A 56,097-nucleotide genomic window follows, 5' to 3' on the forward strand; every position below is an offset into this window, starting at 1 on the left:
TCATGGGCGCCCGTCCGCTGCGCCGTACGATCCAGCGCGAGCTCGAGGACTCGCTGTCGGAGAAGATCCTGTACGGCGAACTCCGGCCGGGCCAGATCGCCAAGGTCACCGTGGACGGCCTCAGACTCGTCTTCACCGGCGAGAGCGCGCCCAGCGACCTGCGTCAGGGCGTGGCGGCGCCCGCTTGAGACCTGGTCGTCCCCGTCCACGTCGGCGAGTCCGCCGCGAGCAGATCGGGCCGATGCGGGCTGCCGATGTCGGCGGTCCGTCCGCCGATGCCGTCCCCAGGCGAGCGGTCAGGTCACCAGGGGCAGACCACGGTCCAGGCCGGTTACGTGCAGCAGCCGGAACACCTCCGGACGAGGCGCGGCCAAGGCGAGGGTGATGCCCTGAGCACGGGCGCGACGCTGGATGCCGACCAGCACGGCCAGCCCGCCGACATCGCAGAAGGGCACCTGTGACAGGTCGATGATGAGCGGGCTGGTGCTGTGGCGCAGCGTGTTCAGCAGCTGCCGGCGCAGGGCCTTGCTGGTGAAGATGTCGATCTCGCCCACCAGGTGGACGGTGGTGGGGGCCGCTGAGCCTGCCCCGCCGGGCGGGGCGGTGTCGATGATGCTCATGAAGTCTCCGATCGGAGAAGAGAAGGGATGAGGCGCCTGCCGGCGGGAGAGCGGTGGGCCGCCAGAAGGGGCGGTGTCAGCACTGCTCAATCCGGCCGGCAGGCGGCGCGTGGTCACACCGGGGCGGTCGGCGGGTCGGTGTGATGGACGGTTCCGCGATCGGTCATGGGCTCTCCCGGGTGTACGGGACGGCGGGAAGGCGCGCGATGGTGAGGATCTCCGTAGGGCTGAAGCCCGTCGTGTCCTGCGCAGCGAGTTCGAGCGTGGCCTCGGCGGGACCGCGGGCCGTGTCCGGCTCGATGATCAGCAGGACGATCTGCTCTGAGCCGGCGAGGGTCAAGATGACCACGCGGGGGTCGGCGTGGCAGAACCAGCCGACTCTGACCTGCCGCCCGCACGCCGGGATACGGCGCGGGATGTGGACCCAGGCGTCCCTGTACACGCTGACGCGCATCGTGGACCGGCCGAGCCGCTGATCAACGGCGGCGATGAGGCCGGGCAGCTCGGCGGCGGCGTCGCTGGAGCGGGGCCACCAGGCCCCGTCCACGGTGGCTCGCCGGTCGAGCGCGGGACTCAGGCTGAGCCGGATCGTGGAGTCGCAGGCGGGAAGAGCGGAAGCGACGGGACTCAAGAGCTTGAGACGAGAGAGAAGGGTCGGCTTCATGATCGCCTGGCCTGTCCGGGCCCTCGAAGGACCGAAACGTGGTTCGCCGTGGGCGACGCCGACCTGGATGCCAACGCACGGAATGTCCTCGGTGGCCATAGGTTACCTCATTCGAGGGAATCTACGGAGGCGCGCGGCGGAGGGACGCATCGCAGGGGCTGTCGAACGGCCCCCTGCCCTGGTCATCGTCCGGCGGGGTGCGGGCTCGTTAGGGGACGCCGTCGCGGCGGTGTCGCCGGACGCGGTCCGAGGAGGGCCAGCGCACGTCGCTCGCCCAGACGAGCCGCTCGAATAGGCGGATCAGGCCGGCCGCCGAGTCGATCTGGTGCCGGTCGAGGCCGTGGCGGGCGGAGGTCGGCGGCGAGCAGATCAGGAGCATAACGCGTGGTCGAGGTCGGGTCGTCGATAAACATCCAGCCCAGATGCGCGTGCACGAGCCCTTGTCGATACGCCATCGTAGTGACTCGTCCGATCCGAGCTCGTCATAGGCCTCTTCCACCTCTGGTCATCCACGCGCGACGAGCTCGCTCGATCACTGTCAGTCAACGTGGCCGGCGAGCTGGCAGACGCGCAGCCTCATCACCGGTGGAGATCGGCTCACAGCTATCGCGTGGTTCTCGCCGGGAGTACATCCAGCGCATGAGGGTCAGAAATCCAAGTTGGTGAGATGATCGGCAGTGCCTCCACACCATTCGACCAGGAAGATGCTCGCGTCGTCGGTTGTCGTCCCTTCCCTCTCTCGCATCAGCGTGTGGGAAAGGGCTCGTACCATCTCCTGAACGCTCCCGGTAAGGGGCCCGACGTGCTCGATGGAGCTGATCAAACGTTCTTCACCGAACTGCTCACCACCGGCCTTGTGCTCCTCGATGAGGCCATCGGTGTAGAACAGCACCCGATCTCCGCGCCGGAGCTGCTGGGTGTTGATCAATGGGGTGGCGCCACCGAAGCCGACCGGCAGGGTTCCGGGGCCCTCCAAGGCCTGGATGACCCGGTTGCCGCGGATCAGCATGGGCGCCGGGTGCCCGGCGTTGACCCACTGCAAGTGGCCCGAGCCGATGTCCAGACGCATCATCTGCGCCGTGACGAACTGGTCGGGGCCGAACTGTTCATCGATGGCGGAGTCCATGAACGCGTACAGTTCGGCGAGTCCGACGTTGGCGCGCCTGGCGTGCCGGTAGGCGCCGATGGCGACAGTCGCCAGCACGGCGGCGTTCAGGCCGTGGCCCATCGCGTCGATGACGGCCATGTGCAGGATGTTGTCGTTGATTGCGTAGTCCATGCTGTCGCCGGCGACGTCGTAGGCGGGCTCCATGATTCCGGCAACCGCGACCTGCGGAGTGGTCATGGCCAGTGGAGGCATCAGCGACCACTGGATCTCCGCGGCCACGCTCATCGGTTTGCGGCGGCGTGCCTGGAAGAACTGGTCTGTGTAACTGTTCTTGGTGACGAGCATGTCGGCGACCAGGCCGGCGAGCCGCCGCAGCAACCGGCGGTCATCGTCATCGACGCTGTCGAGGGTGAGGGCCATCACCCCGACCTCGTCGCTGCCATCGAGTAGCGGCAGGAACATCTGTATGCCGTCGGCCTGGCGATGTTCCACCGGCGTCTCACGGACAAAGGCCTCACCTGCCAGCGTTCCCTCGATCGGCATGGGAGCGCCAACCGTGAGCCCCCTCCCAGGCAGTGGCACCAACATCACCTGGTCGTAGTCCAAGAGCAGAATCGAAACGTCCCAGCCGCCGATCCTGCGCACCTCCTCCGCCACCAGCGGAGCGACCAGCTGTGGCGGCATCGTATGAGCCCGGTCCAGCAGGTGGCCCAGGAGCCGCTCGCCAAATCCTTCCGACCGGTCCACCGCAACCCTGCGGCCCCCACGCCCGAGTTTCCTCATGACTACTTTGGTTCCCCGCCAATACTTCCATTCTCCGCCATTTCCCCCTTTAGCGTAATATTGGCTTCCGCTTTGCTCGGTCCGAGCGGCAGATTTCTTTAGCGTCCCCGCTTACCTTCCCCAGCAGGGATCGAGAGACGCCCTATGGATTCTCATCGGACGAACCGTCCAAGCTGTCAGTATCAACGCGCTGAAACGATATGTCCGGGCCGCGTCCACGCTGGCGCGCGCGGAAAGTGCCTATGAACACTGCGGCAGGCTGTGCTGAACGCCATCAACGGATGCGCGCACATCATCGTGTCCCGTCATGCGTGGCATTCATCCGGCGGACAACACCGTTCCCCTGCCCGCGTGGTCGCGGCGACTGCCGGATCCCGAGTTGCGCGATCTGATCGACGGCGACACCGTACGATCACCCTGCTCGCTCTCGACACGGTGTGAACTGGCGCGCGGAATGACATGCCCCCCTCTCAGGTGGGTACATCGTGCTTGCGGTCAACCCTCTGCAGGCGGCGCTCCCAAGTGCGGCCCTTGGAAGACAGCCTCCGCGGCGCATGGTTCGTGCTGCGTATACCGCGCCCAACGAAGCACAGCACTCAACTCACCGGGAGCGCGGTATGAAGACTGCATATTGGGACCTTCGAGTCGATGCGCGGCGCGCGGCGATTCCCTTGCTACTGACGGCTTGCCTGCTGCTGCTCCTCCCGGCCTGCGGCTCCCCGATGCAGTCCGTCGCGCCTCAACCCACCTGGAACCGTAACGGCCTGGTCGATGGGCAGGTCGGTGCGATGCGGCTGCTGCACGTCCACATCCTGGCCCCGCCCATGGACAAGCAGAAGGCAGGAGACGACCTGGGCCTGTACCTGACCCTGGTCAACAACAGCGACAAACCCCAGAAACTCGACGGCGTCAGCACCGTGCACGCGGAAAGGGTCGTCTATCGCGAAAGCCCCTCCGCTCCCCGGCAACCCGTCCACGTGACGATCCCCGCTCGCGGCACCCTCTCACTCCAAGAGGGGCACGACCGCCCTCACCTGGAACTCATCGACATCCACCGCCCGCTCGGGGCCACTCCGATCGACGTCACATTCCGCTTCTCCACCGGTACCCTCACCCTGCGCATCCCTGTACTGCCGCTGGAACGAGGAGCCGGATCGTCCACACCGAGCCCCAGCTGACCCGCAGCGCCAGCCCTTGGGCGACGACAGGATAGACGCCTTCACGCGGCCATGCGGCTGACCCGGTTCGTTGTCATGATGCGGCTTCGAGCTGCTTCTTGACCGCTGCCACCCGGTCCGGCAGCATGCCCGGGGCAATCGGCACGCACTCGTAGCCGAGTGAGGTGTAGGCGTCCTGGTGGATCTGCTCGAATCGCAGCGACTCCTCAAAGGTGATCAGCCGCGCGTCGGTCTGAGCGACGAACCCGAGATTCTGAATGAAGAAGACCTTCTTCTCGTAGATCTGCCGGGCCTGGATGCGCTCCAATTCGCGGGACAGGCCCGGAGAGACGGGATGGCCGGCATAAGTAGCCAGAGCGTAGGTGCAGACCGGCGATCGATCGTAGATCTGTACCTCGCCGGGAAGGGCCGCGGCCTGTGCCTGCCGTCGGTGCTGCAAGGCGATGATCTCCTCCACGAAGGACGGCTTCGTCCACGGCTCGCGATCGCCCTGGGCCTGGTGCAGGGCGATCACATCTGTGGCCGCCTCCTCGACGACGGTGTAGCCGTCACGCTCCAGCCAGCGGAGGATCGCGGTCTTCCCGGCTCCAGGGGTGCCGGTCAGGATGTAGCGCTTCATCGATCATTCCTCGTACGTCGCGGATCTGGGCGTCCGATACCGCTGCTGAACCCGTCGCATGCGGCGTAGATGGTGCGGCCGATGACCGTTGCGGTGATGGCCGTACTCACTGGGCACCGACGGCAGATGTGCTTCGTCATAGATCAGCATGCGGTCGGTGCGTCCGGCCGTAGGATACGTACCCAGCGCTCGGCGTTCCACATCGCCGGGCATGCGCGAAGTCGGAGGTGGTCACGGTGCATCCGGTCCCATGACAGCCCCAGCCCGGGGCGTCACGGAGCCGAAAGGTGACCGTATGAGCAAGACCGACAAGACCCGGCCCTGGTGGGTGCGGATGGCTGACGCGCCGATGATGACCTGTCTGCCCGTACATGATCATCGCTTCGGGCTGTGCACGCTGTCTGACGAGATCACCGCCGACAGCGCGTCCATGAGCCACCGCACAAGCGGCTGTTACTGGGGCGCCACCGACCACTACCTGTTCGGTTGCGGCAGCCTCGGTGGGGGCCGGGAGTGGCACCACTTCCGGCGCGAAGAGCGCCGCCGCAGCCGTCACCAGGCGCGCCGCGAGCTACGCGCCTATCACGGCGAGGACTGAAACTCGGGCTGCTCGGTGTTCAGCGAGTCGACCAGCGCGTCGGCCTCGGCGTTGCGGGCCGGAGCGACAAGGCCGATGAGTACGAACACCACCAGCGCGGACAGGACCGGGGCGGCCACCTCCACGGTCTGGCCCTGACCGGGGAAGACGTACTTCAGGAGCGCGAAGACCACGAGCCCGGTCGCCCAGGATCCGATCGCGGCGGCGGGACCGCAGCGGCGGAACATCGGCAGCATGCCGAGCAGCATCGGGATGGCGATCGGACCGACCAGCGCGCCGAACCAGAGGATGAGCAGGCCCAGCACACCGCCGAAGTTGTCCGCGCTGAGCGCGATGCCCATCGACAGCGCGATGAACAGGGACGTGGCGACCCGGCCGGCCAGCAGCTCGGACTTGGACGAGAGCCGGTGTGCCCGCTTCCAGACCGCGGGGATGATGTCCCTGACCACCACCGAGGAGATCGCGTTGGCGTCGGAAGACGTCATCGCCATCGTGTGCGCGAACATCCCGGCGAGCACGAGGCCGATGAGCCCGCCGGGCAGCAGCTGCTGGGTCAGCAGCGCGTAGGACTGGTCGGGCTCGGCCAGGTTGGGGAGCAGGACCGGCGCGGCCCACATCGGGAAGAACAGCACGAGCGGCCAGAAGAGGTAGAGGCCCGCGGAGAACAGCGCGGCGCGGCGGGCCGAGTCCCCGGTCGGCGCCGCGATGAAACGCTGGGCGAGGTTCCAGGTCCCGCCGTTGTAGGAAAGCGTGTTGATCAGCAGGTAGACCAGGACGAAGCCCATTGTGTACTTGTCGTTGAACGGCTGGCCGTGTCCTTCGGGAAGCCGGTCCCACAGCGTCCAGATCGCGGACAGGCCACCGAGCTTGGCGAGCACCGCGACGAACAGCGTGATCCCCGCGACGAGCTGGATGATGAACTGACCGAGGTCGGTGAGCGCGTCAGCCCACAGCCCGCCGATCGTCGAGTAGATCAGCGTGACCCCTCCGGTGAGCAGCACGCCCCAGGCGATCGGCACGCCCGCGAACACCTGGAGCAGCAGCGCGGTCGCCGCCCACTTGGCGCCGACGTCGAAGACCTTGAGAGCGGTGCCGCTCCACGCGAGCACCTGCTGCGCCGGCACGTTGTAGCGGGTCGCGAGATATTCCAGCGGCGAGATGATCCCGAGCCGCTGCCGCAGCCGTGGCCAGCGCGGCGCGAACAGGAACGACCCGACCAGCATCGCGAACGTGATGCCGATCGCCCACCAGACGTACAGGGTGAAACCGGCGGTGTAGGCGATGGCCGCGTAGCCGACGAAGACCGCCGAGCTGTAGCCCGACATGTGGTGGGAGATCCCGGACAGCCACCAGGGCATCTTGCCGCCGGCGGTGAAGAAGTCCTTGGCGTCGCGGATGCGGGACTTCGCCCAGACGCCGATCGCGATCATCACGACGAAGTAGCCGCAGATCACTAGCCAGTCGAGAAAACCCATGAGATCTCCCAGGTCGGGGGGTGGGGAGCGGTGCAGGTCAGGCGCTGTGGACGGGAACGCCGTTCACAAAGGTGTGCAGGACAGACAGGTCGGGAGTGGTGACGATCAGGTCGGCGGGCGCGCCGGGTTCGACGCGGCCGCGGCCGGTTCCGAGCAGCCGGGCAGGGTTCGCCGCGGCCAGGCCCACCGCGGTGCCGAGCTCGACCTCGGTACGCGTGACCACCCAGGCGAGGCACTCGATCAGCGAGCTCCCCGAACCGGCGAGCAGCTCACCGCCGGGCAGCGTCACCCGGCCGTCCTCACGCACCGTGATCCGGCCGCCGACCGGGGTCGTGTAGTCGCCCGGAGCGCAGCCGGCCAGCGCGACGGAGTCGCTCACCAGCAGCGCGCGGCCGGTCCCCTTGGCACGGAGCATCACGGTGAACGTGTCGGCGGGCAGGTGGTGCCCGTCCGCGATGAACGTCGCGGCGAGCCTGTCGTCGGCGAGCTGCGCCCAGATGTAGTTGGGATGCCTGCGGATCATCGCGTGCGAGCCGTTGCCCAGATGGGTGGAGAGCCGCGCACCCGCCCGCACGGCCGACTCGATGTCGGCGGGCGCCGCCGCGGTGTGCCCGATGGACGCGATGACGTTCCGCCGGGAGAGCTCGGCGATGTAATCGACGGCGCCCGCCCGCTCGGGAGCCAACGTGACGATCTTCACGAGCCCGCCGCTCGCCTCCTGCCAGCGCCCGAACTCGGCGATGTCGGGATCGCGCAGGTGATCGGCTTCGTGCGCGCCCCGCGGCCCGTCCTCGGGCGCCAGGTAGGGCCCCTCTACGTGCAGGGCGGGTATGGCATGCCTGACCAGCGGATCGGCCTGTCGCGCCGCCGCGATCACGCGCAGGTTTCTGGTGATCTTGTCTTCCGGCGCCGTGATGATCGTGGGGCACAACGTTGTGGTGCCGCGTTTCCACAGCTCGCGTACCAGCTCGACTACGTCGCGGGTCGAGAGGTCGTCCGCGTTGAAGTCACGCCCGCCGTACCCGTTGACCTGGATGTCCACCAGGCCCGGGAGGATGAGCTCGTCGGGTGCGTCACGGATATCGGTGACCGCGGCGATCCGCGGCCCGTCCAGCTCGACCCGTACGGGACGCCCGTCCGCGAGCCTGCCCTCGAAGACCGTCACACCGCCTCCCCCGCGAGTGCCTGGGCGGCGGCCATGACCAGGCGGCCGGCGTCGGGCGTGAACGCGGCACGAAGTCCGTAGGCCCGATGGGCCTCGCAGATCTCGTAGCCGCCCTCGTCGTAGTGTGTCTCCGGATAGGGCAGGTAGCCGGGCACCCCGCCCGTGTAACCGGCGACGAGCAGCCCGGGATCGCCGAGCGCGGCACGCAGTTCCACGGCGAACTCGACGAAGGGCTCGCAGGGAAGGAACACCAGCGGCACGCCGCCCCACCGGTGCACGGCGACCTGGACCTCGACCGACGCCGGTCCGGGGTCGGCCAGTTGGGCCAGCGCCCACCCCGCCCATACCCCGTCGGGTTCGTCCGCGAGCGCGCGCAGCTCGCCCGGCGTGAGCGGGTCGCCGAGCGGCAGTTCGACGCGCGTGGCGGCCACCGACACCGGCCCCGCGACCGGTTCCGTGGCGGCACCGAGCGCGGCCTCACCCACCAGGGTCCCGGTCCGCTCCGCGGCCTCGAAGGTCCTGCCCGGGCGTGGCTCGGTGCCGCGCAGGCTGTCGAGCGCGGTGTGCCCGGTGTTGAGCTGGCCGCAGCAGCCCTGGAGGAACACGGCCACACCGCCGATCCTGGACTCCAGGTGCCGCCGCGCGTAGCCGGGCCAGTCCGCGGTGATCTGAAGGTTGTCGGGGCCGAGCGTCACCGGATGGCAGGCGTGGGAGAACACGGTGGCGATGGGCTCGCCGTTCTCGCGCTCCAGCCGTACGACCGGGACCGCGGGGTCGGTGAGGGTCCCGCCGCGCCGGTTGTGGGCGACGCCGTGGAGCGTGCCGCAGCCGCGGCGGAGCACGGCAGGCGCCAGCGCGTCGAGCGCGGCGGCACCGGCGCCGACGATCTGCGAGCAGGCGTCCTGGACGTATCGCGGGTCGGCGACGCCGCCGATGCCGCCCCTGGTCACCGCGGGCCCCGCGTGCGTGTGCGTCGCCGCCACGGCCACCCGTTCCTCTGGGATCCCGGTGCGCTCGTGCAGGTCACGGGCGATCCGCCGGGTGGTGTCCGGGTCGAGCGCGATGAGGTCGGCGGAGATCACGATGGACGTGGTCGCGCCGTCCGAGACCGCCACAGCGGTGGCCAGCAGCGGGTCGTGCACTGTGGTGGACGCGGAAGTACGGGCGGCGTAACCGGCGAGCGAGCCGCCGACCGGCGGCGTGATGTCGGCGACCGCGGCCCCGGCGAACAGCCTGTTCACAGCCATCGGACCCGCCCGCGGAAGCGGTCGAGGAAGAGCCCGTTGCGCTCGTCGCCGCCCGGCGCGTTCCCGCTGCGCCAGATCTCGGGAACCGTGCCGCGCTCGGCCAGCTCGGCGATCGCCGCGGCCATGACGCAGTTGAGCGTGTAGGCGTTGGCGAACGTCGAGATCGCGCCGACCCGCTCGGGGACCCCCTCGATCTCGAGTACGGCGTCGCCGATCGGCACCTTCGTGTCGATGTGCAGGTCGACGAGGTCGTGCAGGTTCTGCTTGGTGGGGTGCCTGGCCGGGTGGCCGGGCGCGGTCCGGTCGGCGTGGTCCCTGGAGGAGACGCCGATGACGGTGACGCCGTGCTCCCGGGCGGTCAGCGCGGCGTCGATGAGTGCGGCGTTGATCCCGTAGGCGTTGACCAGGATGAGCAGGTCGCCCGCGCCGAGCCTGTTGTCCTCGATGACGACGCGGCCGTAACCGGGGGTGCGTTCGATCGCCATAGAGCGCAGCGCGCCGCCGGACAGCAGCGTGCCCTCGTCGAGGATCGCGCTGACGTTGACCAGGCCGCCGGCGCGGAAGAACACCTCCTGCGCGGCGAGGTTCGAGTGCCCTCCCGGGCCGTAGACGTAGATCAGCCGGTCCGTCCCGTGCCGGGCGATGTGGTCGGCGATGAGCTTCGCCGCCGCCCCGATGGCGTCGGCCTCCTCGTTCTCGATCCTGCCGATCAGGCCTGCGACCTGCTCGGCGTACGTCCGCATGAGCGACGCGTGCCGTCCGTTTTGCACCTGCAGGCTCCTCGTGACCGATGAAAGCGATTGCAGGCATTTAAGTCCATGACCGAATCCCGGTCAAGAGGCAGCTCGTGGGCCCGTGGAGTCGCGTGCGACGAAGACGCCGGGCAGCCTGATGTGCTCCGGAGCGCCACCCGGCGCCTCGATCTGCCTGGTCAGGACCTGGACCGCAGTGGCGCCGAGGTCGTCCATCGGCGCGGTCACCGTGGTCAGGCTCGGCGTCACGGTCCTTGCGAGAAGCACGTCGTCGCAGCCCACGACGCTGCGCTCCCCCGGCACGGAGACGCCGCGCCCGGCCAGCTCGGCGAGCACCCCGCACGCGGTGAGGTCGTCGAAGGCGAAGGCGGCGGTGGCGTCGGTCCCGAGCAGCGCGGCACCGGCCTGCCTGCCGCCCTTGAACGTCGCGCGGAACGGGCCGAGCTCCACGAGCTCGACCCCGCGGCCCCGCGCCCACCTGCGGATCGCGTGCGAGCGCCGGGCCGCGGCCCACGACGCGCTCGGCCCGGCGAGCAGCGCGAACGAGCGGTGCCCATGCTTGTGGAGATGCTCGCCCGCGTCGAAGAGCGCGCTGGTGTTGTCGCAGATCACCGAGGAGAGGTCGCGCAGCGGGCGGTTGAGCAGGACGCAGGGAAGCCCCCTCGCGGCCTCGCGCAGAGCCGACGACGACGAGCGCGGCGAGGCCACGATCACCCCGTCCACCCTGCTGCGGAGCTGGGCGACGTGTCTCACTTCCGCCGCCGCGCTCTCCTCCGCGTCGACCAGCATGACCGAGCTCCCCATCCGCTCCGCCGTACGCTGGATCGCCCGTACGAGCAGCGGGAAGAACGGGTTGGTGATGTCGGAGACGACCAGCCCGATCATCTCGGCCCTGCCCGTGACCAGGCCGCGCGCGGCCGAGCTCGGCTGGTAGCCGAGCTCGCGGGCGGCGGCCATGATCCGGTCCCTGACGGGCGCGCTGACCAGCTCCGGGCGGTTGAAGGCCCGCGACACGGTCGCGGCGGAGACGCCGCACCGCTGGGCGATGGAGTAGATCGTCGGCTTGCTCACACCGCGCTCCTCAGCATTGGCTTGACCGAAGTACTCTAGCGAAGCCAGAATCCATGCAATCGCTTTCATTGTCCTCCATGGAAAGGACGGCATGGGTTCCGAGCAGCCCGAGCAGATCGCCCGCAGGCAACTCGAAGACGTCATCCTCCCGTTCTGGCTCGCCAACGGCATCGACACCGAGCACGGCGGGTTCTTCACCTGCTTCGACAATCGCGGCCGTCGCCGGCTGTCCACGAACAAGTTCACCTGGTCGCAGGGGCGTTTCGTCTGGCTGCTCGCCCGCGCCGCCCGGCTCGCCGACCGCGACCTGCTCTCGCGGCGTTTCGACTCCGCCACGCTCGTACGGCACGCGGAACGCGGCGCGTCCTTCCTCCTCGACCACGCCGTCCGGCCTGACGGCCAGTGCGCCTACGTCCTGGACGAGGAGGGCGGGCCGCTGCCCACGGAGCGCAGCATCTTCGCCGACGCCTTCGTCGCCATGGGGCTCGCCGAGCTCACCAGATACACCGGCTCGCCCGAGTACCTCCCCACGATCGATGTGATCGTCCAGCGGATCGCGGACGACGTGGAGGCGGGTGATCCCCCGACGCCGCCGTACCCGCTGCCGCCCGGCTGCTCGGGGTTCGGCGCCCGCATGATCGTCCTCAACGCCAGGCTCGACCAGGTACGCGCGCACCAGGCGGTGTCCGCGGACGCGCTCCCCTACGCGGACGAGCTGCGTGCCGCGCGCCGGGCCATGGTCGCGCATCGGGAGGAGAGCGGCCTGTTCACCGAGACCTTCGTGGCCGATCCCGGCATGCGGGACACGGTCCTGGCCAGGCACCGCACCCCCGGCCACGCGCTGGAGGGGATCTGGATGGCACTGGAGGCAGGCGAGTTGCTCGGCGAGACCGGCGACCACGGTGACCTGGTCGCCAGTGTCTCCGCGCTGTGCGAGGCCGGGTGGGACGACGAGCACGGCGGCCTGTTCCGCTACGTCGGCGTCTCCGGCCGGCCGTACGGCGGGCCGTACGAAGACCTCGTCAGGCGGACCTGGTCGACCAAGCTGTGGTGGGTCCACACGGAAGCCGCCTACACCACCCGGCTGGCGGCCGTGCGCTACGGCGACCGGGAGGCGGCCGGCTGGTTCGACCGGATCTGGGACTACACGCTCGGCACGTTCCCCGGCGGAGCGGACGGCGAGGAGTGGGTCCAGATCAGGGACCGGGCCGGGGCCCCGCTTGATGAAGTCGTCGCTCTGCCGGTCAAGGACCCGTACCACATCTCCAGGAACCTCATGCAGATCCTCGAACTCGGCGCTCAGGGAGGCCGGCCGTGACGGCCACGAACACGGACCCCGTGATCAAGCGGGTCGCCGGACGCCTCGATGTCCGGATATTCAGCGACAGGGCGGAGTCCGGCGCCGCGGCGGCGCGTGCCGCGGCGGCGGCGTTGCGCACGGCGCTCGACACCCGCGGCGAGGCCAGGGTGGTCTTCGCCGCCGCGCCCTCGCAGCGGGAGACGCTGGCCGGCCTGCGCGCGGCCGAGGGGATCGACTGGTCCAGGGTCGTCGTCTTCCACATGGACGAGTACATCGGCCTGCCCGCGGACGCGCCGCAGCGGTTCGGCCGCTTCCTCCACCACGAGCTCTGGGACGCCGTGCGGCCGGGCGCGGTCCACGTGATCGAGCCGGGCGACGACCCGGAGACGGAGAGCGCGCGCTACGCCGAACTCCTCGGCCGCGGCCCGATCGACCTGGTCTGCCTGGGCATCGGCGACAACGGCCACCTGGCGTTCAACGATCCTCCGGTGGCCGACTTCGCCGATCCCCTCGCGGTCAAGGTCGTCGAGCTCGACGACGCCTGCCGGCGGCAACAGGTCAGCGACGGGTGCTTCGCCACGCTCGCGGACGTGCCCGAGCGGGCGATCACGCTGACCGTTCCCACGCTGATGGCCGGGCGCACGCTGGTCGCCACCGTGCCCGGCCCGAACAAGAAGGCCGCGCTCGCCGCCGCGCTCGACGGGCCGGTCGCCGAGAGCTGCCCCGCCTCAGTCCTGCGTACCCACCCGGACTGCACGCTCTTCGCCGACCTGGAGGCCTACCAGTGAGAATCACCGACGCCAAGGTCATCGTCACCAGCCCGGGCCGGAACTTCGTCACCCTGAAGATCACGACCTCGGACGGCGTCACCGGCATCGGCGACGCGACGCTCAACGGCAGAGAGCTCGCGGTCGCGTCCTACCTGCGTGACCACGTCTGCCCGCTGCTCATCGGCCGCGACCCCGCACGCATCGAGGACACCTGGCAGTACCTCTACCGCGGCGCGTACTGGCGGCGCGGCCCGGTCACGATGACCGCGATCGCGGCCGTCGACACCGCCCTTTGGGACATCAAGGGCAAGGTCGCCGGGCTGCCCGTCTACCAGCTGCTCGGCGGGCGCTCGCGCGAGGGCGTCACGGTGTACGGCCACGCCAACGGCGAGACGATTCCCGAGGTGCTCGACGAGGTCGCGAAGTATGTCGATCTCGGCTACCGCGCGGTCCGCGTGCAGTGCGGTGTCCCCGGTCTCGACGCGACCTACGGCGTCAGCAACGACAAGATGTTCTACGAGCCCGCCGACGCCAAGCTGCCGAGCGAGGCCACCTGGTCGACCGAGCGCTACCTGCGTGTCGTGCCCGAGCTGTTCGCCGCCGTACGCGACCGCTTCGGCTACGACCTGCACATCCTGCACGACATCCACCACCGGCTGACCCCGATCGAGGCCGGCCGGCTCGGTTCGCGGCTGGAGGAGTACGCGCCCTTCTGGCTGGAGGATCCGGTGCCCGCCGAGCTCCAGGAGGGGTTCCGGCTGATCAGGCAGCACACCACGGCACCGATCGCGGTCGGCGAGGTGTTCAACTCGATCTGGGACTGCGAGCAGCTGATCCGCGAGCAGCTCATCGACTACATCCGGGCCACGGTCGTCCACGCGGGTGGGATCACCCACCTGCGGCGGATCTTCGACCTCGCCGCGCTCCACCACGTGCGCACCGGCTCGCACGGCGCCACCGACCTCTCCCCCGTCTGCATGTCGGCCGCGCTCCACCTGGACATCGCCGTCCCCAACTTCGGCATCCAGGAGTACATGCGGCACACCGAGGCCACCGACGAGATGTTCCCGCACGGTTACCACTTCGCCGACGGCTACCTCCATCCGAGCGAGGAGCCCGGCCTCGGCGTCGACATCGACGAGAAGCTCGCCGCCCGCTATCCCTACGAGCCGGCCTACCTGCCGGTCAACCGGCTGACGGACGGGAGCATGCACAATTGGTGAGACTCAGCCGCGCCACCCTGTCCAGGGTCGCGCCCGCCGCGCGCCCGCTCGCGGAGCCGCGCCTCACCGGCGTCGTGCACCTCGGCATCGGCGCCTTCCACCGGGCCCACCAGGCCGTCTACACCGAGCGCGCCATGGCCGCGACCGGCGACGACCGCTGGGGCATCTGCGGAGCCAGCCAGCGCAGCACCGACGTGGCCGACCGGCTCCGCCCCCAGGACTGCCTGTACGGCGTGCGCGCCGGCGACGAGGTCCGCGTGGTCGGATCAGTGCGCGACGTGCTCGCCCCCGGTGACGACCTCGCCGCACGGCTGGCCGCGCCGGAGACGGGGGTCGTCACGCTGACCATCACGGAGAAGGCGTACCGCCGCGACCCGCGGCCCGGCGCGATCGGGAGGCTCGTCGCCGGGCTACGCGCGCGTGCCGCCGCGGACGCGGGCCCGCTCACCGTCGTCTCCTGCGACAACCTCCCCGGCAACGGCGCCACCCTCGCCGGGCTCGTGACAGAGCTGTGCGAGCCGCCACTGCTCGCATGGGTCGAGGAGAACGTACGGTTCCCCGCTTCTATGGTGGACCGGATCGTCCCCGCGACCACGCAGGCCGACCTGGACGACATGGCCGCCAGGCTCGGCGTGACCGACCTGGGCGCGGTCGTCACCGAGCCGTTCACGCAGTGGGTGATCGAGGATTCCTTCGCCGGGGACCGGCCGGCCTGGGACAAGGCGGGCGCGCTCCTGGTGGGTGACGTCCGGCCGTACGAGCGCATGAAGCTGCGCCTGCTCAACGGCAGCCATTCGGCCATCGCCTACCTGTCGGGGGCGGCGCACGTGTCCGAGGCCGTGGGCGATCCCGCGTTCGCCGGGTTCCTCCGCCGGCTGATGGACGACGACCTCTCGCCCACCTTGGACGGGCTGGACGGGTTCGACCTCGCGGGGTACAAGGAGTCACTGCTGGCCAGGTTCGCCAACCCCGGCCTGCGGCACCGCGTCGCGCAGATCGCGGTGGACGGCTCGCAGAAGCTGCCGCAGCGCCTGCTGGACCCGGCACGCGACCGGCTGGCCGGCGGGCACGAACCCCGGTGGATCGCGCTGGCCGTGGCCGGGTGGATGCGGCACGTCACCACGTCACGCGAGCTGGACGACCCGCTGGCCGACCGCCTGCGCGGAGACGGAACGGCCTCCGCCGCGGCGACCGTGAACCGCCTGCTGGCGATCGAGGAGATCTTCGGCGCCGACCTCCGGGAGCACCGGGTCTTCCGCGAGCTGGTCACGGACTGCCTGGAGCGGCTCAACGCCGACGGCGTCGCTGCCGCCCTCCGCGCACTCGATGCCGATCGGCCGTGATCGGATTTCGCCGTGCCGGATCGCGAGCGGCGGATGCCGGAAGATCGAGGCTCAGTGAGAGTGGAATTCGGGGCGTAGGCCCTTTGCGCGGCCGAGCCCGGGCTCGACCGACAGGCCGCGCTCGTCGTAGGGCAGGAGCTCCAGCCGTTTCGGTTCGCCTCCGGCGCCCACGACGAGCACCGTGTCACTTCCCTGTGTGAACGAGAGGAGGGGTCCAGTCCCAGAGCCTGGCGCTCTTACGGCGGGCCACGCCCGAGGAGGCCAGGCGGGTCATCGCCGTCATGAGCCGGTACGTGGCCGGGGTGGTGGAGAGGCTGAGCCTGGGATCGGTCCTGGCCATGCGCTGCACCTGCTGGGTTCGGGGGCGGCGGAGACGGTCGTAGCGGGCCAGGGACTCCGGGACGGGGCCGGCCGCTTCGGCCGCCAGTACGGCCGCGTCCTCGAGGGCCTGGCAGGCGCCTTGGGCCAGGAAGGGTGTCATCGCGTGGGCGGCGTCGCCGAGCAGGACGACCCGTCCCTGGACGTAGGAGGGCAGCGGGTCCAGGTCGTAGATGTCGTGACGCAGGACCGCCTCGTGCGGTGTGGCGGCCAGCAGGGCCGGGATCGGGTCGTGCCAGCCGCGCGTCCTGGCCCGTACCTCCTCGAGATCGTCGGCGAAGCGCGCGCCCGGCTGCTCCTGGCGGACGGTGAGAAACCAGAACACCCGCTCGCCGGTCAGCGGATGCGCGCCGAACCGGGCGCCGCGTCCCCAGGTCTGGAATCCGCTCACCGGCCAGGCCGAGCCGGGCTTGGTCACCCCTCGCCAGCACAGGATGCGCTGGAAGACGGGCTCGGGCGTGTCGGGCCAGACGCGGCGGCGTACCGTGCTGTGCAGGCCGTCGGCTCCGACCAGCAGGCCGGCCGTCATCTCGGTGCCATCGCGGCAGGTGACGGTGACGCCGTCGCCGTCCTGGTGGACGCCGGTGACCTCGGCTCCGGCGCGGATCCGGTCGGCCGGCACATGCCGGGCCAGCACGCGCTGCAGGTCGGCTCGGTGATTGGCGAGCAGTGGCACATCGGCGCCCGGCTGGAAACGCATCAGGTACTCGCCGCCCGGCAGCCTCATCGTGGCGCCCGCCTCGGTGGGCACCGAACAGGCCCGGAACTCCGCTCCGACGCCCAATGCGTCGGCCGCCCGCAGCGCGTTCGGCGCGAACGACCAGCCCGCGCCGGCCTCCCGCAGTTGCGGGGCCCGCTCCAGCACGGTCACCGTCCAGCCGGCGCGCAGCAGGCCGATGGCCGCGGCCAGTCCACCGATCCCGGCCCCCGCCACGATCGCGGAACGACCTTGCTCACGATCCATCGGTGTCCTCCTCTGACGACGGCCCGGGCATGCCTGCGAAGGCCTTGTCCATCCAGTCGAAGACGTTGTGCGCCACACGCAGCCGCCGTGTTCGGCCGGCGTCCGGCCCGGTCAGCTCCATGCCGGCCGCTGTGATCTCGCGGAAGGCGGCCAGGCCGGCGACCCGGCGCCGGACGACCCGTTCCCAGGCGTCGTCGTCCACCCGGTAGTAGTTGGTCTTCTGGCCCGGCCGCGTGCGACGGCGCACGAACCCAGCATCGGTGAGCAGGCGTATGTTCGTCGCCAGCGACGCCCTGCTTGCCCCGATGGCCTCGGCGATCTGGCCCGCGGACTGCTCCGGCGGGTCGCAGATCATCAACCAGGCGAGCACCCGGCCGGCGATAGGCGGCACGGCGTATTCGTCCGTGCAGAACATCGCGGCCCGCTCGACCCAGTCCAGGATCCGCTCCCGGTCATCTGTCATCTCACGCACCCCTCCAAGGATCATCTATATATTTCAGTATGAGCTGAAATTACTGCACATACAAGACATACCTGGACCCGAGCAATACGGCGCTAGTTTCATGCCCTAATGTCCCTGCGAAGGAGGTCCCATGACGATCGACTTGCGGTTCACGGTGTTAGGGCCGTTGCGGGGTCGGCGAGGCGGCGAGCTGCTCGGTCTCGGTCGTCCGCAGCGGCAGTCGTTGCTGGCACTGTTACTGCTGCAGCAGGGCCGGGCGCTGTCCGATGACGCGATTGTGGACGGGTTGTGGGGCCAGGCGCCGCCCGCGCGGCCGATGCACGCGGTGCGGATTCTGGTCTCGCGGTTGCGGCCGGTCCTGGAGCCGGATGGACCTCCCTGGAAGGTGCTGACCACGGTCCCCGGAGGCTACGCACTGGCGCTGCCGCCGGGCGGATTGGACGCCGCCGTGTTCGAGGAGCGGTTGGAGGCGGCCGACAAGGCCCGTGCCGCTGGAGAGCTGGGCCGTTCCAGGGACCTGCTGTCCGAGGCGCTGGCGCTGTGGTCGGGTGTGCCGTTGCAGGGACTGCCGGGCCCGGCGATCGAGGCTCATCGGACACGGCTGGCGGAACGGCGCCTGCTGGCAGTGGAACAACGGCTGGAGCTGGAACTGGAGCTCGGCCGTCATCATGAGCTGGTCGCGGAGCTGACCTCGTTGTGCGAGGAGTTCCCGCTGCGAGAGCGCCTGCGGGGGCTGTTGATGCTCGCGCTCTACCGGTCCGGGCGCCAGGCCGAGGCGCTGGCGATATACGCCGACACGCGTAGGTTGCTCGCTGATGAGCTCGGCGTCGACCCCGGCCCGGAGCTCGCCACCCTCCACCAGGCGATGCTGCGCGCCGACCCGGCCCTGGCCGCTCCTGTTCAGGCCCCCGCCCGTACGGCTCCCGCCCAGCTTCCCGCCGACGTCGCCGATTTCACCGGACGACAGGCCCTGGTCGGGGAACTGACCGGCCTGCTCCACCAGGGCACGAGCTTGGTGATCTCCTCGGTGTCGGGGATCGGCGGCGTCGGCAAGACCGCGCTGGCCGTCCATGTGGCCCACCTGGTCCGCGACCGCTACCCCGACGGGCAGTTGTATGTGGACCTGCGCGGCGCCGAGGCGGCTCCGCTGGCGCCGGAGGCCGTGCTCGCGGCGTTCCTGCGTGCGCTGGGCGTCTCCGGTGACGCCATCCCCGAGGACTTGGAAGAGCGGGCTGCGCTGTACCGCACCACGCTGGCGAACCTGCGGATGCTGGTCGTCCTGGACAACGCCGCCGACGCCGCCCAGGTTCGCCCGCTGCTGCCGGGGGCGACCTCCAGCGGCGTTGTCATCACCAGCCGGGCCAGGCTGATAGGTCTCAACGCTGACCGGGTGATCGGTCTGGAGGCGCTCACGGCCGATGAGGCGCTGGAGCTGTTCACCCGCATCGTCGGGACCGCCCGCGTCGCCGCCGAACGCCAGGCCGCCGAGCAAGTGGTCGCCGCCTGTGCCCGCCTGCCGCTCGCGGTCCGCATCGCGGCCTCCAGACTGGCTGCCCGGCCGGGGTGGACCATCGCCTCGCTGGTCACCCGGCTCGCCGACCAGCGCCGTCGATTAGCGGAGCTGAGCACAGGCGACCTGGCGGTGGAGGCCACCTTTTCGCTGGGGTACGGCCAGCTGGACGTCGGCCAGGCCAGGGCGTTCCGGCTGCTGGCCGTACCGGACGGCGACGACTTCTCGGTGGCCGCGGCGGCAGCCGTACTGGAACTTCCGGACTGGCAGGCGGAAGACCTGTGTGAGTCGCTGGCGGACGCGGGCCTGCTGGAGGCGCCCGCGCCGGGCCGGTACCGCTACCACGACCTGCTCAAGCTGTACGCCCGCGGCCTTCCCGAGCAGGACCGGGACGCCGCGTTGCACCGGCTGGTCGACCTCTACCTCGCCACCGCCAGAAACGCGCAGTCGCTGCTGGAACCGGACTCGCTTTCGACCGCGAGGCAGATGCCCACCGCCTCGCCCGGTCTGGTCTTCGCCGGCCAGCCGGCGGTGGAGGACTGGCTTGACGGCGAGGTCGGCAATCTCTTCCACACGACCCTGCAGGCCGCGTCCGACCCGGCCGTGGCGGACCTGCTGTATGTGCTGCTGTACGTGGCACGGGTTCATCTGCGGTGGGAGCAGATCAGGCAGATCGCTCAGGCGATCGCGCGGGCTTCGGCCGAGCGCGGCGACCAGCGTGGCCACGGGCTGGCCCGTACGGCGGTGGCGGCGATGCTCATCTACCAGCGGTCGATCAAGGAGGGAGTCGAGGAGAGCACGGCAGCCCTCGCGCTGGGTCGTGCGATGGACGACCCTGTGATCGTGGTGGAGAACCTGCAGATACTCGGCACCGCGGCGATGCTCCGGCGTGACTACGAGGACGCCATGGGTCATCTCGCTGAGGCGATCCCCGTCCATCGCGAGCTGGGCGACCTGGCAGGAGTGGGGGCGGCGCTGGGGGTCATGTCCCGTGCCTGTCTGTCGCTGGGCAGGCAAGATGAGGCTGTCGAGCTGGCCCAGCAGGCTGTGGACCTGGTGCGGGAGACGGGGCGCTCACGGGACCTCGGCACCCGGCTGTACGACCTCGGCATCGTGCTTCACGGGGTCGGCAGGTGCGAGGAGGCGGTCGAGGCCTGGGCGGACTCGCTGACGCGGCACCGGACCGCCGGTGACCGCCTGATGGAGGGCGGCGCCCTGTTCCGGCTGGCCGAATGCCATCTGGCGGCGGGTCTGTTCGACCAGGCCAGGGCACGGGCGGAGGAAGCCGTGGCAGTGAACGTCGCGATCGACGCCGTCTGGGAACAGGGCCGGGCTCTGACCACGCTCGGTAAGGCGCTGTCGCAGCTGGGGCAGGAGGAGAGCGGCCGAGCACGTCTGCGGGAGGCGTTGGAGATCTTCGAGCGGCTCGACGTTCCCGAGGCGGAGGACGTGCGGGCGATGCTCTGACGGTCGCGTGGCAGTCGGTTGGCAGTCAGGGTCCGTCAATGTCGTCCGTATGACAGAGACTGTTGTTGAGAAGGTGACCTTCGACGCCCACGGCGTCACCCTCGCCGGGCATCTGCACCTGCCCGCCACGGCTGACCGCGCCCTGCCCGCGGTCGTGGTGGCCGGGGCGTGGACCACGGTCAAGGAGCAGATGGCAGGGCTGTACGCGCGGCGCCTGGCCGAGCGCGGTTTCGCCGCGCTGGCCTTCGACTTCACCGGGTACGGCGAGTCGGACGGCGAGCCGCGTGACGTGGAGTCCCCTTCGCTGAAGGTCAGGGACCTCGGCCACGCGGTGACCTTCCTGTCCGGTCTGGACCGAGTGTCCCCGGCCAGGATCGGCGCGCTGGGCATCTGCGCCGGTGGCGCGTTCGCCGCGGCGGCCGCCGCGAACGACAACCGCATCGCCTCGCTGGCGCTGGTCGCACCCGGCCTGCAGGACGGCGAGCTGATGCGGCTCGCCCTGGGTGGCGAGGAGGCCTTCGCCGCGCGCTTGGCGGAAGGGCAGCGGGCCCGCGCTCACTATGAGGAGACCGGCCAGGTCGAGTACGTACCCGGGGTCAGTGAAACCGACTCCACCGCCGCGATGTTCGGCCCCTACGCCTACTACCTGGACCCCGCCCGGGGCGCCGTCCCGCAGTGGGGGAACCGGTGGGCGACCATGGCCTGGGCCGAGTGGCTGACCTTCGAACCGCAGCCCTCCGCGGACCGCATCACTGCTCCCGTGCTCATCGTGCACAGCGAGAGCGCGGGGATCCCGGTGGGCGCGCGCCGCTTCGCCGACCGGCTGACCGGAGCCAGGGAGCTGGTCTGGCTGGAGGAGCGCAGCCAGTTCGACTTCTACGACACCGAGCCCACGGTCACCGACTCTGTGGACAACGTCGCCCGTCACCTGCACGCCACCCTCTGAGGAGAGACCATGCGTTACAGACTGCTCGGCCGTACGGGATTGCGGGTTTCCGAGGCCTTTCTCGGTGCGATGACCTTCGGCGAGGAGTGGGGCTGGGGCGCCGACCTCGCCGAGTGCCGCAAGATGTTCGCTGCCTACGCCGAGGCCGGCGGCAATGTGATCGACACTGCCAACAAGTACACCGACGGCTCCAGCGAGAAGTTCGTCGGCGAACTGCTGGGCGCCGAGCGTGACAGGTTCGTGCTGGCCACCAAGTACACACTGTCGATGGACGGCACGGACCCGAACGCGGCGGGCAACCACCGCAAGAATCTGACCCGGTCCGTCGAGGCGAGCCTGCGCAGGCTCGGCACCGACTACATCGACCTGCTGTGGGTGCACATCTGGGATCCGCACACGCCGATCGAGGAGACCATGCGTGCGCTGGACGATCTGGTCCACGCGGGCAAGGTGCTGTACATCGGCATCTCCGACGCGCCCGCCTGGCTGGTCGCGCGGGCGAACACGATCGCCGAGTTCCGCGGATGGAGCTCGTTCGCCGGACTGCAGGTGCCGTACAGCCTGATCAAGCGGGACATCGAGCGCGAGCTGCTGCCGATGGCCGCGGCGCTGGAACTGTCAGTGGCGGCCTGGTCGCACTGGCCGGGGGCGTTCTGTCAGGCAAGCTCACCCGTGACGGGCACACCGGCACCTCGCGCGGCGCCGGGGCCGACGAGCGCGAATTGAGCATCGCGCGCGAGGTCGACTCCGTGGCCGACGAGCTGGGCGTCACTTCCTCCCAGGTCGCGATCGCCTGGACCCGGGCCCACCATGCGTGGATCCACCCGATCCTGGGCGCGCGCACCCTCGATCAGCTCGTCGGCAACCTCGCCGCAATCGACCTGACGCTGCCGGCCGAGGCGCTGTGTCGTCTGGACGAGGCGAGCGCCATCGACCTCGGCTTCCCCACCGCGTTCCTCGCCGACACGAGTGGCTTCGTCTACGGCGCCGTGGGCGAGCGGGTGCAGGGCCGGCCCTCCCGTTGAACTCGCGAGGACGAAGGTGTCACGCCGTGCAGCGCTGTCCCGTCCTCTCCACATCTGATCCATTCTGACGAAAGACCGATGATGAAGCTCTTCCGTACGGCTGCCGCAGCCGTGCTCGCCGCCGGCGCGATGATCACGGCCGGGGCGGTGCCCGGCCACGCCGACGCCTACCCATGTGATGCGTGGTGCCAGGCGGCCCGCCAGCAGCAGCAGGCCAACGCGCTGCCCCGTACCGCCTTCTACGACGCCCCCGACCCGCTGCGATGGGCGTCGGCGGGCACCCTCATCCGCAAGCAGGCCACGACCGACCACGTCACGGCCACCCGGCCGTTACCGGCCATCCGCGTGCTCTACCACTCCCGCACCGGCGACGGCCGGGACGTCGCCGCCTCCGGAGTGGTGCTGGTCCCCGAGGGCGTCGCGCCGAAAGGCGGCTGGCCCGTGGTCGTCGACGCGCATGGCGCAAGCGGCGCCGGCCGCGACTGCGCCCCCTCCCTGATGCGCGACCTCTACCACGGCGACCAGATGGCGCGCTTCCTCGACAGCGGGTACGCCGTCGTCGCCCCCGACTACGCCGGGCTGGGCACCGACGGGCGCCACGCGCTCGGCGACAAGACCGCCGCCGCCAACGACGTGATCTACGCGCTCCGCTCCGCCCGCCAGGCCGTACCGGGACTGTCGCAGCGCTGGGTGCTGTGGGGCCACTCCCAGGGCGGCGCCGCCGCGCTCAGCGTCGCCGAACGTCAGCTCCGCCGGCCCGAACCCGGCTACCTCGGCGCCGTGGTCACCTCACCGGCCGCGGACCTCGCCCAGATCGTCGAGCACGCCGCCACCCAGCCCGGACTCGGCGGATTCGTCCCCCTGATCGCCACCGGAGCCAAGACCGCCGATCCCGGTCTGTCTCTGGAGGGGATCCTGACCCCGCAGGCCCGGCAGCGCCTGGACGTCATCCGGACCGACTGCCTGGGCGTGATCGGCGCCGTCTACAACGATCTGACCGGGCCCGACCTGGTCCAGCCTGGTTACTTGACCGAGCCGCGCTTCGCCCGCTACCTCACCGGCAACGCCACCGGGCGACGGCCGGTCGCCGGACCGCTGCTCCTGCTGCAGGGCGATGCCGACACCCTCGTCACCAAGGCAATGACCGACCAGGTGGCCGCGTCGCTGTGCGATACCGGCTCCCGCGTGGACTACCGGACCTACCCGGGTCTGGCCCACGACACCTACCCCGGCCAGGTCACCGGCATCGACGACGGCGCCATGCCCGACATCCTCACCTGGACCGCCGACCGCTTCCACGGCAAGCCCGCCGCCACCACCTGCGCCTGACACCCCCAGGCGAGGTCCCCACAGGGACAGACGAGCTCTGCTGGGAGCCGTCGCGATAAGAAACAGTCATTCCGGGCAAACCTCATCAGAGGCGGCGATAAAGCGGGAAACGCCTTAGCGCGATGCACCAGAAGTGCGTGCTAGACTGTCCTGCGTTGTAGTTGTGGTACCCATAAGGACTTTGTGCGCGCCCGCAGAGTATGATCTTCGGGCGCGTTTCGTTTGCCGGTCATTTCCGGATGGGCTCATCGCGGCGACACAGAATCCGCGCGACGTGAATTCCTCGGGATTCAGCACTTATCTGAAGGAGATCGACATGGCAACCGGAACCGTGAAGTGGTTCAACTCTGAAAAGGGCTTCGGCTTCATCGCGCAGGACGGCGGCGGCGCCGACGTCTTCGCGCACTACTCCAACATCGTGTCCAACGGCGGCTACCGTGAGCTGACCGAGGGCCAGAAGGTGTCCTTCGACATCGTCCAGGGCCAGAAGGGCCCGCAGGCGGAGAACATCGTCGCCGCCTGACTCGACGCGTGTCACTAGTCCGGGCCTGCACCCACCAGGGTGCAGGCCCGGACTACGTTTCCCCCCAGAATGTCGTACGGTTTCATCCCGTAAACCATGGGCGAGTCACGACAAACAGATTCCGAGCATGGCAAACGTCGCCGGCTCGTAGATTCCAGCCAGGCTTGGGAGTATGCCTGGGCCGCCGGCCGGATCTGGGACCGTGACCAAGTCCTCATGGGGAGCGTGGTCCGGCTGACAACGCCGTGGAGGAAGGTCAGCACATGGTCCACGTGGTCGACTTCGACTTCCGCACCGGCGAGGTGAGCTGGAAGACCACCGTGTGCTTGGACCCGAGGTCAGGGCTGACCTGCTTCTTCGAGCCGAAATAGTCGCTTCGGCCGTAGGACGGTATCCGCCTGGAGCCGCTCTCGATCACCTGGCCGTCGACGAGCCACTGGTAGGAGAACGGGGGCTCCCATTTCAGACGCGTCCAGGCCGACGCCGAAGCTCACCGAGCCCGAGTAACAGGTGACGCCCGCGTCGTTGATCTTCGAAGCGCCGGCGACCCGTACGTAGGCGAGGCTGAACGAGGCGGCCTTGGTCTTGCTCGCGGTGGGCGACGGGCGCGTGGTGGCCGGCTTCTTCGTCGGCGACCGCGTGGGCGTGGGCCGGATGGTGGTGCGCTCCTGCGACGGCGAGGGGGTGGGGGTAGGGCGCGGGCGTGTGGTCTTGGGGGTGATCGGTGGGGTCCGCGTCGTCTTCTTGGGCGCGACGGTCTTCTTGTGCTTGGCCGTGGTGGTGGCGGACGGGGACGGCTCGCTGGAGCCGGCGGACGCGCTGCTGTTCCACCATGCCCATCACCTTAACGCAGCCCAGACTTGCGTTTGTGCGAAGTGGCGTTCTACAGTCCTTCCAACGCAGGCATCGACTGCTTTTAGCGGCCTGAGAAGAACGGTTGGAGAAACGACATGACCAGCGTGATCGACCAGATCGACCGGGCCATCACCATGACGACCGCCATCGTCAAGGGCCTCACCGAGGACCAGCTCGGGACCTCCACGCCTTGCCCGGAGTGGGACGTACGTGCGGAGCTCAACCATCTGGTCGGCGGCATGCGGATCTTCGCCGCCGAACTCACCGGAACCGACGCCGGAGCCGACCACGACTCCGACTGGCTCGGCACCGACCCACAGGGCGCCTATGCCACCGCGGCCGACCTCGACCGGGCGGCATGGCATCGCCCTGACGCCCTCGACACCACCGTGCGACTGGGGTTCGGTGCCGTCCCCGGCTCGATGGCCGCGCTGATCCACCTCACCGAGCTCCTCGTACACGGCACCGACCTGGCCATCGCCACCGACCAGGAAGCGCTCGCCGACGAGGCGGCGTGCGAAGAACTCCTCGCGATCATGCGCGGCATGGACTTCACGCCCTTCCGGCGCCCCGGCATGTTCGGCCCCGAGATCGAAGCGCCCGCCGACGCCCCCGCCCACCGGCGGCTCCTGGCCTTCCTCGGCCGCGACCTCCAAGTTGCGTCGGCTTCTAGGTTGTGATCAAGGACGTTGCAGCTTTACGGCGAGGAAGGACGGCGCTCGGTGGAGCTTGTCGTAGCGCGCTTCGTCGATCTCGCGAAGGCCGGCCGTGGGGCGCGGTTCGATCAGCTTTTCCAGCACGAAACCTGCGGCCAACAGCTCACCCAGGAACGTCTCCAACGGCATGCGCTGGTAGTGGATCGAGAACTTGCCGTCCGCGACGGCCAGGTCGCTCCAGTCGTGGCTGAAGTACGAGCCGCCGAAGTGATGCCAGTCGGCTGTGGGATGGGTGACCGATATCAGGAGCCATCCACCTGGCCGCAGGACGCGACGCAGTTCGTCCAGGAGCCGCGCACGGTTCCTGACGTGGTGGAACACGAGGGCGCAGACCACCCCGTCGAACGATGCGTCAGCAGCGAAATCGAGTGGCTCCTCCAGGTCATGGAGAAGTAGTTCTGCGTCGCCGTTCAGGCGTGCTCGTGCGTGGCGCAGCAGTGTGGCACTGCCCTCGACTCCGACCACCTGGGCGCCGCGGGCCGACAGCTCGGCCGCATAGTGGCCCGCTCCACAGCCGACATCCAGGATTCTGGCCCCGGAGACATCGCCCGCGAGCTTAAGCATCGCGGGCCTGTCGGTGTAGGCGTTGTGGGGGCTCGTCTCTGCATTCTTGGCGAAGAGGTCGCCGAGGGCGTCATCGTAAGTGGTCGCCTTGTCCATCGGGACATCATGGCGGCGGCCGCGAGTGCATCGCGACCGCTTTTGGTGTCACGACGATCTTCACACCCCGGATCTACCGTGAACGCTCCGGGGATGCGGGCGGCCTCTTTGGTGAATGCCACTTCGATGCACGCCGTTTACTAAATTTGGATGATTTCGAAAATCATGACTGAATTTTACTCTCCAAATGGGGTTATTCCAAAATGCGGGGTTAACCTGAAATTACCGAGGACTTTCCGAGCGTTGGCATTCAGGTCGGCGTCGCCCCCGGCGATCGACAATCGGCCCTATGAAGGGGCCCGGACAGGCCAACGATCATGGCATTTCTCACGCACCCCGCGCCACCGCTGAGCGCCGTCGGTGCAACCCCCGCCATCGACTCCGCGGTTCGGCTCTGGCTGGATCCCGTCCCCGACCGGCATGGCAGCAGGGACGGAGTGTGGTGGCCGTACTCTCGCGACGCCGCCGCCGAACTGCCCGGCCTCATTGCCGCGGTCGACCAGCGGCTGGACCAGATCACGCTACGCATCGGCCTGCATGCCGATCTCTGGGACAGCATCCCGTACCGTATCCCCGCCCGTGGCCGCGAGGTCGGGGTGGACTGCTTGCGCGGAGCCGATCCGCACCTGATCGTCCTGACCTTCGCGGGGGCCGAACCCGTCACGCTGATGGTCGTTCCGCCCGGCACCGGTTCCGGCCAGGCGGCGCGCTCGCACGGTAGGTGCCTGCCTGCCGAGCCGGCCTCCGGCGCGCCGGAGGACGACGCCTTCGCCGGCTGGGAGAACGAGGGCGGACAAGTCATCGATCAGGACGTGTCCCGCCCGCACCGGATGGGTCAAGCCGAATCCCTTCACCCGTCGGAGCATCGCATGACCTGCACCGACACCTTCCCACTCGGCAGGGCCGACCTATCGGCGCCGACCACCGTCCGCCTGTCCGGCGAGATCGACATCTTCACCAGCCCGGCGCTGCGCTCGCGCCTGCTGAGCATCCTGAAGTCCAGCAGGAGCATGCTCATCCTCGACCTGTCCGCGGTGTCCTTCTGCGATGCCTCCGGTCTGGGCGTCATGGTCGGCATCCAGCAACGCGCCCGGTTGATGGGCATCACCCTGGCCCTGGCCGCGCCCCGCCCATCCATGTCCAAGCTGCTGCGCATCACCGGCCTGGACCGCAGCCTGCCACTGGTGTGAGGCGGAACTGCCCGGCCGGGTGTCATCGGGAGCCGGGGACCTCCAGGCGCAGTACTTCGGGGGCGTCAGTTGGAGTGGGCCCGCGCCCGATGAGGGTGGCGAGCAGCAGCATGAGGGCCGACTGGCCGAGCATGCCGGGGGCGAGCGGCGGTGCCGGCCCCACAGCCTTGGTCAGCGCGTACCACCAGCGTGTGAGGGTCGGCAGGGCATCCCACGTCGCCGCGTAGCGCTGGTCGAGCGGACCCGCATCGTAATTCGCCGCGATGTGCGCGTAGACGCCGAACGCCGATGCGACCAGGACGGCCAGCGCGATCAGCCGGACGGCGGCGACCAGCCGGGGCGAGTCCTTGACGAGCATGAGGAGCACCGCGATCCCGAGGAGCGCGAGGGCGCCCCAGGGAATCAGTTGCTCGATGCTCTTCCAGTGCTGCTCCGTGGCGAGCTCGAAGGCGGCGCCGAGGACGCCGATCGCCGTCAGCGCCAGCAGAGCACGCCGGACGAGTGTCCGGTTCACGGGACCAGCGCGGAGACGATCTTGTCGACGGTCTCCTGGCCGGGGTTGTATTTGGCGAGATTGTCCCGCAGCGAGGTGAGGTTCGGGTCGTCGGCGGCGTACGGGCGATACTCCGTCACCTCGCGGGCCCACCGCTCGGCGTTGTCGACGCCCGCGGCCTGGAGCGCCGCCGCGATCTCGCTCTCGCCGGCTGTGTTGGCCGACACCTTCCCGGTCTTGCTTGCGGCGCTGCTCGCGGGGGCTGTGGTCGATGCCGCGGAGGTGTCGCCGGAGCTCGATCCGCACGCCGCGAGCGAAGCACACGCGGCCAGCGCGACCAGGGCCACCTTGAATCTCGTTGATTTCACTCTGAACCGTCCCTCGACGTTCTTGCTTGCTGCGATCCTGACCGAGCTGTCTTTTGGAAACCTGGGTAGAACATGAACGGCGGCTGAGAAGGGGCACCGGGTACATCGTCCCCATGAAACCGTGGGGCAAAAGAAGCGACATGATCGTGCACAGCCGGGAGCCGTACAACGCGGAGCCACCTCGGCAGGCCTTGGCCGGTAATCCGATCACTTCGTTCGAGAGTTTCTACAGCCGCAACCACGGCCCCATTCCTGAGCTCGACGCGGACACCTGGCGGCTGGAGGTCGGCGGGCTGGTTGAGCGGCCGTTGAAGCTGTCCCTGCGCGAACTGCACGACAGGTTCGAGCAATGTGACGTCACGGCGACGCTGCAATGCGCGGGTAACCGGCGCGCCGGGCTGATGGAGGTTCGCAACATCCCTGGGGAGAATCCATGGGGCCCGTGCGCGACCGCCACCGCGGTGTGGAGCGGTGTACGGCTGGCCGACGTTCTCGCCGAGGCCGGGCTACTGTCCGAAGCCGCGCATATAGCCTTCGCCGCCGCGGACGTGTCCCAAGCCGCCGAACCGCCCCAGCCCTTCGGCGGTTCGATTCCGGTGGCCAAGGCCCTGTCAGGCGAGGTCCTGCTCGCTTGGGGCATGAACGGCCGGCCCCTGCCACGAGTCCACGGTGCTCCGTTGCGCGCCGTCGTGCCCGGCTGGATCGGCGCCCGGAGCGTCAAATGGCTCCAGCAGATCACCGCTCTGAGCGAGCCGTCCGCCAACTATTTCCAGGCCGTGGACTATCAGATCCTCCCCGCCGAGGCCGACCCTCATCGGGCCCGCCCGGGCGACGGCATCTCTCTGGGACCGGTCGCTCTGAACTGCGACATCCTGCGACCAGACGGCGCCACTCCCCTGCCCCCCGGCCCGGTGGAGGTCACCGGCTACGCCTTCGCCGGCGACGACCGCACCGTTGCCCGGCTCGACGTCTCCGTTGACGACGGCCGCACCTGGATCCAGGCCGAACTCGACGAGCCCCGGAGCCCGTGGGCGTGGCAGCACTGGCGCACCACCATCGAGCTGTCCCCCGGCGAGACGGTGGTGACCGCCCGCGCCTGGGACTCCACCGGCGCCCTGCAACCGGAATCTCCCGCGGCGCTGTGGAATCCCAAGGGCTATGACAACAACTCGTGGGCCCGGCTTCGCCTCATGTGCCGCCCTTGACCAGGGCGTCGCCGAGCGCTCGGGCGCGGGACCGCACGGGCGGGCCCTCCACGGGATCGGTCAACAGCCCCGTCGCTTGACGACGGCCTTGCGCTCGATGAAGCACTGGGGGCCGTTGGCGTAGTTGGATCCGCTGTAGACGTTGTTGCTCTTCGGGGAGGCGTTCGCGACCGAGAAGTTGCCGCTGTTCACCTGGCGGCCCCTGCTCCAGTAGTTGCCGCTTTTCCGCGCGTTGCCGCTGCCCTTGGGGAATCGCGGCCAGAAAGCGGGGACCTCGGCCGGCACGGCGGGTTCGGCCGGCGGCATCGACATCGCGGCCGTAGCCACCATCAGCCCGAGACCCGCCACGACCGCTCCGGCCCTCCGCGGCAAAGCCCTCATGCCCCGTCACCAATCCGGAGAAATGGACTGGTCCCCGTTGGCGAAGTTGCCGCCACTGCCGGTGTTGCCGCTGCCTGTCGAGCCATTGGTGTTCGCGAAGTTACCACTGTTGATGGGATCTCCCTCGCTATGGTAATTACCGCTGTTCGTGGAGTTTCCGGAATTCACGGGGCCATTGACACACGTCGTCGGCGAATCGGTCGACGGCGAGTTGTAGTTGAACAGGCGATTTCCGCAGAAAACACTGGGGAGTGTCCCGAGCACGGTGCCGAGGTCGGCGCCGAACAGGCGGGACAGCAGGGAATTCTCCGGCGGCAGCGGCGCGGAGGCTGACGCGGCGGTCGCGCCCAGCAGCGCGCTGCCCCCGACCACGACTGCCACAACAATCCGTACGAATGCCCGCAACGTGTCCTCCGCCATTCTCATGAGCATGACCCACTCGACGATAGCAACGGCCCTCGGAAATGAGTTCAGCTCTGCCCGATGGCCGATCAAAGAAAGCAAAAAGGCGGCGGCCGTCAGTGAGTCAATGTGAGGGCCAATGCGGCGGCCGCGAGCGCCAGGAAGAGCCCCGGGATGGCGATCTTGACGTAGGCGTGCGCCCAGACGTGGACGATGACGGCGCCGGCGAAGTACAGCACGAGGCCGGTGGCCGCCATGAGCCCGATGGCGGGCACGCCGAGGAGCCCCAGCAGCAGACCCGCCGCGCCGGCGGCCTTGAGCGCGCCCAGCGTGGGGAGCCACGACTGGGGGATGTCGAGCTCTGCGGAGTTGGCCAGGACGAACTTGGCGCGGGCGAAGTCGGCGACGACGGCCAGCCATGCGCAACCCCGCGAAGCTCAGCGCCTGGGCATATCGGTGAAAAGGGCGAGCGCCGCCTCCTGGCGTACGGTGGAGGCGGCGCTCGCTAACTACCATCCCGGGTAGTTGTCTCAGCGGCCCTTGGACGGGATGCGCCTGGGTGGCGCGACCGGGCGTTGCGGCATCCTGGGCATTTGCCGTGGCGCGGGCAACTCGGGCCGATTCTTCTTCTTGCCGGAACGAACTCGCATAAGGAAGCTCCTCTACGTAACTCGCGACGCGGCTCGTGGAGGCCGCTCGACATGCACAGCTGCCGCGTCTGGGTGGACTGATGCGGTATCGCTGCTGAGTGCGAATTACAGGTAAAGGCGCATGTCCGTAACAGTACGAGCCATCCGAAACCCGGCGCAACTGAATTAACGGCTCACCAGGCTCCTCCGCCGCCGTCACTGGAGCTGCTGCCGGAGCTACCCGAGCCACCGGAGTCGGAGCTGCCGGAGCTGCCGGAGTCACTGGAGCCGCTGAAACCGCTGCTCGAGCTCCCGCTGCTCCAAGTATGAGAATGGTGCGTGTGCCGGTAATGGTTACGCGGGCGTGACGTCCCGTAAGTCCACCCTCCAGCCGCCCCGGCCCTGCGTATCAGGGACCCCACGAAGAAGATCAGGCCCACCACGACCACGAGGCCTATGAAGAAGCCGCCGAACCCCGTGGACGAGGAGCCGGTGTCGGAGAAGGTCTCAGGCGGCACGTGATCCTCCTCCACGGAGTCCAGCACGCACTGGGAGGTCGTGGCCGCCTCGGGCACGCTCTTCTCGAGCTTTGCCAGCCTGGCCGCGCCGGTCCCCTTCTTGGGGGTCACGTCGGTCAGCTGGGCGGTGGGAAAGGCCAGGTCGAGCGAGACGGGATGCCCGGCGGCCACGTCCCGGGCGGTGCCGGTGACGGTCCGCTTGTCCTTGGAGAGGGCGGGTTTGAAGCCGCTGTCCGAGCGCCCGTACGCCCGGTACTGCTGGTGCCCGCCCTTGGCGGCTCGCGGCAGCCGTACCGAGACCCGCAGCTCGCCCAGCTCGCGCTTCCAGCCGCTGCCCCAGAGCGGGAGGTGCAGGAAGGTGTGCTTCTCGTACGCCGTGACCGCGCCCTTGAGGGTGTACGCCAGCCGGAACGTGTGCGTGGTCCCGGGTTCGGCGGAGAAGTACCAGACCACCCGATGCGGCCCGTCCGTGCAGTCGCCCTCCGCGAACGTCTCCTCCGGGCGCGCCACGTTCAGCTCCGGCGTCCCCTCGGCACGGTAGAGGGCCTTCCCTTCGCCGACCGTGACGTTCTCCACCTCGGTCCCGCCCAGGCGCGGAATGTCGACGTAGGCCCCGTGACCGGCCTCCGAGAACCGGAACGTGTGGTCCTCGACCACCTTCACCGTGCCGTCGCCGTTCACGGTGGTGGTGACGACCGTCTTGGGCAGCGTGTAGGACGGTGCAGCGGCCGCGGCCGTCGCGGGCGCGAGCACGAGGCCAAGGCCCAGCGCGATCAGCATTCGGCGCATGTCCACCCCGTGGCATAGACGTATTCCCTCCAGTTTGGAGTGGAATGCTTACACCTCGCTGGACATTCGCCTGATTCGGCATCGTCACTCGCGTGCGCCGAGCGCGTCGGCCGGTCGGGGACGCAGCAGGAACCTGGCCGGGATCGCCGTGGCCGTCAGCGCCAGCCCCGCCACGGCGACGACCACCGCGAGGTAGGTGACCGGCGGCGCGTACGGCAGCGCCGACCCCGTCATCCCCTTGCTGAAGGCCACCAGTGTCACCAGCGAGATCGCCGTGCCGGCGACCACGGCGAGGACGGTCGCCGTCAGCGTCTCCGTTCGCAACATCCGCGCCACCTGCCGCCGCGTGGTGCCCACGACACGCAGCAGGGCGAGCTCGCGGGACCTGGCCAGCGTGGACATGGCCAGCGTGTTCACCACGGCGATCGCGCAAAAGGCGATGATCAGGCCCATCGCGACGTAGGTCACCGCCGCGTTGGGCGTGCCCGCCTCCGCCGCCTGGGCCTGGTCGAGCACGGTCACGCCGGGCAGCCTGCCAAGAGCCTCGCGGTCTCCTCCGGCGACCAGGACGGTGCCCCGGGGGTCGTCGACGTGGCCCGCGACGAGGCGGTAGGAGAGGGTCAGGTCGCCGAAGCCGAGGCCCCGGGCGTAGATCGCGGCGATCCGCACCGTGGCGGGGGTGCCGTCGCCGAGCACCAGCCGAACCTGGTCGCCGAGACCGGCGTCCAGACGTTCGGCGGCCGTCCGGCTGATCGCCGCCGACATGTCGCCGAACCCGTCCAGCGAGCCCGCCACCACGCCCAGATCCATCGTCCGGCCCAGCCCGTCGGGCGTGACGGCCTGGACCGCGTACTTCTCGAGGTCGATCCGGACCGAAGTGCGCAGCACCTCGGTGGCGGTACGCACGCCGGGCACCTTGCGTGCCGCGTCCGCGGACGCGCCCGGGCCGAGCACGTAGTCGGCTCTGACGCCCGCGTTCAGCTCGCTCCGGGCGGCGTGCCCCATGGTGGTCTGCACGAACAGGATCGTGCACGTCATCGCCGTCATCAGGGTCAACGGGGTGATCACCGAGGCCAGCCGCCCGGTGCCGGCGCGCAGACTCTTCCGTGCCAGGTATCCCACGACGCCGGGCGCCCGCAATGGCAGCGCCGTCGCCGCCCGCGCGATCGACGGCCCGAGCAGGGCGACCGCCGTCGTCCACACCAGCGCGGTGAGCATGGTGACGGGGCTGGAGGCCGCCTCGGTGGACAGGGAGGACAACACGATCGTCAGCGCCACGCCACCGGCGAGGGCGATCAGCCCGGCGATCAACCGGACCGGTGGCAGGCCGCCCGCCGACAGCGCCGTCTCGCCCAGCGCCTCCACCGGCCTGATCCTCGCGGTACGGCGGGCGGAGACACGCGCCGCCACCCACGCGGCCACGAGAGTGGTCACCGCCGCGACGATCGCGGGGAACGGGCTGACGACCAGCCGCAGGTTGGCGGGCATGGCGCCCAGCGCGACGAACCTGGTCCGCAGCCAGAGCCCCAGCAGGATCCCGGCGCCGGCGCCGAGCGGCCCGGCGACCAGGCCGATGAGCAGGGCCTCGCCGCCGATGAGCTTCCTGGCCTGCCGTGGCGTGGCGCCGACCGCGCGCAGCATGGCGATCTCACGCCGGCGCTGCTGCATGGACAGGGCGAACGTGCCCACCACGACGAGGATCGCCACCAGCAGCGAGGTGCCGCCGAGCGCGCCGCCCAGGCTGATGAGCATGACGCGGGAGTTCTCCGCATCCGGGAACTCGACCGCGCCGCGCTCGTCACCGGTGTAGACGACCGCGCCCTGGACGGTGACGTCGACCCTCGGCCAGACACCGATCGCCGTCACGAGACCATCTCTCCCGGCCAGGCGGCGGGCCTCGCCGGTGGTGAAGAAGATCGTGTCCTGGCTGGGCAGCGCCTGCTCGGTCACCCCGACCACGCGGTAGCCGGGGATCTGCCGATCCGCGTGACGGGCGTCGACGACCACCTCGTCCGCAGCCCTCGGGGCGCGTCCCTCGGCGAGCTTGAAGGGGGTGAGTGCGGCGGACTCCCAGCCGTGTGCGGTGAACCCGGCGTAGGGGAAGCTCACCTCGGTGACCACCTTCGTGACGCCGGGAGTGCGCGCGATCCGCTCCGCGATGGAGGAGGGGATCCACCTGCGCTCGGACAGGAGCTTGGCCTTCTGTTTCCCGCTCTCCTTGGCCTGCCTGACGTACTGGTCGCCGGCCACGATCATCGGGGCGCCCGCGTACCTCTCGGGCATCACCCCGCCGCGCAGGCCCGTCTCCAGCAGCATCCCGCACGCCGTCACCAGCGCGGCGGCACAAAGCAGGGCCACGAACGCGCCGGCGAATCCGGCCTTGCGGTGCCTGAGCGTCTTCAACGCGAAAGAGATCATCGCTTCCACGCTCCGAGCCTGGTCATGCGCTCGGCCACCTTCTCGGCGGTCGGAGCCGTCATCGTGTCCACGATCTGGCCGTCCGCCAGGAACAACACGGTGCCGGCGTACGCGGCGGCCATCGGGTCGTGGGTGACCATCACCACGGTCTGGCCGAGCGCGTAGACCGCCTCCTTCAGCAGGGTCAGCACGTCGCGGGCGGTCATGGTGTCCAGCGCGCCGGTCGGCTCGTCACCGAACACCACCTCCGGCCTGGTCACCAGCGCCCTGGCGATCGCCACGCGCTGCTGCTGGCCGCCGGAGAGCTGGGCCGGGCGGTGATCTGTACGCCCGCCGAGGCCCACCCTGTGCACGACCTCGTCCAGCCAGGCCCGGTCGACCCGGGCGCCGGCCAGTTCGAGCGGCAGCGTGATGTTCTCCGTCACGGTCAGCGCGGAGACCAGGTTGAAGGCCTGGAACACGAAGCCGATGCGGTGCCGCCTGAGCAGGGTCAGCGCGTTCTCGTCCATGCCCGCCAGGTCGGTGCCGCCCAGCCGTACCGATCCCGAGCTGGGAACGTCGAGACCGGCCGCACAATGCAGGAACGTGCTCTTGCCCGAGCCCGAGGGGCCCATGACAGCGGTGAAGGTCCCCCGGGGGATGCCGACCGACACCTCACGCAGGGCCGCCACCGCGCCCTGCCCCCTGCCGTACACCTTGCTCACCGCATCCAACCGCACTGCGTCTGTCATGGGCTCTAGCCTGCTGATCTGCGCTTTCACCCACCAGAGAGCCGCTCACCACTCCGCCATGACATCATCATGATCCGGACATAATGGTCAGGTGATTCGTATGATCCTGGCGGAGGACCAGCACGTGATCAGGGAAGCCCTCGTGACCCTGCTCACCCTCGAGCCCGACATCGAGGTCGTCGAGGCGGTCGAGTCGGGGGACGCGGCGGTCTCGGCCGCCCTCGTCCACCGGCCGGACGTGGCCGTCCTGGACATCGACATGCCCGGCACGATCGACGGCCTCGCCGCCGCCGGCGAGCTGCGCTCGAGACTGCCCGGCTGCCGCACGCTCATGCTCACCGGCCACGGCAAGCCGGGCCACCTCCGCCGCGCGCTCGACTCCCAGGTGGACGGGTTCATGCTGAAGACCGCCTCACCGGACGAGCTGACGGCCGCGATCAGGAAGGTGGCCAGGGGAGAACGCGTGCTCGACCCCTCGCTCGCCATCACCGCGTGGAACCTGGCCGACAACCCGCTCACCCCGCGCGAGGCCGACGTCCTGCGGCTGGTCGCGGCGGGCGCCGAGGCCACGGAGATCGCCGACCGGCTCTTCCTGAGCGCCGGGACCGTCCGCAACTACATCACCGCGATCGTCACCAAGCTGAACGCCCGCAACCGCACCGACGCCGTACGCATCGCCGCAGAAGCGGGCTGGATCTAGGCCGGGACCCAGGCCTGCGTCGGAACCGTGGCGGCCAGCTCGAACCAGTCGTGCTCGCGGCTGACGTCCAGCCGCCCGTCGAGCGCCGCCAGCCGGGTGGTGAGGTTGCCGATCCCGGCCGAGCCGCGGCGTCCCAGCGTGGCCCGCACCCCGTCGTTGCGCACGACCAGCCGCACGGTGCCGTCCCGTGCGGACGTCGTGATCGTGCACCGGCCGGCCGAACTGTGCCGCAGGACGTTGGTGACAGCCTCCCTGAGCACGATGCCGAGCGTGGTGTCCACCTCGCTGCCGAGCCTGCCATGGCCGAGGTCGAGCACGACCTCGATGCCCGCGGCCGCCAGCAGCGATCGCGCCGACTCGGCCTCCGCGGCCAGTGACAGCTCCCCGCGCTCGCCCGACACCGTTCGCAGGTCTTCCATCGCCCGCTCGGTCATCGTCAGCACGTCGTCGAGCTCCTTGCGTGCCCGCTCGGCGTCGAGCCTGCGGGCGAGCTCGCACTTGAGCAGGATGGCCGCCAAGGTGTGGCCGAGGAGGTCGTGCAGATCGCGGGCGGCACGCAGGCGTTCCTCGACGACGGCCGCGCGGGCCAGGCCGTCCCTCGACTCGCGCAGCTCTCTGGCGAGCTGGGCCAGCCTGAGGAGCCCGTACACGACCACGCCGGTGACCAGCGTGCTGATCGCGTAGTTCACGGTCAGCGGGACCGGCATGCCGAGCAGCACGCCGGCGGCCGCGACGACCGAGACGACGCCCGCGACCAGCGGCAGCGCGACAGGCCACGAGAAGGCCAGCAGGATCGGCCCTGCCAGGAACCCCGCCACTCCCAGCCACGCCTGCCCGAACAGCGGGATCGGGGCGAACGTCAGCACCGCCATGATCGACAGTGCCACCGGATGCCGCCCCTCGACCGATCGGAGCTGCATGAAGACGATGACGGCCAGCAGGGCCGCCGGCCACAGCGAGCCGACCATCAGGAGCGCCTTCACCGAGAACCCCACCAGCACGGCCGCCAGCAACGCCATCGACAGCGCGCTGTCGCGAGCGGGCTGGGCGGGCGGGCGCGTGGTGGGCAGCGTGGCCTCCACGGTCATCGAGGCGTCCCCGGCGAGCTCGACCATGAGCGTGCCGCCCGCCGCCTCGACCTGGGCCGGCAGGTCGCCCAGGTTCTCGTCGCCGGCCGTGCGCGCGCCGTCGTTGGAGACGCGCAGCCGTACCGTGTCGCCTTCGGTGAGGGTCTCGATGAGGCAGGTGGTGGCGGTGCGCCGCCGGACGATCTCTGTCACGGTCTCCCTGAGCACCGCCGCCAGGAGCGCGCCCGCCGGGCCGAGCGGCTCGCCGTGCCCCACGCGCACGTTCACGGTGACGCCCGCGGCGGTCAGCATCGCCTTGGCTGTGGTGATCTCGGGGGCCAAGGACATGGCCCGGTAACCGGCCGCGGCGGCCCTGGCCTCGGCCAGGGATCGGCGCGCCGTCTCAACGTCGGGCGTCCCCGTACGCGCGCCGTCGGCGATCGTGGCCAGCGCCCCGCCCAGGCCCGCGCTCAGCTCGGCGGCGATGCGCAGCCGTTCCTCGGCCGCCGCGGTCACCGCCAGCGACAGCCTGGCCGCGTTCACCTCCTCGATCCGGTCGATCATCCTGGTCAGGCCGTAGACGACCAGTGAGATCAGGACCATGCTGATCACGGGGTCGGCGGGGCCGAGCAGGGCGGCGCTGGCCACCACCGCCACGGCCAGCGGCCACAGCGGGGTCAGCAGCAACGCCCCGCCGACGAAGCCGAGGATGCCGACGGAGGAGCCGTACACCAGCACCGAGGCGTATGCCAGGGCGGCCTGGAGTGCGACCAGCCACCACGAACGGCGCCCGGCGAAGACGACCTGCACCCCGAACACGGCCAGCGCGAGCGGCGACCCGGCCACCAGGTAGATGCTCGCGAAGCCCGCGAACGCCACGACCACGATCAGCTTCGCCTGCCTGCGCACCCGTGCAGCCTAGGAGACCCGCCTCCGCGATCCGGACGCGGGCTCGGCTCACCGCTCGGCAAGTGCCCCGGCCGGACGGGCGGGCAGTCCTCCCAGTCCGGTGCGCCGGGCCCGCCGGATCGCGGAGACGCCCACGATCACGGCCGCACCGGCCGACACCAGAGCGACGAGACCGGCTGCGGCCCCCAGCGTCAGCGCGTCGGGGTGGACGAGGGCCTGTCCACGCCGTGCCTGCCACAACACCAACGCGGTGAGCCCGGCGTAGCCGAACGCGGCGTTGATCACCAGTGCCGTGCGGGTGGCGCTGCCCGCGAGGACGTCAAGACGGCGGGAGAGCAGGCGCAGGCCGACCGCGACCAGCGGGAGCACCTGCAAGGCGTGCAGGCCGACGAAGTGCGCCACCCGCAGATCGCCTGCGCCCGTCTCCCAGCCGGTGACCGGCATGCCGGGCCCGCCGTCGGGAGCACCGACGCTGTGCGCGCCGAGCGTGGCCAGGCGCAGCCCGCGGGCCAGCTCCTGTGCCTGGTCAGGAGTGGGAGCGGTCATCAGGTAGCCGATGGACATGCCGGCGAGCGAGATGACAAGCCCGAGCGGAATGGCCCACGCCATCGCCCGGTCCACCCTGCGCTGTGCCACCACGAGGACCCCCACCGTGAGGGTCAGCAGCCAGCCGAGATAGGCCGCCCCGCCCATGATCTTGAATACCGTATCGTCCAGCCCGGTGGAGAGGTTGAAGTTGCTGGGAACGCCGCGTGCCGCCTGGAAGGTGATGGCCGCGATCTCAGGGGCGACGAACCCGCCCACGGTCACGGTGCCCAGCCACCACAACGTCCGCCGCCACCGCGCGGCCTGGCCGATCATCCAGGCCAGCGTGATCGCGTAGAGGGCGAAGGAGACCGAGAACTTGAACGGCTTGAGCCATACCCCCTGGCCGAGCAGCGTTCGCTCGTCGAAGACGAACCCCATCACGCTGACGGCGGCCAGCACCGCCATTGCCGCCGCACAATAGCTCAGCGGACCATGCCACGTCCGAAGTTCACGTGGCCGAGGCAGGACACCCATGACGACTCCTTCACATCGACTGAGTGCAACCCTGCTGGCCTGCGAACTCGCCCACCAGGGACACGATCATGAGCCCGGCATGACCTCATCATGAACTGGGCATCCCGGACACCATTGACCGCAGCGGCCACCTGTCATACGTTCGCGACCGAAATATTCGACATCTTCCCGAAATATTTCGGGAAGTCGGTCTATGGGTAGGGCGCTGAAATGGGCCATCGTCGCGGTTCTGGGACTCGCCATGGGAGCGTCGGGGGTGGCTGACGGGTCCTCCGAGCCCAGCGGGCACTGGGTCACCACGTGGACGGCGATGCCGCAGCTCACCGAGCCCGGCAACATGCCGCCCCCGCCGTACACGAAGGAGAATCTGGTCCTGGCCGACAGCACGGTGCGGCAGACCGTGCGGGTGTCGGTCGGCGGGCAGCGGATGCGGCTGCGCTTCTCCAACGCGTTCGGCGGCGCGCCGCTGCCCGTCACCCGCGTCACCGTGGCGCTGCCGAGCGGCGGCAAGTCCGGGGTGAGCGCGATCCAGCCGGAGACCCTGCAGCCGGTGACGTTCTACGGGCGCCCCTCGGCGGTCGTGCCCGTCGGCGCGCAGATCGTGTCCGACCCGCTCGACCTCGCGCTGCCCCCTGGCACCGTCCTGAGCGTGACCCTCTACCTCGCCGACGGCCAGGCGTCCGCCAACGTCACCTCGCACCCCGGCTCCCGCACCACCTCCTACCTCGCCGGCGGCAACCAGGCCGAGGCCGCCGACCTGGCCGGCGCCACCCCCGTCGACCACTGGTACTTCCTCAGCGGCATCGAGGTCTGGTCCAAGCCCGCCACCGCGACGCTCGCCCTGCTCGGCGACTCGCTGACCGACGGCCGGGGCTCCACCACCAACCAGAACAATCGCTGGCCGGACCAGCTCTTCGACCGGCTGCAGACCGATCGCCGCACCGCGAGCGTCGCCATCGCCAACCAGGCAGCAGGCGGCAACCGCGTGCTGAACGACGGCCTCGGCCCCAACGCCCTGGCCCGGCTCGACCGCGACGTGCTCGCGCAGAGCGGCGTCTCCTGGATGATCGTCTTCGAGGGCGTCAACGACATCGGCACGGCGGGTGACACCCAGGACGCCCAGAAGAAGATCGCCGACGAGCTGATCGCCGCCTACGACCAGATCATCGTGCGCGCGCACGCGCAGGACATCAAGGTGTACGGTGCCACGCTCACTCCCTTCGGCGGCAGCTTCTACGACGACGCCCAGGGATACCGCGAGGCGGCCAGGCAGACGGTCAACGAGTGGATCCGCACGAGCGGCAGGTTCGACGCGATGATCGACTTCGACCGGGCCACCCGCGACCCCGCCGACCCGGGCCGCCTGATCGCGGCCTTCGACGTGGGAGACCATCTCCACCTGAGCCCTGCCGGCTACAAGGCCCTGGCGGACGCGGTCCCCGCCCGGCTGCTCCGCCGATAGGGCGTCAGTTATATCCATTTGCGCATGGCTTGAGGAAGATAGAGATCCGCGTACGTACCTCCAAACGGCAGATTCCGGTTTCGGGAGGTACGCAATGCACCGCAGAGTCGTCCTGCTCTCCGCCGTCGTGCTCACCGTGGCGGGCGCCCTGGTCCCCACGGGCAGCGCGCGGGCCAGCACCACGAACGGCCTCGACCCCAGGCCGGCCGGGTGGTCCGCCGCGGACTCCTGGTCGGAGGCCAGGACAGTCCTGCGGTACTGGACGCCGCAGCGCATGCTGGCGGCGCAGCCGCTGGACACGCCCGCGGCGCGACGCACCCGCTCGGGCGGGCCGACCGCGGGCACCCCTTGGGCCACCCGCGGCGCCTCGGACACCACCACCCGGCGCACCCCCTGGACCACCCGCGGCGTCGCCTCAGGCGTCACCGCTCAGGCCACCCCCTGGTCCGTCCGCGGCACCGCGGCCGTCGACGCCCAGGCGGTGGCCGCGGTGCCCAACAGCCGGGGCCTGCGCTGGACGGACGGCGGCGCCGTCGTGCGCACCACCGGACGTGTCTTCTTCACCACCGCGGACGGCAACAACGCGTCCTGCTCCGGCTCGGCCGTGACCAGCGCCAACGAGAGCGTCGTGATGACCGCGGGGCACTGTGTGAAGCTGAACGGCGCCTCGCACCGCAACTGGGTGTTCGTCCCCGGATTCGACAACGGCCGGCGCCCGTTCGGCACGTGGGTCGCCACCACGCTGCTGACCACCCAGCAGTGGAACGCCCGCGAGGACATCAACTTCGACGTCGCCGCCGCCGTGGTCGCACCGCTGCAGGGGCGGACGCTGACCGACGTCGTGGGCGGGCAGGGCGTGGCGTTCAACCAGGCCAGGGGGCGGCAGATGTTCTCCTTCGGCTACCCGGCGGCGGCGCCGTTCGACGGTTCCCGGTTGATCTACTGCAGCGGGCGCACCTTCAACGACACCGTCATGACCGCGGACCAGGGGCTGCGCTGCAACATGACCGGCGGGTCGAGTGGCGGCCCGTGGTTCCAGGGGTTCAACGAGTCCACCGGGCTCGGCATGCTGAACTCCGTCAACAGCTTCAAGTACGACTTCGCCCCCGATTTCATGTTCGGCCCGTTCTTCGGCAACGAGGCGATGGCCGTCTACCAGGCGGCTCAGAGCGCCAACACGCTCTGAGCCAGTCCTCCAGGTCGGGTAAAGCTTGGCGCAAGGCTTTCAAGGCGATTGCCTTAATAAGGCGGTCGCCTTATATTCGGAATTGTCGGGCTTCCGAGCTGGAGGACAATGATGACTGCTGACGCGATCCCGGAGTTCCCGTTCGACCGTCCCACGGCCCTGGAGCCGCCGCCGCAGCTGGCTGAGCTGCGGGAGAAATGCCCGGTGTCGCACGTACGGCTACCGAGCGGCGACGTTGCCACGCTGGTGACCAGGTACGACGACTCCCGCGCGGTGCTGGCGGACCCGCGCTTCAGCCGCAACCTCGCCAGGGAGGGCGCCGCCCGGCTGGCCACCACCGAGGACGGCGGCCTGTTCAACCGGCGCAAGGACGGCACCACGGACATCAGCGAGGGGCAGGGCCACATGCGCTGGCGGCGCCTGCTCAGCCGCTGGTTCACCGCACGGAAGATGGAGGTGTGGCGGCCCAGGGTCCAGGCGATGACCGACGACCTGCTGGACTCCATGCTGGCCAAGGCCTCCCCCGGCAACCTGTCGGCCGGGCTGGCCCTGCCGCTCCCCGTGCGGGTCATCTGCGCACTGGTCGGCGCGCCGGCCGAGGACCAGGACAAGTTCGCGCACTGGTCCCGCACTATGCTCACGCTCACGCGCAATACCCAGGAAGAGGTCGACCAGGCCTACCAGGAGTTCAACGCGTACGTGTCGGACCTGGTCGACCACAACCGGGAGAACCCCGGCGACGACCTGCTCAGCGAGCTGACCCAGATCACCGACACCGAGGACGGCCGGCTCAGCCAGGCCGAGTTGATCGCCACCGTCAGGGGGCTGCTGCTGGCCGGCCACGAGACGACCTCGAACATGATCGCGATCATGGTGGCCATGCTGCTCTCCGACCGGCAGCGCTTCGAGGCCGTGATCGACGACCCCGACCTGATCCCGGGCACCGTCGAGGAGGTCCTGCGCCTGGACAGCACACTGTCAGCCGTCGGCGGGGTGCCCAGGTACCTCACCGAGGACGTCACGTTCAGCGACGTCATGGTGTCCGCCGGCAGCACGGTGATCCCCAGCATCCCCGCCGCCAACCGCGACCCGGGCAAGTTCGCCGACCCGGATCAGTTCGACCCGCGGCGGCAGAACAGCAATCAGCACCTCACCTTCGGCGCGGGCCCGCACTACTGTCTCGGGCAGCCGCTGGCCAGGGTCGAGCTCCAGGTCGTGCTGGGCACCCTGGCGCGTAGACTGCCTGGCCTGCAACTGCGGGACTCCCCCGAGGACCTGCGGATGCGTATCGGTGCGATGACCGGAGGGCTCCAGGACGTATGGGTCACCTGGTGACCTGCGCGCACTCACGATAAGAGGCGATAATCATCGGGGGACGGTGAAGAAAGAAGAGATCAAGGATCAGTCATGCAAGTCAGTACGGCGGTCGCCACGCCGTCTCCCCGATCGATGCGCGCCAGAGACAAGCTGATGCACACCGCCGAGCGGCTCTACGCCGAACACGGCTTCGCGAACGTCTCGATCAGGATGATCAGCGAGGCGGCGGGCCAGCGCAACAAGTCCGCCGTCCAGTACCACTTCAGCACCCGCGACGAGCTGATCCAGGAGATCCTGGCCCGCCACGCGGCCGCCATCGACGAGCACCGGATCCCGATGGTGGCCGCGTTGGAGGCGTCGGGCGAGGTGTCGCTCCGGGAGTGGATCACCTGCGTCATCACGCCGAACATCCAGCATCACATCGAGCTGGGCACGCCGTCCTGGTACGGGCGGTTCCTCGCCCAGGCCGTCGTCGAGCCCTCCTTGCGTGAGTACGCCGTCCAGGCGAATCTGCGGACGCCCTCGTTCCGCCGCCTGGAGAAGCTGCGGCCCCCGCGCGGGCAGGACCGCGACCCCGACCTGACCGCCCAGTACGGGGCCATGATCCGCCTGCTCATCGTGCACATGTGCGCCGAACTGGAAGGCGACCTGGCCGGCGGGCGGGTCGCCCCGGCCGACGCCGAGCAGTCGTGGCGCCGGCTGGGCGAGCACCTGATCACGGCGATCTGCGGGCTCAGCTCCGCCCTGCTGGAGACCTCACACCCGTGACATCGCCGACGTGGCCCGCCGCCTAGCGGCGACGGGGCCGGACCATGAGGATGACCATGGCTCCGGCTCCGACCGCGAACAGGGCCCCCAGGGTGACCAGCCACGGGATGCCGGTGTACCCGGCGGTCTTGTAGGCCACCGGCCGGGGCTGGGGCTGGACCGCCGCAGCGGCGGCGGCTGCGCTGCGGAAGATCACGTCCGAGCAGGAGTAATAGGTGTCCGGGGTGTCGGAGTTCTGCCAGATCGTGTAGATCAGGTGGCGACCGGTCCTGCCGGAGGGCAGGCGGCCCTTGATGACGTACGAGCCGTCCGTCAGCTTCGGGTCGGTGGCCTGGAGGAACGGCTTGCGCTCCAGGTCCGACCACTTCAGCGGCTTGGCCGGATCGTAGCCGTCCTTCGTGACGTACAGCCGGAAGGTCCCGCGGTGCGGGATGGTGCCGCGGTACCTGAAGGTGAAGCGGGCTCCCGCCTTCAGCGTCGTGGCCGGCCAGTCGGCGCGGGCGAGGTCGAGCCCCTTGAACTCGGGGATGCCGCCGCTGCACAGCTTGCCGTCCGGGATCACTTCGCGGTCCCTGCCCGCCACGTTCGCCACCCGCAGGTTGTCCCAGTCGGCGGGCATGGCCTTGCCGCTCGCCGCCACGGCCGCGCGGCAGGCGGCCGGCCGGGTCTTGAGCGGGCTGTCGGCGCCGCAGGCAGCCGCCCGGCTGAGCGGCCTCTGCAGCGCGCCGTGCGCACCCGCCGGCGCGGCGACCAGCGCCAGCGACAGCAGCAGCCCGATGCCCACACTCGTGATCTGGCGCCGCACGTGGCCGACCTCCCCATCTCGTCCTACAGCGAGGTACGGCCTGGCGCCCGCGCGGGTTCAGCAGGCGGCCCTCGTTTATCACTGAGCCCGAATGACATCACCGAGCACGCCTGATACAAAGACAAAAGCCCGCAAGATGCGACATATCAACATATGAGGTGAAGCTCTTCGTGACGGATGACTCACCCCTGGACCCCGCGCTCCTTTCCAGGATCGACACCAGCAAGCCGCATCAGGCCAGGGTCTGGAACCATTGGCTGGGCGGCAAGGACAACTACCCCGTCGACCGGCAGCTCGCCGAGAAACTCCGTGACATCTATCCGGGCATGGAAGACATCGCCCGCCATTCCCGCGTCTTCCTGGGTCGAGCCGTCAGATATCTCGCCGGAAAGGCAGGCATCCGGCAGTTCCTGGATGTCGGCACGGGCCTGCCGACCGTTGACCACACCCATGAGGTGGCCCAGCGGGTGGACCCGGCGAGCCGCGTCGTCTACGTCGACAACGACCCGCTGGTGCTGGTGCACGCGCGCGCCCTGCTCACCAGCGACCCGCGAGGGGCCTGCGACTACATCGAGGCCGACGTGCGTGAGCCGGACACCATCCTGGAGTTCGCTTCCAAGACGCTGGACTTCCGCGAGCCGACCGCGCTCATGCTCCTGGGCGTGATGGGCACCGTCTTCGACGACGACCAGGCGTACGCGCTGGTGCGGAACCTGATGGGCGCGCTGCCCTCGGGCAGCTACCTGGTGTTCGAGGACGGCACGAACACCGTCAAGCCCGACGCGGCAGCGGAGGCCGAGCGCCTCCGCGACAAGGGCGAGGTGTACGACTACCGGCTGCGGACCCCCGCGGAGATCGCCCGCTTCTTCGACGGGCTGGAGCTCGTGGATCCCGGCATCGTGTCCGTCTCCCGCTGGCAGCTGGAGTCAGATGCGTTCGGGCTGCCCCCGGAGGTCGACGCGTTCTGCGGCGTGGCCCGCAAACCGTGACGGTCAGAGCGTGTCGATGATCTGACGCAGGATGGCCGGGGTGTCGGGCGCGGGCGACGCATGCACCCCGAGCTCGTCCATCAGCGTCTGGTACGGCAGCACCTCGGACTCCTTGGCGAGGTATTGCGCGCCGGCCAGCTGCTCGAGGTAGACCACGTCGCGCAGCCCGGCCTGGGCGAAGCGCAGGACGGTGACGGGCCCGACGCCGCCGACGGTCCAGCCGGAGGTGAACGGGACCACCTGCACGGTGATGTTGGGCTGTGCGGCCATCCGGCCGAGGTGCTCGAGCTGGGCACGCATGATCTCCGGGCTGCCGACGCGGTGGCGCAGCGCCGCCTCGTCCAACACCACCCAGAGCTTGCGTGACATGGGCGGGGCGATGATCCGCTGGCGGCGCATCCGCACCTCGACGCGGCGCTCGATCCGCTCGGCCGAGTCGCCCTTGTTGCCCAGGCTGAAGATCGCGCGGGCGTAGTCCTCGGTCTGGAGCAGGCCGGGCACGAACTGGACCTCGTAGGTGCGGATCAGCGCGGCGTCCTGCTCGAGCCCGAGGTAGTCCTCGAACCAGTCGGGGACCACGTCGCGGTAGTCGTGCCACCAGGTGGGCTCGTTGGCCTGCTTGGCCAGGGCGAGCACGGCCTCCCGCTCGGCTTCGTCGGCCACGCCGTACAGGGCGAGCAGGTCAGCGACGTCGCGCATCTTGAAGCTCGTGCGCCCGCCCTCCATGCGGCTGATCTTGGAGTGGGAACCTCGGATGGCATATGCGGCGTCCTCGCGAGAGATCCCGCCGGCCTCCCTGAAACTCCGCAGCTGCGCGCCGACCAGGATGCGCAGCGCGGTCGGCCCGGATCGGACGGTATCCCTATCGGGCGTTTCGGCCAGGTCACCCCTATCGTGAGCAGTCGACATACATGCTCCTCAATCGGCAACTCGCCACAGTCCAGCCCGCTCCATCTTGCCACGTCGGGCGCGGCAGACCGGATATTTCCAGGTGGCGGAACATGCGCCGCCACGGCGTGACGGGTCCGGCCGACCCCGGTCTCGCCGCCGTTACCGGCTGGGATTCCTTGGGCGGGTGGCCGAGGCGGTGGGATCCGTCGCGGTGCGGTGGGGTGGGGCGCCGGGGGCTGCGAGGATCAGTGCGATCTCGTCGTGCAGCGCCTCGGCCGGCTTCGGACGGAGGTGCTGCTGGACGATGGTGCCGAGCAGCCAGGACACCAGGGCGTGGGTGGCCCGGTCGGGGTCTTCCGGTGCGAGCTCGGCCACGAGGTCGCGCAGGAGGGCGTGGACCTGGCCCAGCATACGGTCGGCCACGTCGAGGGAGTCGCGGCGGCCCGCGTTGATCCAGTACTCGAACCAGAGGAACGCGGCGTGCGGCTTGTCGGCGAACGTGGCGAGGTAGACGTCCACCACGCGCAGGAGCCGCCCGTACGGATCGTCCGTCTCCCCCGCCACCCGCCGCAGGTCGTCTAGCATCGTGTCGACGTGTGCAAACACGGCACGGTCCACGATCTCGTTGATGTCGTTGAAGTAGTAGTGGATGGCGCTCTTCGTGAGAGGGCTGGCGTCGGCGACGGCGCGTGCCGTGCAGGCCGCCACGCCCTCCCGGGCGAGCACGTCCTTGGCCGCCTCGATGATCTGCTCCTGCTTGGCCCGCCGGTTGCCGTCGGTGTGCTTCGCCCTGCTCGCTGAGGATGCCGCCACGGCGGCCAGCGTACCTCACGCCTTGACGGGTTAGGACACGTGTCCTAAGTTCAGGACGCATGTCCCAATTTACCGAGAGGGAGGGAAGCATGAGCCACCCGTTCGTCTTCATGGATCTCCGGACCACCGACCGCGAGCGATCCCGCCGCTTCTACAGCGAGCTGCTTGGATGGACGGTCACCGACGTGCCCGCCGGGCCCGAGACCGTGCCGATGTTCACCGCCGGCGGCGCTCCGTGGGGTGGACTCACGCAACTCGCCGAGAACGACGGCCGCCGCCCGCAGTGGATTCCCTACGCGCCCGTAGCGGACCTCGACCGGGCGGTGGAGCGGGCCGTCGAGCTGGGCGCGACCGTGGTCCGGGCCCGGGTGGACCTTCCCCAAGGGTCGGTCGCGGTGATCGACGATCCCACGAACGCGACTCTCGCGCTGTGGGAAGCCAGGCGATGACGCCCCGATATTCGTGTGCCCTGCCGCCCGGCGCCGACGTCGTCGAGAAGGCCCGGCTGGCCGAGCGGCTGGGCTACCACCGCGTCTGGGTGTTCGAGTCACCGGCCGTCTATGGCGACACCTGGATCGCGCTGGCCCGCGTCGCGGAGGCGACCGAGCGCATCGGCCTGGCCACGGGAGTCGCGATCCCGGGGCTGCGGCACCCGATGGTGACGGCTTCGGCCGTGGCCTCGGTCGAGGAGCTGGCGCCCGGACGGCTGGTCGTCGCCTTCGGGACGGGCTACACCGGCCGCAGCACACTGGGACAGAAGCCCGTCACCTGGGCGGAGCTGGCGGTCTATGTCCGGCAGGTGAGGGCGCTGCTGCGTGGTGAGGTGGTCGAGATCGACGGCCGCCCGTGCCAGATGATGCACCTGCCCGGCTTCGCCCCAGACCGCCCGATCGGCGTGCCGGTGTGGGTCGCGGCCTCGGGGCCGAGAGGGTTCGGCGTGGCACAGGAGCTCGGCGTGCCCGGGGTGGTCGTGACCGCCGTCCCGGAGGACGGCAACCAGGGCTGGGCCGAGTTCGCGCTGCTGCGCTTCGGCACCGTTCTCGAACCCGGCGAGGATCACACCAGCCCGCGCGTGGCTGAGGCGGCCGGTCCCGGCTACGCCAGCACCGTCCACGCCGTGTGGGAGCACGGGAAGGAGGCCGTCGATTCCTTGCCGGGCGGCGCCCGGTGGCGGGCGGCTCTCGAGGCGGACCGCCAGGAAGGCCTGCGCCATCTCGTCGCCCACCGGGGCCATCTCTCGTCGCTGACCGACCGGGACCGCGGCCTGGTCGCCGCCGCAGGGCCGGCCTTCCTACGCGTCGGCTGGAGCGGCGACGCCGCCTCGATCGGCGAACGAATCGGCGAATCCGCCGCCACCGGCGTCACCGAGATCGTCTACGTGCCGGCCGGTCCCGATGTCGAGCGCGAACTACACGCCTTCGCGGCGGCGGCCGCCCGTTCCTGAGCGCGGGATCATGTCCGTGCCGGGCCCTTCGCCCAGCGGCCGGCAACGCACCGCAACCGCACCTTCGCCCCACGGCCGACGACGCACGGCGGCCGACCACGCGCCGCAGCCGCGCCTTCGACCGGCCGTGCTTCCAGCGGGCGTCTGGCTCGTCCCCGGGGCCCGCGAAGCGGAGCGTCGGAGGCCGCTCCGCTCGACTGCCAGGTGCCGCCAGGCGTACTGGCGCCTAGATGTCGACGTCTCCGCACACGTGCACCTCCACGCCGAGGCGGTGGAAGAACGCAGCCTTCGCGACGAGCGCCTTGTCGGCCGTGGCGGCGTCGGGAGCGTAGGCGACCTGGACGTGGTTGGCCTTGTGGCGGGCCATGAACTGGTCGCGGTCGATCCCGTGGTGGACGACGTGCGCGATCGGCCACTCCGGGTTGGTCGCCGCCCACCGCCGCTCGGTCTCCTCATCGGGCAGCTCCACGACGGAGGCGCGGCCGATGTCGAGCTGGAGCCGGGCGTCGGCGATGTAGAGCCGGGACCAGACGATCTCGCCCGGCCTGCTCACGCCCTTGATCGTGCCGCCGCCGGCGGGGAAGTACATCGGGTTCTGCCGCCAGCTCACCGCGCCCGCGTACCCGCCCTTCAGGTGGGACGGCGGCACCGAGCCGGAGATCTCGTAGACCCAGACGAAGTCGTCGCCGTACTGCTCGCCCCAGCGCACGTCGTGCAGCGTGGTCGCGGGGTCGAGGCCCATGGCCGTCCACACCCTGTTGGTGATCAGCGCGTCCACGGCCACGCCCTCGTCGGCCTCGTTGAAGTGCGGCAGCGGGGCGCCCTCGTAGAGCACGCGGGTGCCGTCGCGGCTGGTCACCGGCGGGCGAGCGACGTTGTTGAGCAGCCCTTCCGCCAGGTCGGACGCCGGGGTGAGGTCCTTCAGGCCCTGCTGGTACTGGATCCCGACGGCGTCGAGGCCGAAGTCGTCGGCGATCCGCAGCGCGGCGACGTACATCTTGAGCTGCTCGTGCAGCTGCCGGTCGGTGAGCTCGGCGGCCTCGTCGGAGCCGGTGGAGAAGCGCATCCCCGCGGCGTCGAGCCACTCGCGCGCGGCCTTGGCCTCGACGTCCGGCACCTTGAGCATCTCGGCGTAGAGGGCGCTCTGCGACAGCCGCTCCTTGAAGATCCCGAGGGGGTTGAGCAGCTCGTCGTCGATGATCGCGTTGTACATGCCCATGCAGCCCTCGTCGAACACGCCGACGATGGCCTTGTCACGCAGCAGTTCCTCGGCCAGCGCGAGGCCCAGCTCGGACTCGGGGCCGACCGGCAGCGGCGGCAACGGGCGGACATGGGAGGAGTCGTGCACGATGTAGCCGGTCTGCACCCAGCTCGCGATGCCGTCCAGGAAGTAGCGGTCGGTGAAGTCGACCGACCAGATCGTCGAGTACGGGCGGCCCATCTTGGTCAGCCCCGCGTTGAGCCCGAGCAGGCCGACCAGCCCCGGCCACGTGCCGTCGAAGTTGGCCACGGTGAGGATCGGGCCCTGGTGGGTGCGGAGCCCGGCCAGCACATGGTGGCTGTACTGCCACACGGCCTCGGCGACGATCAGCGGCGCGTCGGACGGGATGGTCTTGAAGACCTCCAGACCCATCCGCTGGCTGTCGATGAAGCCGTGGCCCTTGGCGAGGTCCGCCTCGTGCGCACGGACCACCGTCCAGCCGAGGTCGGCGAACGCCGAGGTGACCGCCTTTTCGAGGGCTTCCTGCGCGGCCCAGCCGGCGACGTTCGCCGACAGGCGCAGGTCTCCGCTGGCGATCAGGTACGCGGTGCGCGGCTCGGCGGGCCGCTCCTGGCGGGGTACGGGCATGCGGTACGTACTGGTCATTGCGGCTCCAGATCGGCGAGGGGCAGCCGGGCGAGGACGATTCCCCTGCGCTGCCAGGTGTAGGTGACGAGGAGGTGGTCGGGGGTGAGGACGGCGGAGGGGTAGCTGTACTCGGCGACGCCACTGGTGACGACCCCTGCGTCACCCGGCGCGAACCCGGGCCCGGTGCCGGGTTCCAGGAGCCGTGGCACGTCCGGATCGACCGCCACGACGCCGTCGTCCACGGTCGGTCCGGCGTGCCAGGTCAGCCCGTCGTCGTCCGACAGCGAGACCACGAGCGGGCAGCGGCTGCCCCACGACTCGGCGCTCGGATTGTGCACGCAGGCCACCCGTCCCGACGGCAGCGCGACCGCCGTGAGGCCGCTGTTGTTGTTGGGCAGGCCCGTGGGCTCGGCGGGCGTCCAGGTGCGCCCGCCGTCGCGGGAGATCGAGCGGAACGCCCGCCCCTCGGTGCTGCGCATCAGCGCGACGGGGCTATCCGCGCCCCACCACAGCGCGGGCTGGATGTGCCCGGCACCGGCCAGCACGTCGTGGTCGACGGGGATCGGCGCGCGTGTCCAGCTCAGCCCCCCGTCGTCGGAGACGTCCACGAACGGGTCCCAGCGGGCCGGCTCACCCCACCGCTCGGTCGAGCCGGGCGCCAGCCAGCGCCGGCCCCCGGGAGCGAGCAGCGGCGGGTTCTTGACCGGGCCCCGGCCGCCGGACCGGTCTCCGGGGACGAGCTCGCGCACCGGCTCCCACGTGGCGCCGGCGTCGTGCGAGCGGGTGACCAGCGTGACCCACTCGGAGATACGCTCGCCCGCCTTGCAGAACAGCCACAGCGCGCCGTCGGGCCCGGGCGCCAGCACCGGGTTCCAGTGCGCGACGTCCCTGCCGGTTTCCAGGGTGCGCACCTCTCCGCCCCGGGCGATGCGGATGCGGTTGTCGGGCGTGCCCTCCCTGGTCCCGGCGAACCAGGCGACGACGGGAGTGCCGTCCACCACCGCGAGCGTGGACGCGTGGCACTGCGTCCAGCGGGGATCGTCAATGGTCACGAACTCCCGGTGGATCATCATCGCGCTCAGGACGCCAGGGCCGTCTCGGCCAGCTGCGCGATGTGCCGCCGCATGTCGGGACCGATCTCGGGGGCGGGCATGCGGAGTGCGCCCGTACCGCGTCCGAGGTGGCTCAGCGCCAGCTTGATTCCCTCCACGGTGCCGCCCAGCGCGGCCAGCACCTCGTCCACCCGCGCCTGCGTGGACCGTTCCGCGTCGGCGTCCCCGCTCGCCACGGCGTCGGCGAGCAGCGCGAACGGCTCGGGGAACGCCGCCGACAGTCCGGAGACGACCCCCGCGCCACCGCCCCGGACGACCTCGGCGAGCTTGGTGTCCGAGCCCGACCACAGCCGGGCGGAGTCCGGCAGTGCCGCGCGATACTCCGCGAACCGCTCGCCCGCCAGGCCGCTCAGCTTGGCCCCGGCCAGCCCGGTCTCGCCGGCGATCGCAGCGAAGTCGGCGGGCTCGACGACCACGCCGGAGCGCTCGCTGAAGAGGTAGCCGTAGACGGCGGCGGGACCCGCCGCCTCCGTCACCGCGGCGAAGTGCCTGAGCACGGCGCCGTTGTCGGCAGGCAGGTAGTACGGCGTCAGCGTGGCCAGCCTGCGGGCCCCGAGCGCCACGGCGTCGCGGGTCAGCGCCACCGCCTCCCGGGTGGCCGCGGCGCCGACGTGCACCACGACCCGCTCGGGGCCGAACACGGCCAGCGCGATCTCGGCGACGGCACAGCGCTCCGCGCGGTCGAGCGCGGGGAACTCGCCGGTGGTGCCGCACACGAAGACACCGTCGACGCGGCGGGCGAGATCCGCGAAGTGCGCTTTGGTGGCGGCGTGGTCGAGCTCGCCCGCCTCGTCGAAGAGGGTCGGGACGGCGGCGAGGACCTCGGCGCGGGGCCGGATGTTCGCTGCTATGGCGGTGTTTTGTGGCATGGCAAAGCCTCGGTTCGTCGATGATGAGGCACGGCGATGCCTCGGTACGTCATTGATGGCAGGCGGACGGGACCCCGGGCGGACCCAGGGCAGCAGGGGGCAGGTCAGAGGGCGGGCTGGGCGCGCTCCCGCTCGATCAGCGTCGCGCGGATCCGGGCGCAGGATCCGTCGAGGTGGGCGGTGAGTGCGGCCAGCGCGGCGTCGACGTCGCCCGAGCGGACGATGTCCCTGAGGTCGGCGTGGTCCTGGGCGACGGGCACCAGGTCACGGTCGGTGTTGGTGATCTCCAGCACCGCTGCGAACAACGGCCGGTGCAGCGCCCAGGTGGCGGTGAGCCAGCGGTTGTCGCCGATCGTGTAGAAGCCGCTGTGGAAGTCGAGGTCGGCGGCGGCGAACTTGGCGGCGTCGGAGCCGTCGGCCGCGGCCCGCATCTGCTCGACCGCCTCGTCGATCGAGGTCCAGTCGGCGGCGTCAAGGCGCGCGACGGCCTCCTTGATGGCCAGGCCCTCGAGTGCGCCACGGAGCGCGTAGAGTTCACGAAGGTCCTGGTCAGACAGGCCGCGGACGAAGACGCCGCGCTTGCGCGTCTCCACCAGCCCCTCGATCTCCAGCTGGCGAAGCGCGTCACGGACCGGCCCGCGGCTCACTCCGAACTGCTCCGCGATCCGGCCCTCGACCAGGTGCGTGTCCACGCTGAGCTCGCCACGCACGATGAGCGAGCGAAGCTGGGCGAGCAGCTGATCTCCGAGCGGTGGATTGCGCAACGGATTGGTGATCGACACCTGCTCTCCTCTCGTGAGTCTCCGCCCGACCGGAGACTATCCCGCACAACTGCATACGGTCAACGTTAACGGATGACTGTTGACGGTTAACCGTCATCCAAGTAATAGTGTGCGACAACTGAACCACAGCGGAAACAGAAAGCCGCCAGCAGAAAGGGAGGCGCCATGGTCGCGACCCTTCCGAAGACAGATGCCCGCTACACCTGGAAGGTCACGGCCTCCAGCTTCCTCGGCAACACGCTGGAGTACTACGACTTCCTCGTCTACGGAACAGCCGCCGCCGTGGTGTTCCCGAAGGTGTTCTTCCCCGACGCCAGCGGCTTCGTGGCCACGCTCTCCGCCTTCGGCACCTTCGCCGTCGGCTTCCTCGCCAGACCGTTGGGCGGGCTGTTCTTCGGGAGCCGGGGCGACCGGCACGGCCGCAAGTCCACCCTGATGGTCACGCTCACCCTGATGGGACTCAGCACCATCCTCATCGGGCTGCTGCCGGGATTCGGCACGATCGGGATCTGGTCACCCGTCCTGCTGGTGGCGCTGCGGTTGCTGCAGGGGTTCGCGGTCGGCGGCGAGTGGGGCGGCTCGATGATCATCGTGCTGGAGTCGGCGCCGCCGAACCGCCGCGGATTCTTCAGCGCCTGGCCCAACACCGGCGGGTTCTCCGCACAGATCCTCATCACCGGGATCTTCGCGTACGTCTACACGCTCCCCGACGATCAACTGCTGAGCTGGGGCTGGCGGATCCCGTTCCTGCTGTCGGCCGTGGTCCTCGTCGTGACGTTCTGGATGCGGCGCAGCCTGCACGAGACCCCCGTCTTCACCAAGGCGGTGGCCGCGGACAACGAGAGCGAGACGGCCGCCGCGGAGCCCGAGCGCCCCAAGCGCGGGCCCATCCGCACGATCTTCGTGGACGACTGGCGCAACCTGCTGCTGATCATCGGCCTGCGGTTCGCCGAGTCCGTGCCGTACTTCCTGCTCACGGTGTTCGCGCTGTCCTACGGCACCAGCGCGCTCGGCCTCGAGAAGACCCAGCTGAACAACGCGATCCTCATCGCCGCCGTGCTCTCCTTCGTCAGCCACGGCGTGTTCGCCGCGATCTCCGACCGCGTCGGGCGGCGGCCGATCTACTTCTTCGGCGCCGTCGTGGTGTTCGTGATGGCCTTCCCGTTCTTCGCCATGCTGCACAGCGGGTCGATGGTGCTGATCGTGCTCGGGTACGTGCTGATCCTCAACTTCGGGCACAACGCCATCAACGCCATCCAACCGGCGTTCTTCGCCGAGCTGTTCCCCGCCGAGCGCCGCTACACGGGCGCCGCGGCGGGCCGCGAGATCGCCTCCGTCTTCGCGGGCGGTCTGACCCCGTTCATCGCCACGGCGCTGGCCGGCAAGGACGGCTCCCGCTGGCCGCTGGTCGCCGCGTACGTCATGATCGGCGCCCTGATCACGATGTTCGCGGTGTACAAGGCGCCGGAGTCCTTCCGCCGCGACCTCAGCGCCACGGGCGAGACCGTGCGCTGATCAGGGCTCCCAGTGATCGGCCGTCCCCTGCTCCATGGGGCTGGCCGGGCTGAACCGTCGTGACCTGCCCTCCCGGGTGCGGTCGATGTGCTTCACGAGCGTGATGAGCACGTGCTTGCAGGAGGGGCGCTTGCGCGCGTCGCACTCGATGAGCGGGACCTCGGGCGAGAGCGCGAGCGCCTCGCGTACGGAGTCCAGCGAGGGACCGTCGGCGAAGCGGTTGACGGCGACGACGAACGGCGTCCGGTAGTGCTCCAGCCGGTCGATGGAGTACCAGGAGTCCTGCAGGCGCCGGGTGTCCACCAGGACGACCGCCCCCAGGCTGTCGGCGAACAGCTGATCCCACACGTACCAGAAGCGCTGCTGACCTGGCGCGCCGAACAGGTACACCACCTTGTCGGTGGTCACCGTGATCCGGCCGAAGTCGAAGGCGACCGTCGTGGTGGTCTTGGCCCGTACCCGGCTGGCGTCGTCGACGGCCTCGCCCGCCTGGGTCATGACCTCCTCGGTGCTGAGCGGCCGGATCTCGCTCAACGAGCCGACCATGGTCGTCTTGCCCACGCCGAAGCCGCCGACGATCACGATGTTCAGCGCGTCAGGTTCGGTTTCGCGCAGGGGCGTGCGCACGGCATCAGCGGTCGTGGAGGGCGCAGAGCAGCGCCGCCCGGAGCGGCGGCCGCT

General features: G+C 70.0%; 56 protein-coding genes and 1 pseudogene (1 of these 57 only partly in view). 26 read left to right on the forward strand and 31 right to left on the reverse strand.

Annotated elements, in window-relative coordinates; genetic code table 11:
• Positions 1–188, forward strand: a 188-nt coding sequence (locus AB0J09_RS04270; protein ID WP_360684856.1) for a hypothetical protein, incomplete at its 5' end; no start/stop codon positions are given.
• A 108-nt stretch (positions 189–296) separates the two neighbouring features.
• Here the strand turns inward: AB0J09_RS04270 and AB0J09_RS04275 are convergent.
• The 4 genes from AB0J09_RS04275 to AB0J09_RS04290 all read right to left on the reverse strand — a co-directional run bounded on the left by AB0J09_RS04275 (position 297) and on the right by AB0J09_RS04290 (position 3,037).
• Positions 297–620 (reverse strand): STAS domain-containing protein, encoded by a 324-nt coding sequence (locus AB0J09_RS04275; RefSeq protein WP_360684859.1) that lies wholly within the window; start codon positions 618–620, stop codon positions 297–299.
• Positions 621–783: 163 nt separating this feature from the next.
• Positions 784–1,251, reverse strand: a complete 468-nt coding sequence (locus AB0J09_RS04280) for a DUF5994 family protein (protein WP_360684862.1) — start codon at positions 1,249–1,251, stop codon at positions 784–786.
• Between the two features lie 241 nt (positions 1,252–1,492).
• On the reverse strand, positions 1,493–1,663 hold the full coding sequence (locus tag AB0J09_RS04285) for a hypothetical protein (RefSeq protein ID WP_360684865.1): 171 nt from the start codon (positions 1,661–1,663) through the stop codon (positions 1,493–1,495).
• A gap of 267 nt (positions 1,664–1,930) precedes the next feature.
• Positions 1,931–3,037: a PP2C family protein-serine/threonine phosphatase gene (locus AB0J09_RS04290; RefSeq protein WP_360684868.1), complete on the reverse strand. Its 1,107-nt coding sequence runs from the start codon at positions 3,035–3,037 to the stop codon at positions 1,931–1,933.
• A 755-nt stretch (positions 3,038–3,792) separates the two neighbouring features.
• Between AB0J09_RS04290 and AB0J09_RS04295 the strand changes: the two genes are divergently transcribed.
• The gene (locus tag AB0J09_RS04295) at positions 3,793–4,353 is read left to right on the forward strand and encodes a copper chaperone PCu(A)C (protein WP_360684871.1); all 561 of its coding nucleotides are present in this window, start codon (positions 3,793–3,795) and stop codon (positions 4,351–4,353) included.
• Positions 4,354–4,426: 73 nt separating this feature from the next.
• On the opposite strand, the gene AB0J09_RS04300 is transcribed toward AB0J09_RS04295, so the two are convergent.
• Positions 4,427–4,972 (reverse strand): AAA family ATPase, encoded by a 546-nt coding sequence (locus AB0J09_RS04300; protein ID WP_360684874.1) that lies wholly within the window; start codon positions 4,970–4,972, stop codon positions 4,427–4,429.
• A 295-nt stretch (positions 4,973–5,267) separates the two neighbouring features.
• Here AB0J09_RS04300 and AB0J09_RS04305 point away from each other — a divergent pair, with 295 nt between their 5' ends.
• Entirely contained in the window at positions 5,268–5,570 is a 303-nt protein-coding gene (locus AB0J09_RS04305; RefSeq protein WP_360684877.1) for a hypothetical protein, read from the forward strand.
• On the opposite strand, the gene AB0J09_RS04310 is transcribed toward AB0J09_RS04305, so the two are convergent.
• The 5 genes from AB0J09_RS04310 to AB0J09_RS04330 form a co-directional block, all read right to left on the reverse strand.
• Positions 5,555–7,045 carry a sodium:solute symporter family protein gene (locus AB0J09_RS04310; RefSeq protein WP_360684880.1) on the reverse strand — a complete coding sequence of 497 codons (1,491 nt, stop codon included), beginning with the start codon at positions 7,043–7,045 and terminating at the stop codon, positions 5,555–5,557. The two genes, AB0J09_RS04305 and AB0J09_RS04310, sit on opposite strands and share 16 nt — an antisense overlap.
• Positions 7,046–7,082: 37 nt before the next feature.
• Entirely contained in the window at positions 7,083–8,210 is a 1,128-nt protein-coding gene (locus AB0J09_RS04315) for an amidohydrolase family protein (protein ID WP_360684883.1), read from the reverse strand.
• Positions 8,207–9,457, reverse strand: coding sequence for a neutral/alkaline non-lysosomal ceramidase N-terminal domain-containing protein (locus tag AB0J09_RS04320; RefSeq protein ID WP_360684886.1), 1,251 nt, complete (start codon positions 9,455–9,457; stop codon positions 8,207–8,209). The genes AB0J09_RS04315 and AB0J09_RS04320 overlap by 4 nt, the downstream gene beginning before the upstream one ends.
• A complete protein-coding gene (locus AB0J09_RS04325) occupies positions 9,448–10,227 on the reverse strand; it encodes a sugar isomerase domain-containing protein (RefSeq protein ID WP_360684889.1) in 780 nt (259 codons plus the stop codon). The genes AB0J09_RS04320 and AB0J09_RS04325 overlap by 10 nt, the downstream gene beginning before the upstream one ends.
• A 63-nt stretch (positions 10,228–10,290) precedes the next feature.
• Positions 10,291–11,280, reverse strand: a complete 990-nt coding sequence (locus AB0J09_RS04330; RefSeq protein ID WP_360684892.1) for a LacI family DNA-binding transcriptional regulator — start codon at positions 11,278–11,280, stop codon at positions 10,291–10,293.
• 91 nt (positions 11,281–11,371) lie between these two features.
• On the opposite strand from AB0J09_RS04330, the gene AB0J09_RS04335 reads away from it, so the two are divergent.
• The 4 genes from AB0J09_RS04335 to AB0J09_RS04350 are packed head-to-tail and all read left to right on the forward strand — an operon-like array spanning position 11,372 to position 15,916.
• Positions 11,372–12,598, forward strand: a complete 1,227-nt coding sequence (locus AB0J09_RS04335; RefSeq protein ID WP_360684895.1) for an AGE family epimerase/isomerase — start codon at positions 11,372–11,374, stop codon at positions 12,596–12,598.
• Positions 12,595–13,368 carry a 6-phosphogluconolactonase gene (locus AB0J09_RS04340; RefSeq protein WP_360684898.1) on the forward strand — a complete coding sequence of 258 codons (774 nt, stop codon included), beginning with the start codon at positions 12,595–12,597 and terminating at the stop codon, positions 13,366–13,368. The genes AB0J09_RS04335 and AB0J09_RS04340 overlap by 4 nt, the downstream gene beginning before the upstream one ends.
• A complete protein-coding gene (gene manD / locus AB0J09_RS04345; RefSeq protein ID WP_360684901.1) occupies positions 13,365–14,573 on the forward strand; it encodes a D-mannonate dehydratase ManD in 1,209 nt (402 codons plus the stop codon). The genes AB0J09_RS04340 and manD overlap by 4 nt, the downstream gene beginning before the upstream one ends.
• Positions 14,570–15,916: a mannitol dehydrogenase family protein gene (locus AB0J09_RS04350; protein ID WP_360685073.1), complete on the forward strand. Its 1,347-nt coding sequence runs from the start codon at positions 14,570–14,572 to the stop codon at positions 15,914–15,916. The genes manD and AB0J09_RS04350 overlap by 4 nt, the downstream gene beginning before the upstream one ends.
• A 184-nt stretch (positions 15,917–16,100) precedes the next feature.
• Here the strand turns inward: AB0J09_RS04350 and AB0J09_RS04355 are convergent, their stop codons facing one another.
• Entirely contained in the window at positions 16,101–17,258 is a 1,158-nt protein-coding gene (locus AB0J09_RS04355) for an FAD-dependent monooxygenase (protein ID WP_360684904.1), read from the reverse strand.
• Positions 17,248–17,721: a helix-turn-helix domain-containing protein gene (locus tag AB0J09_RS04360; RefSeq protein WP_360684907.1), complete on the reverse strand. Its 474-nt coding sequence runs from the start codon at positions 17,719–17,721 to the stop codon at positions 17,248–17,250. The genes AB0J09_RS04355 and AB0J09_RS04360 overlap by 11 nt, the downstream gene beginning before the upstream one ends.
• Before the next feature lie 130 nt (positions 17,722–17,851).
• Here AB0J09_RS04360 and AB0J09_RS04365 point away from each other — a divergent pair, with 130 nt between their 5' ends.
• The 7 genes and pseudogenes from AB0J09_RS04365 to AB0J09_RS04395 all read left to right on the forward strand — a co-directional run bounded on the left by AB0J09_RS04365 (position 17,852) and on the right by AB0J09_RS04395 (position 26,056).
• The gene (locus tag AB0J09_RS04365; RefSeq protein ID WP_360684910.1) at positions 17,852–20,698 is read left to right on the forward strand and encodes a BTAD domain-containing putative transcriptional regulator; all 2,847 of its coding nucleotides are present in this window, start codon (positions 17,852–17,854) and stop codon (positions 20,696–20,698) included.
• Positions 20,699–20,747: 49 nt separating this feature from the next.
• Complete coding sequence (locus AB0J09_RS04370; RefSeq protein ID WP_360684913.1) at positions 20,748–21,644, forward strand: alpha/beta hydrolase; 897 nt, start codon at positions 20,748–20,750, stop codon at positions 21,642–21,644.
• Positions 21,645–21,713: 69 nt separating this feature from the next.
• A pseudogene (locus AB0J09_RS04375) lies at positions 21,714–22,669 on the forward strand (aldo/keto reductase).
• A gap of 78 nt (positions 22,670–22,747) precedes the next feature.
• Positions 22,748–23,998, forward strand: a complete 1,251-nt coding sequence (locus AB0J09_RS04380; protein WP_360684916.1) for an alpha/beta fold hydrolase — start codon at positions 22,748–22,750, stop codon at positions 23,996–23,998.
• A gap of 316 nt (positions 23,999–24,314) precedes the next feature.
• Entirely contained in the window at positions 24,315–24,521 is a 207-nt protein-coding gene (locus AB0J09_RS04385; protein ID WP_360684920.1) for a cold-shock protein, read from the forward strand.
• Positions 24,522–25,100: 579 nt separating this feature from the next.
• Positions 25,101–25,475, forward strand: coding sequence for a hypothetical protein (locus tag AB0J09_RS04390; protein ID WP_360684923.1), 375 nt, complete (start codon positions 25,101–25,103; stop codon positions 25,473–25,475).
• A complete protein-coding gene (locus AB0J09_RS04395; protein ID WP_360684926.1) occupies positions 25,472–26,056 on the forward strand; it encodes a TIGR03086 family metal-binding protein in 585 nt (194 codons plus the stop codon). Before AB0J09_RS04390 ends, AB0J09_RS04395 begins: the two co-directional genes overlap by 4 nt.
• Here the strand turns inward: AB0J09_RS04395 and AB0J09_RS04400 are convergent, their stop codons facing one another.
• Positions 26,057–26,752 (reverse strand): class I SAM-dependent methyltransferase, encoded by a 696-nt coding sequence (locus AB0J09_RS04400; protein ID WP_360684929.1) that lies wholly within the window; start codon positions 26,750–26,752, stop codon positions 26,057–26,059.
• Between the two features lie 317 nt (positions 26,753–27,069).
• Here AB0J09_RS04400 and AB0J09_RS04405 point away from each other — a divergent pair, with 317 nt between their 5' ends.
• Positions 27,070–27,942, forward strand: a complete 873-nt coding sequence (locus AB0J09_RS04405) for an STAS domain-containing protein (protein ID WP_360684932.1) — start codon at positions 27,070–27,072, stop codon at positions 27,940–27,942.
• Positions 27,943–27,964: 22 nt separating this feature from the next.
• On the opposite strand, the gene AB0J09_RS04410 is transcribed toward AB0J09_RS04405, so the two are convergent.
• Together AB0J09_RS04410 and AB0J09_RS04415 are read right to left on the reverse strand one after the other, a co-directional pair.
• Positions 27,965–28,456, reverse strand: coding sequence for a hypothetical protein (locus tag AB0J09_RS04410; RefSeq protein ID WP_360684935.1), 492 nt, complete (start codon positions 28,454–28,456; stop codon positions 27,965–27,967).
• The gene (locus tag AB0J09_RS04415) at positions 28,453–28,662 is read right to left on the reverse strand and encodes a hypothetical protein (protein WP_360684938.1); all 210 of its coding nucleotides are present in this window, start codon (positions 28,660–28,662) and stop codon (positions 28,453–28,455) included. Before AB0J09_RS04415 ends, AB0J09_RS04410 begins: the two co-directional genes overlap by 4 nt.
• 10 nt (positions 28,663–28,672) lie before the next feature.
• Between AB0J09_RS04415 and AB0J09_RS04420 the strand changes: the two genes are divergently transcribed.
• On the forward strand, positions 28,673–28,879 hold the full coding sequence (locus AB0J09_RS04420; RefSeq protein ID WP_360684941.1) for a hypothetical protein: 207 nt from the start codon (positions 28,673–28,675) through the stop codon (positions 28,877–28,879).
• A gap of 64 nt (positions 28,880–28,943) precedes the next feature.
• On the forward strand, positions 28,944–30,008 hold the full coding sequence (locus AB0J09_RS04425) for a sulfite oxidase (RefSeq protein WP_360684944.1): 1,065 nt from the start codon (positions 28,944–28,946) through the stop codon (positions 30,006–30,008).
• Positions 30,009–30,068: 60 nt separating this feature from the next.
• Here the strand turns inward: AB0J09_RS04425 and AB0J09_RS04430 are convergent, their stop codons facing one another.
• The 6 genes from AB0J09_RS04430 to AB0J09_RS04455 all read right to left on the reverse strand — a co-directional run bounded on the left by AB0J09_RS04430 (position 30,069) and on the right by AB0J09_RS04455 (position 35,876).
• Complete coding sequence (locus AB0J09_RS04430) at positions 30,069–30,389, reverse strand: hypothetical protein (protein WP_360684947.1); 321 nt, start codon at positions 30,387–30,389, stop codon at positions 30,069–30,071.
• 6 nt (positions 30,390–30,395) lie between these two features.
• A complete protein-coding gene (locus tag AB0J09_RS04435) occupies positions 30,396–30,809 on the reverse strand; it encodes a hypothetical protein (RefSeq protein WP_360684949.1) in 414 nt (137 codons plus the stop codon).
• A 98-nt stretch (positions 30,810–30,907) separates the two neighbouring features.
• Positions 30,908–31,207, reverse strand: coding sequence for a DoxX family protein (locus tag AB0J09_RS04440; protein WP_360685076.1), 300 nt, complete (start codon positions 31,205–31,207; stop codon positions 30,908–30,910).
• Positions 31,208–31,614: 407 nt separating this feature from the next.
• Positions 31,615–32,727: a DUF2207 domain-containing protein gene (locus AB0J09_RS04445; RefSeq protein ID WP_360684951.1), complete on the reverse strand. Its 1,113-nt coding sequence runs from the start codon at positions 32,725–32,727 to the stop codon at positions 31,615–31,617.
• Between the two features lie 84 nt (positions 32,728–32,811).
• Positions 32,812–35,145, reverse strand: coding sequence for an ABC transporter permease (locus AB0J09_RS04450; RefSeq protein ID WP_360684954.1), 2,334 nt, complete (start codon positions 35,143–35,145; stop codon positions 32,812–32,814).
• Positions 35,142–35,876, reverse strand: a complete 735-nt coding sequence (locus AB0J09_RS04455; protein WP_360684957.1) for an ABC transporter ATP-binding protein — start codon at positions 35,874–35,876, stop codon at positions 35,142–35,144. Before AB0J09_RS04455 ends, AB0J09_RS04450 begins: the two co-directional genes overlap by 4 nt.
• A gap of 91 nt (positions 35,877–35,967) precedes the next feature.
• On the opposite strand from AB0J09_RS04455, the gene AB0J09_RS04460 reads away from it, so the two are divergent.
• Positions 35,968–36,576, forward strand: a complete 609-nt coding sequence (locus tag AB0J09_RS04460) for a response regulator transcription factor (RefSeq protein ID WP_360684960.1) — start codon at positions 35,968–35,970, stop codon at positions 36,574–36,576.
• On the opposite strand, the gene AB0J09_RS04465 is transcribed toward AB0J09_RS04460, so the two are convergent.
• Together AB0J09_RS04465 and AB0J09_RS04470 are read right to left on the reverse strand one after the other, a co-directional pair.
• Positions 36,573–38,552 carry a histidine kinase gene (locus tag AB0J09_RS04465; protein ID WP_360684963.1) on the reverse strand — a complete coding sequence of 660 codons (1,980 nt, stop codon included), beginning with the start codon at positions 38,550–38,552 and terminating at the stop codon, positions 36,573–36,575. The genes AB0J09_RS04460 and AB0J09_RS04465 overlap by 4 nt on opposite strands.
• 48 nt (positions 38,553–38,600) lie before the next feature.
• Positions 38,601–39,614, reverse strand: a complete 1,014-nt coding sequence (locus AB0J09_RS04470) for a hypothetical protein (protein ID WP_360684966.1) — start codon at positions 39,612–39,614, stop codon at positions 38,601–38,603.
• A 193-nt stretch (positions 39,615–39,807) separates the two neighbouring features.
• On the opposite strand from AB0J09_RS04470, the gene AB0J09_RS04475 reads away from it, so the two are divergent.
• From AB0J09_RS04475 to AB0J09_RS04490, 4 genes are all read left to right on the forward strand, one after another.
• The gene (locus tag AB0J09_RS04475) at positions 39,808–41,076 is read left to right on the forward strand and encodes an SGNH/GDSL hydrolase family protein (RefSeq protein ID WP_360684969.1); all 1,269 of its coding nucleotides are present in this window, start codon (positions 39,808–39,810) and stop codon (positions 41,074–41,076) included.
• Between the two features lie 94 nt (positions 41,077–41,170).
• Positions 41,171–42,262, forward strand: coding sequence for a peptidase (locus AB0J09_RS04480; protein ID WP_360684972.1), 1,092 nt, complete (start codon positions 41,171–41,173; stop codon positions 42,260–42,262).
• 108 nt (positions 42,263–42,370) lie between these two features.
• Positions 42,371–43,597, forward strand: a complete 1,227-nt coding sequence (locus tag AB0J09_RS04485) for a cytochrome P450 (protein WP_360684975.1) — start codon at positions 42,371–42,373, stop codon at positions 43,595–43,597.
• Between the two features lie 72 nt (positions 43,598–43,669).
• Positions 43,670–44,347, forward strand: a complete 678-nt coding sequence (locus AB0J09_RS04490) for a helix-turn-helix domain-containing protein (RefSeq protein ID WP_360684978.1) — start codon at positions 43,670–43,672, stop codon at positions 44,345–44,347.
• 22 nt (positions 44,348–44,369) lie between these two features.
• Here the strand turns inward: AB0J09_RS04490 and AB0J09_RS04495 are convergent, their stop codons facing one another.
• Positions 44,370–45,152 carry a lytic polysaccharide monooxygenase gene (locus AB0J09_RS04495; protein WP_360684981.1) on the reverse strand — a complete coding sequence of 261 codons (783 nt, stop codon included), beginning with the start codon at positions 45,150–45,152 and terminating at the stop codon, positions 44,370–44,372.
• Between the two features lie 170 nt (positions 45,153–45,322).
• Here AB0J09_RS04495 and AB0J09_RS04500 point away from each other — a divergent pair, with 170 nt between their 5' ends.
• The gene (locus tag AB0J09_RS04500; RefSeq protein WP_360684984.1) at positions 45,323–46,141 is read left to right on the forward strand and encodes an SAM-dependent methyltransferase; all 819 of its coding nucleotides are present in this window, start codon (positions 45,323–45,325) and stop codon (positions 46,139–46,141) included.
• A gap of 3 nt (positions 46,142–46,144) precedes the next feature.
• On the opposite strand, the gene AB0J09_RS04505 is transcribed toward AB0J09_RS04500, so the two are convergent.
• Positions 46,145–47,050, reverse strand: a complete 906-nt coding sequence (locus AB0J09_RS04505) for a helix-turn-helix transcriptional regulator (RefSeq protein WP_360684987.1) — start codon at positions 47,048–47,050, stop codon at positions 46,145–46,147.
• Between the two features lie 141 nt (positions 47,051–47,191).
• Positions 47,192–47,845 (reverse strand): TetR family transcriptional regulator C-terminal domain-containing protein, encoded by a 654-nt coding sequence (locus AB0J09_RS04510; protein ID WP_360684990.1) that lies wholly within the window; start codon positions 47,843–47,845, stop codon positions 47,192–47,194.
• A gap of 89 nt (positions 47,846–47,934) precedes the next feature.
• Here AB0J09_RS04510 and AB0J09_RS04515 point away from each other — a divergent pair, with 89 nt between their 5' ends.
• Together AB0J09_RS04515 and AB0J09_RS04520 are read left to right on the forward strand one after the other, a co-directional pair.
• Positions 47,935–48,294, forward strand: coding sequence for a VOC family protein (locus AB0J09_RS04515; RefSeq protein WP_360684993.1), 360 nt, complete (start codon positions 47,935–47,937; stop codon positions 48,292–48,294).
• On the forward strand, positions 48,291–49,289 hold the full coding sequence (locus tag AB0J09_RS04520) for an LLM class flavin-dependent oxidoreductase (RefSeq protein ID WP_360684995.1): 999 nt from the start codon (positions 48,291–48,293) through the stop codon (positions 49,287–49,289). Before AB0J09_RS04515 ends, AB0J09_RS04520 begins: the two co-directional genes overlap by 4 nt.
• A gap of 226 nt (positions 49,290–49,515) precedes the next feature.
• Here the strand turns inward: AB0J09_RS04520 and AB0J09_RS04525 are convergent, their stop codons facing one another.
• From AB0J09_RS04525 to AB0J09_RS04540, 4 genes are all read right to left on the reverse strand, one after another.
• Positions 49,516–51,156 (reverse strand): hypothetical protein, encoded by a 1,641-nt coding sequence (locus tag AB0J09_RS04525; protein ID WP_360684998.1) that lies wholly within the window; start codon positions 51,154–51,156, stop codon positions 49,516–49,518.
• Entirely contained in the window at positions 51,153–52,211 is a 1,059-nt protein-coding gene (locus AB0J09_RS04530) for a sialidase family protein (protein WP_360685000.1), read from the reverse strand. The genes AB0J09_RS04525 and AB0J09_RS04530 overlap by 4 nt, the downstream gene beginning before the upstream one ends.
• A 5-nt stretch (positions 52,212–52,216) precedes the next feature.
• Positions 52,217–53,119, reverse strand: a complete 903-nt coding sequence (locus AB0J09_RS04535) for a dihydrodipicolinate synthase family protein (RefSeq protein WP_360685003.1) — start codon at positions 53,117–53,119, stop codon at positions 52,217–52,219.
• A 104-nt stretch (positions 53,120–53,223) separates the two neighbouring features.
• A complete protein-coding gene (locus AB0J09_RS04540) occupies positions 53,224–53,901 on the reverse strand; it encodes a GntR family transcriptional regulator (RefSeq protein WP_360685006.1) in 678 nt (225 codons plus the stop codon).
• Positions 53,902–54,066: 165 nt separating this feature from the next.
• Here AB0J09_RS04540 and AB0J09_RS04545 point away from each other — a divergent pair, with 165 nt between their 5' ends.
• Entirely contained in the window at positions 54,067–55,416 is a 1,350-nt protein-coding gene (locus tag AB0J09_RS04545) for an MFS transporter (RefSeq protein WP_360685009.1), read from the forward strand.
• Here AB0J09_RS04545 and AB0J09_RS04550 read toward each other — a convergent pair whose 3' ends face one another.
• Positions 55,417–56,097 carry the 3' portion of an ATP/GTP-binding protein gene (locus tag AB0J09_RS04550; RefSeq protein ID WP_360685012.1) on the reverse strand. The gene runs 33 nt beyond the window's last position, so only the last 681 of its 714 coding nucleotides appear in the window; its start codon lies beyond the right edge, outside the window — the gene reads right to left on this strand; it ends in the stop codon at positions 55,417–55,419.

This window comes from Nonomuraea sp. NPDC049784 (assembly GCF_040659615.1).
Lineage (GTDB): Bacteria > Actinomycetota > Actinomycetes > Streptosporangiales > Streptosporangiaceae > Nonomuraea.

Coding starts and splice junctions, on each gene's coding strand:
- AB0J09_RS04275 (WP_360684859.1), bottom strand. CDS start 620: ATGAGCATCATCGACACCGCCCCGCCCGGCGGGGCAGGCTCAGCGGCC.
- AB0J09_RS04285 (WP_360684865.1), bottom strand. CDS start 1,663: ATGCTCCTGATCTGCTCGCCGCCGACCTCCGCCCGCCACGGCCTCGAC.
- AB0J09_RS04295 (WP_360684871.1), top strand. CDS start 3,793: ATGAAGACTGCATATTGGGACCTTCGAGTCGATGCGCGGCGCGCGGCG.
- AB0J09_RS04300 (WP_360684874.1), bottom strand. CDS start 4,972: ATGAAGCGCTACATCCTGACCGGCACCCCTGGAGCCGGGAAGACCGCG.
- AB0J09_RS04305 (WP_360684877.1), top strand. CDS start 5,268: ATGAGCAAGACCGACAAGACCCGGCCCTGGTGGGTGCGGATGGCTGAC.
- AB0J09_RS04310 (WP_360684880.1), bottom strand. CDS start 7,045: ATGGGTTTTCTCGACTGGCTAGTGATCTGCGGCTACTTCGTCGTGATG.
- AB0J09_RS04320 (WP_360684886.1), bottom strand. CDS start 9,457: ATGGCTGTGAACAGGCTGTTCGCCGGGGCCGCGGTCGCCGACATCACG.
- AB0J09_RS04335 (WP_360684895.1), top strand. CDS start 11,372: ATGGGTTCCGAGCAGCCCGAGCAGATCGCCCGCAGGCAACTCGAAGAC.
- AB0J09_RS04355 (WP_360684904.1), bottom strand. CDS start 17,258: ATGGATCGTGAGCAAGGTCGTTCCGCGATCGTGGCGGGGGCCGGGATC.
- AB0J09_RS04360 (WP_360684907.1), bottom strand. CDS start 17,721: ATGACAGATGACCGGGAGCGGATCCTGGACTGGGTCGAGCGGGCCGCG.
- AB0J09_RS04365 (WP_360684910.1), top strand. CDS start 17,852: ATGACGATCGACTTGCGGTTCACGGTGTTAGGGCCGTTGCGGGGTCGG.
- AB0J09_RS04370 (WP_360684913.1), top strand. CDS start 20,748: ATGACAGAGACTGTTGTTGAGAAGGTGACCTTCGACGCCCACGGCGTC.
- AB0J09_RS04380 (WP_360684916.1), top strand. CDS start 22,748: ATGATGAAGCTCTTCCGTACGGCTGCCGCAGCCGTGCTCGCCGCCGGC.
- AB0J09_RS04385 (WP_360684920.1), top strand. CDS start 24,315: ATGGCAACCGGAACCGTGAAGTGGTTCAACTCTGAAAAGGGCTTCGGC.
- AB0J09_RS04395 (WP_360684926.1), top strand. CDS start 25,472: ATGACCAGCGTGATCGACCAGATCGACCGGGCCATCACCATGACGACC.
- AB0J09_RS04400 (WP_360684929.1), bottom strand. CDS start 26,752: ATGGACAAGGCGACCACTTACGATGACGCCCTCGGCGACCTCTTCGCC.
- AB0J09_RS04405 (WP_360684932.1), top strand. CDS start 27,070: ATGGCATTTCTCACGCACCCCGCGCCACCGCTGAGCGCCGTCGGTGCA.
- AB0J09_RS04425 (WP_360684944.1), top strand. CDS start 28,944: ATGATCGTGCACAGCCGGGAGCCGTACAACGCGGAGCCACCTCGGCAG.
- AB0J09_RS04430 (WP_360684947.1), bottom strand. CDS start 30,389: ATGAGGGCTTTGCCGCGGAGGGCCGGAGCGGTCGTGGCGGGTCTCGGG.
- AB0J09_RS04435 (WP_360684949.1), bottom strand. CDS start 30,809: ATGGCGGAGGACACGTTGCGGGCATTCGTACGGATTGTTGTGGCAGTC.
- AB0J09_RS04445 (WP_360684951.1), bottom strand. CDS start 32,727: ATGCGCCGAATGCTGATCGCGCTGGGCCTTGGCCTCGTGCTCGCGCCC.
- AB0J09_RS04450 (WP_360684954.1), bottom strand. CDS start 35,145: ATGATCTCTTTCGCGTTGAAGACGCTCAGGCACCGCAAGGCCGGATTC.
- AB0J09_RS04455 (WP_360684957.1), bottom strand. CDS start 35,876: ATGACAGACGCAGTGCGGTTGGATGCGGTGAGCAAGGTGTACGGCAGG.
- AB0J09_RS04470 (WP_360684966.1), bottom strand. CDS start 39,614: ATGGGTGTCCTGCCTCGGCCACGTGAACTTCGGACGTGGCATGGTCCG.
- AB0J09_RS04475 (WP_360684969.1), top strand. CDS start 39,808: ATGGGTAGGGCGCTGAAATGGGCCATCGTCGCGGTTCTGGGACTCGCC.
- AB0J09_RS04480 (WP_360684972.1), top strand. CDS start 41,171: ATGCACCGCAGAGTCGTCCTGCTCTCCGCCGTCGTGCTCACCGTGGCG.
- AB0J09_RS04485 (WP_360684975.1), top strand. CDS start 42,371: ATGATGACTGCTGACGCGATCCCGGAGTTCCCGTTCGACCGTCCCACG.
- AB0J09_RS04490 (WP_360684978.1), top strand. CDS start 43,670: ATGCAAGTCAGTACGGCGGTCGCCACGCCGTCTCCCCGATCGATGCGC.
- AB0J09_RS04505 (WP_360684987.1), bottom strand. CDS start 47,050: ATGTCGACTGCTCACGATAGGGGTGACCTGGCCGAAACGCCCGATAGG.
- AB0J09_RS04515 (WP_360684993.1), top strand. CDS start 47,935: ATGAGCCACCCGTTCGTCTTCATGGATCTCCGGACCACCGACCGCGAG.
- AB0J09_RS04520 (WP_360684995.1), top strand. CDS start 48,291: ATGACGCCCCGATATTCGTGTGCCCTGCCGCCCGGCGCCGACGTCGTC.
- AB0J09_RS04525 (WP_360684998.1), bottom strand. CDS start 51,156: ATGACCAGTACGTACCGCATGCCCGTACCCCGCCAGGAGCGGCCCGCC.
- AB0J09_RS04530 (WP_360685000.1), bottom strand. CDS start 52,211: ATGATGATCCACCGGGAGTTCGTGACCATTGACGATCCCCGCTGGACG.
- AB0J09_RS04535 (WP_360685003.1), bottom strand. CDS start 53,119: ATGCCACAAAACACCGCCATAGCAGCGAACATCCGGCCCCGCGCCGAG.
- AB0J09_RS04545 (WP_360685009.1), top strand. CDS start 54,067: ATGGTCGCGACCCTTCCGAAGACAGATGCCCGCTACACCTGGAAGGTC.